At 55.0% G+C, this 57671-nt stretch carries 52 protein-coding genes and 1 pseudogene (1 of these 53 running past the window's edge); 30 read left to right on the top strand and 23 right to left on the bottom strand.

Features of this window, described 5'->3' with window-relative positions:
• The 5 genes from HCX89_RS17720 to HCX89_RS17700 form a co-directional block, all read left to right on the top strand.
• A protein-coding gene (locus HCX89_RS17720) for a hypothetical protein (protein WP_167716854.1) crosses the window boundary here: on the top strand, positions 1–687 show its 3' portion. Its footprint begins 1203 nt before the window's first position; 687 of the gene's 1890 nt are visible here — the last part of the coding sequence; its start codon lies off the left edge, out of view; it ends in the stop codon at positions 685–687.
• Positions 688–736: 49 nt separating this feature from the next.
• Positions 737–2401: a hypothetical protein gene (locus HCX89_RS17715; RefSeq protein ID WP_167716852.1), complete on the top strand. Its 1665-nt coding sequence runs from the start codon at positions 737–739 to the stop codon at positions 2399–2401.
• On the top strand, positions 2392–3423 hold the full coding sequence (locus HCX89_RS17710; protein WP_028779545.1) for a hypothetical protein: 1032 nt from the start codon (positions 2392–2394) through the stop codon (positions 3421–3423). Before HCX89_RS17715 ends, HCX89_RS17710 begins: the two co-directional genes overlap by 10 nt.
• Before the next feature lie 362 nt (positions 3424–3785).
• Positions 3786–5741: a BCCT family transporter gene (locus HCX89_RS17705; RefSeq protein ID WP_167716850.1), complete on the top strand. Its 1956-nt coding sequence runs from the start codon at positions 3786–3788 to the stop codon at positions 5739–5741.
• An 81-nt stretch (positions 5742–5822) separates the two neighbouring features.
• On the top strand, positions 5823–6224 hold the full coding sequence (locus HCX89_RS17700) for a hypothetical protein (protein ID WP_028779543.1): 402 nt from the start codon (positions 5823–5825) through the stop codon (positions 6222–6224).
• A gap of 50 nt (positions 6225–6274) precedes the next feature.
• Here HCX89_RS17700 and HCX89_RS17695 read toward each other — a convergent pair whose 3' ends face one another.
• Together HCX89_RS17695 and HCX89_RS17690 are read right to left on the bottom strand one after the other, a co-directional pair.
• Complete coding sequence (locus tag HCX89_RS17695; protein WP_167716848.1) at positions 6275–8986, bottom strand: hypothetical protein; 2712 nt, start codon at positions 8984–8986, stop codon at positions 6275–6277.
• 160 nt (positions 8987–9146) lie between these two features.
• Entirely contained in the window at positions 9147–11858 is a 2712-nt protein-coding gene (locus tag HCX89_RS17690) for a hypothetical protein (RefSeq protein ID WP_167716846.1), read from the bottom strand.
• A gap of 278 nt (positions 11859–12136) precedes the next feature.
• Between HCX89_RS17690 and HCX89_RS17685 the strand changes: the two genes are divergently transcribed.
• The 5 genes from HCX89_RS17685 to HCX89_RS17665 all read left to right on the top strand — a co-directional run bounded on the left by HCX89_RS17685 (position 12137) and on the right by HCX89_RS17665 (position 18726).
• Positions 12137–13423 (top strand): acetyl-CoA hydrolase/transferase family protein, encoded by a 1287-nt coding sequence (locus tag HCX89_RS17685; protein ID WP_096141039.1) that lies wholly within the window; start codon positions 12137–12139, stop codon positions 13421–13423.
• A 95-nt stretch (positions 13424–13518) separates the two neighbouring features.
• Positions 13519–16782, top strand: coding sequence for a winged helix-turn-helix domain-containing protein (locus HCX89_RS17680; protein ID WP_167716844.1), 3264 nt, complete (start codon positions 13519–13521; stop codon positions 16780–16782).
• 18 nt (positions 16783–16800) lie between these two features.
• Positions 16801–17154 (top strand): DP-EP family protein, encoded by a 354-nt coding sequence (locus HCX89_RS17675; RefSeq protein ID WP_144163936.1) that lies wholly within the window; start codon positions 16801–16803, stop codon positions 17152–17154.
• Between the two features lie 344 nt (positions 17155–17498).
• The gene (locus HCX89_RS17670; protein ID WP_025011740.1) at positions 17499–18431 is read left to right on the top strand and encodes a sensor domain-containing diguanylate cyclase; all 933 of its coding nucleotides are present in this window, start codon (positions 17499–17501) and stop codon (positions 18429–18431) included.
• 10 nt (positions 18432–18441) lie between these two features.
• Positions 18442–18726: a hypothetical protein gene (locus tag HCX89_RS17665; protein WP_167716843.1), complete on the top strand. Its 285-nt coding sequence runs from the start codon at positions 18442–18444 to the stop codon at positions 18724–18726.
• Here the strand turns inward: HCX89_RS17665 and HCX89_RS17660 are convergent.
• On the bottom strand, positions 18696–19301 hold the full coding sequence (locus HCX89_RS17660) for a histidine phosphatase family protein (protein ID WP_159352816.1): 606 nt from the start codon (positions 19299–19301) through the stop codon (positions 18696–18698). The two genes, HCX89_RS17665 and HCX89_RS17660, sit on opposite strands and share 31 nt — an antisense overlap.
• A 1937-nt stretch (positions 19302–21238) precedes the next feature.
• A complete protein-coding gene (locus tag HCX89_RS17655) occupies positions 21239–22798 on the bottom strand; it encodes an oligopeptide:H+ symporter (protein WP_093983215.1) in 1560 nt (519 codons plus the stop codon).
• A 225-nt stretch (positions 22799–23023) separates the two neighbouring features.
• On the opposite strand from HCX89_RS17655, the gene HCX89_RS17650 reads away from it, so the two are divergent.
• Positions 23024–24208, top strand: coding sequence for a winged helix-turn-helix domain-containing protein (locus HCX89_RS17650; RefSeq protein WP_167716841.1), 1185 nt, complete (start codon positions 23024–23026; stop codon positions 24206–24208).
• 7 nt (positions 24209–24215) lie between these two features.
• Here HCX89_RS17650 and HCX89_RS17645 read toward each other — a convergent pair whose 3' ends face one another.
• Positions 24216–25322 carry a diguanylate cyclase gene (locus tag HCX89_RS17645; protein ID WP_107353103.1) on the bottom strand — a complete coding sequence of 369 codons (1107 nt, stop codon included), beginning with the start codon at positions 25320–25322 and terminating at the stop codon, positions 24216–24218.
• A gap of 334 nt (positions 25323–25656) precedes the next feature.
• Here HCX89_RS17645 and deoD point away from each other — a divergent pair, with 334 nt between their 5' ends.
• Both deoD and tsgA read left to right on the top strand, forming a co-directional pair.
• Complete coding sequence (gene deoD / locus HCX89_RS17640) at positions 25657–26355, top strand: purine-nucleoside phosphorylase (protein WP_025011745.1); 699 nt, start codon at positions 25657–25659, stop codon at positions 26353–26355.
• Positions 26356–26658: 303 nt separating this feature from the next.
• Complete coding sequence (tsgA, locus tag HCX89_RS17635; protein ID WP_144221506.1) at positions 26659–27831, top strand: MFS transporter TsgA; 1173 nt, start codon at positions 26659–26661, stop codon at positions 27829–27831.
• Positions 27832–27859: 28 nt separating this feature from the next.
• Here the strand turns inward: tsgA and HCX89_RS17630 are convergent, their stop codons facing one another.
• Positions 27860–28543, bottom strand: coding sequence for a Crp/Fnr family transcriptional regulator (locus tag HCX89_RS17630; protein ID WP_144221504.1), 684 nt, complete (start codon positions 28541–28543; stop codon positions 27860–27862).
• Between the two features lie 157 nt (positions 28544–28700).
• Here HCX89_RS17630 and HCX89_RS17625 point away from each other — a divergent pair, with 157 nt between their 5' ends.
• From HCX89_RS17625 to mnmD, 5 genes are all read left to right on the top strand, one after another.
• Entirely contained in the window at positions 28701–29105 is a 405-nt protein-coding gene (locus HCX89_RS17625) for a hypothetical protein (RefSeq protein ID WP_107005128.1), read from the top strand.
• A 62-nt stretch (positions 29106–29167) separates the two neighbouring features.
• Entirely contained in the window at positions 29168–31255 is a 2088-nt protein-coding gene (locus tag HCX89_RS17620; protein ID WP_167716839.1) for a protein-disulfide reductase DsbD, read from the top strand.
• Positions 31252–31779: a protein disulfide oxidoreductase gene (locus tag HCX89_RS17615; protein ID WP_071237383.1), complete on the top strand. Its 528-nt coding sequence runs from the start codon at positions 31252–31254 to the stop codon at positions 31777–31779. Before HCX89_RS17620 ends, HCX89_RS17615 begins: the two co-directional genes overlap by 4 nt.
• Positions 31780–31790: 11 nt before the next feature.
• Complete coding sequence (locus HCX89_RS17610; RefSeq protein ID WP_167716837.1) at positions 31791–32528, top strand: DsbA family protein; 738 nt, start codon at positions 31791–31793, stop codon at positions 32526–32528.
• Positions 32529–32620: 92 nt separating this feature from the next.
• Positions 32621–33331, top strand: a complete 711-nt coding sequence (gene mnmD / locus HCX89_RS17605; RefSeq protein WP_062794010.1) for a tRNA (5-methylaminomethyl-2-thiouridine)(34)-methyltransferase MnmD — start codon at positions 32621–32623, stop codon at positions 33329–33331.
• Here the strand turns inward: mnmD and rarD are convergent.
• The 4 genes from rarD to fumC all read right to left on the bottom strand — a co-directional run bounded on the left by rarD (position 33317) and on the right by fumC (position 38910).
• Positions 33317–34210 carry an EamA family transporter RarD gene (rarD, locus tag HCX89_RS17600; RefSeq protein ID WP_039034967.1) on the bottom strand — a complete coding sequence of 298 codons (894 nt, stop codon included), beginning with the start codon at positions 34208–34210 and terminating at the stop codon, positions 33317–33319. The two genes, mnmD and rarD, sit on opposite strands and share 15 nt — an antisense overlap.
• Before the next feature lie 85 nt (positions 34211–34295).
• Positions 34296–34811: an N-acetyltransferase gene (locus HCX89_RS17595; RefSeq protein WP_167716835.1), complete on the bottom strand. Its 516-nt coding sequence runs from the start codon at positions 34809–34811 to the stop codon at positions 34296–34298.
• Between the two features lie 2058 nt (positions 34812–36869).
• On the bottom strand, positions 36870–37418 hold the full coding sequence (locus HCX89_RS17590) for a DUF2799 domain-containing protein (RefSeq protein ID WP_167716833.1): 549 nt from the start codon (positions 37416–37418) through the stop codon (positions 36870–36872).
• Between the two features lie 100 nt (positions 37419–37518).
• The gene (gene fumC / locus HCX89_RS17585) at positions 37519–38910 is read right to left on the bottom strand and encodes a class II fumarate hydratase (protein ID WP_167716832.1); all 1392 of its coding nucleotides are present in this window, start codon (positions 38908–38910) and stop codon (positions 37519–37521) included.
• A 139-nt stretch (positions 38911–39049) separates the two neighbouring features.
• Here fumC and HCX89_RS17580 point away from each other — a divergent pair, with 139 nt between their 5' ends.
• Positions 39050–40030 carry a catalase family peroxidase gene (locus HCX89_RS17580; protein ID WP_167716831.1) on the top strand — a complete coding sequence of 327 codons (981 nt, stop codon included), beginning with the start codon at positions 39050–39052 and terminating at the stop codon, positions 40028–40030.
• Between the two features lie 115 nt (positions 40031–40145).
• Here the strand turns inward: HCX89_RS17580 and HCX89_RS17575 are convergent, their stop codons facing one another.
• Positions 40146–40379: a transposase gene (locus tag HCX89_RS17575; protein WP_025011755.1), complete on the bottom strand. Its 234-nt coding sequence runs from the start codon at positions 40377–40379 to the stop codon at positions 40146–40148.
• Between the two features lie 508 nt (positions 40380–40887).
• Here HCX89_RS17575 and HCX89_RS17570 point away from each other — a divergent pair.
• From HCX89_RS17570 to HCX89_RS17560, 3 genes are all read left to right on the top strand, one after another.
• Positions 40888–41550, top strand: a complete 663-nt coding sequence (locus tag HCX89_RS17570; RefSeq protein ID WP_025011756.1) for an OmpA family protein — start codon at positions 40888–40890, stop codon at positions 41548–41550.
• 189 nt (positions 41551–41739) lie between these two features.
• Positions 41740–42531, top strand: a complete 792-nt coding sequence (locus tag HCX89_RS17565) for a molybdate ABC transporter substrate-binding protein (protein WP_167716830.1) — start codon at positions 41740–41742, stop codon at positions 42529–42531.
• A gap of 168 nt (positions 42532–42699) precedes the next feature.
• Positions 42700–43083, top strand: coding sequence for a hypothetical protein (locus HCX89_RS17560; protein WP_115389763.1), 384 nt, complete (start codon positions 42700–42702; stop codon positions 43081–43083).
• Positions 43084–43190: 107 nt separating this feature from the next.
• Here HCX89_RS17560 and mgtE read toward each other — a convergent pair whose 3' ends face one another.
• The 12 genes from mgtE to HCX89_RS17500 all read right to left on the bottom strand — a co-directional run bounded on the left by mgtE (position 43191) and on the right by HCX89_RS17500 (position 52399).
• Complete coding sequence (gene mgtE, locus HCX89_RS17555; RefSeq protein ID WP_167716829.1) at positions 43191–44555, bottom strand: magnesium transporter; 1365 nt, start codon at positions 44553–44555, stop codon at positions 43191–43193.
• An 83-nt stretch (positions 44556–44638) separates the two neighbouring features.
• The gene (locus tag HCX89_RS17550) at positions 44639–44914 is read right to left on the bottom strand and encodes an HPr family phosphocarrier protein (protein ID WP_025011760.1); all 276 of its coding nucleotides are present in this window, start codon (positions 44912–44914) and stop codon (positions 44639–44641) included.
• Positions 44901–45755, bottom strand: coding sequence for an RNase adapter RapZ (rapZ, locus tag HCX89_RS17545; RefSeq protein ID WP_025011761.1), 855 nt, complete (start codon positions 45753–45755; stop codon positions 44901–44903). Before rapZ ends, HCX89_RS17550 begins: the two co-directional genes overlap by 14 nt.
• Positions 45752–46195: a PTS IIA-like nitrogen regulatory protein PtsN gene (ptsN, locus tag HCX89_RS17540; RefSeq protein WP_025011762.1), complete on the bottom strand. Its 444-nt coding sequence runs from the start codon at positions 46193–46195 to the stop codon at positions 45752–45754. The genes rapZ and ptsN overlap by 4 nt, the downstream gene beginning before the upstream one ends.
• 2 nt (positions 46196–46197) lie before the next feature.
• A complete protein-coding gene (hpf, locus tag HCX89_RS17535) occupies positions 46198–46485 on the bottom strand; it encodes a ribosome hibernation promoting factor (RefSeq protein ID WP_025011763.1) in 288 nt (95 codons plus the stop codon).
• 31 nt (positions 46486–46516) lie between these two features.
• Positions 46517–47980 carry an RNA polymerase factor sigma-54 gene (locus HCX89_RS17530; RefSeq protein WP_167716828.1) on the bottom strand — a complete coding sequence of 488 codons (1464 nt, stop codon included), beginning with the start codon at positions 47978–47980 and terminating at the stop codon, positions 46517–46519.
• A 95-nt stretch (positions 47981–48075) separates the two neighbouring features.
• The gene (gene lptB, locus HCX89_RS17525) at positions 48076–48804 is read right to left on the bottom strand and encodes an LPS export ABC transporter ATP-binding protein (protein WP_144220441.1); all 729 of its coding nucleotides are present in this window, start codon (positions 48802–48804) and stop codon (positions 48076–48078) included.
• The gene (gene lptA / locus HCX89_RS17520; protein ID WP_025011765.1) at positions 48801–49334 is read right to left on the bottom strand and encodes a lipopolysaccharide transport periplasmic protein LptA; all 534 of its coding nucleotides are present in this window, start codon (positions 49332–49334) and stop codon (positions 48801–48803) included. The genes lptB and lptA overlap by 4 nt, the downstream gene beginning before the upstream one ends.
• A complete protein-coding gene (lptC, locus tag HCX89_RS17515; protein WP_044735208.1) occupies positions 49321–49881 on the bottom strand; it encodes an LPS export ABC transporter periplasmic protein LptC in 561 nt (186 codons plus the stop codon). Before lptC ends, lptA begins: the two co-directional genes overlap by 14 nt.
• Positions 49878–50429 (bottom strand): 3-deoxy-manno-octulosonate-8-phosphatase KdsC, encoded by a 552-nt coding sequence (kdsC, locus tag HCX89_RS17510; RefSeq protein WP_025011767.1) that lies wholly within the window; start codon positions 50427–50429, stop codon positions 49878–49880. The genes lptC and kdsC overlap by 4 nt, the downstream gene beginning before the upstream one ends.
• Positions 50429–51406, bottom strand: a complete 978-nt coding sequence (locus HCX89_RS17505; protein ID WP_028779517.1) for a KpsF/GutQ family sugar-phosphate isomerase — start codon at positions 51404–51406, stop codon at positions 50429–50431. The genes kdsC and HCX89_RS17505 overlap by 1 nt, the downstream gene beginning before the upstream one ends.
• Before the next feature lie 30 nt (positions 51407–51436).
• Entirely contained in the window at positions 51437–52399 is a 963-nt protein-coding gene (locus HCX89_RS17500; RefSeq protein WP_028779516.1) for a calcium/sodium antiporter, read from the bottom strand.
• A 285-nt stretch (positions 52400–52684) separates the two neighbouring features.
• Between HCX89_RS17500 and mlaF the strand changes: the two genes are divergently transcribed.
• The 8 genes and pseudogenes from mlaF to HCX89_RS17460 form a co-directional block, all read left to right on the top strand.
• Positions 52685–53512 carry a phospholipid ABC transporter ATP-binding protein MlaF gene (gene mlaF, locus HCX89_RS17495; RefSeq protein ID WP_096141025.1) on the top strand — a complete coding sequence of 276 codons (828 nt, stop codon included), beginning with the start codon at positions 52685–52687 and terminating at the stop codon, positions 53510–53512.
• Positions 53499–54284, top strand: a complete 786-nt coding sequence (mlaE, locus tag HCX89_RS17490) for a lipid asymmetry maintenance ABC transporter permease subunit MlaE (RefSeq protein ID WP_167716827.1) — start codon at positions 53499–53501, stop codon at positions 54282–54284. The genes mlaF and mlaE overlap by 14 nt, the downstream gene beginning before the upstream one ends.
• A gap of 43 nt (positions 54285–54327) precedes the next feature.
• Positions 54328–54801 (top strand): outer membrane lipid asymmetry maintenance protein MlaD, encoded by a 474-nt coding sequence (gene mlaD / locus HCX89_RS17485; protein ID WP_025011770.1) that lies wholly within the window; start codon positions 54328–54330, stop codon positions 54799–54801.
• Between the two features lie 10 nt (positions 54802–54811).
• Complete coding sequence (locus HCX89_RS17480) at positions 54812–55468, top strand: phospholipid-binding protein MlaC (RefSeq protein ID WP_025888616.1); 657 nt, start codon at positions 54812–54814, stop codon at positions 55466–55468.
• A complete protein-coding gene (locus HCX89_RS17475; RefSeq protein ID WP_028779512.1) occupies positions 55465–55752 on the top strand; it encodes a lipid asymmetry maintenance protein MlaB in 288 nt (95 codons plus the stop codon). Before HCX89_RS17480 ends, HCX89_RS17475 begins: the two co-directional genes overlap by 4 nt.
• A gap of 7 nt (positions 55753–55759) precedes the next feature.
• On the top strand, positions 55760–56017 hold the full coding sequence (locus HCX89_RS17470) for a BolA family protein (protein ID WP_025012084.1): 258 nt from the start codon (positions 55760–55762) through the stop codon (positions 56015–56017).
• A 9-nt stretch (positions 56018–56026) separates the two neighbouring features.
• Complete coding sequence (gene murA / locus HCX89_RS17465) at positions 56027–57286, top strand: UDP-N-acetylglucosamine 1-carboxyvinyltransferase (protein WP_144437201.1); 1260 nt, start codon at positions 56027–56029, stop codon at positions 57284–57286.
• A 102-nt stretch (positions 57287–57388) separates the two neighbouring features.
• A pseudogene (locus tag HCX89_RS17460) lies at positions 57389–57615 on the top strand (IS4 family transposase); the annotation flags it as partial.
• Positions 57616–57671: the final 56 nt, after the last annotated feature.

Genomic DNA, 57671 nt, shown 5'->3' with positions numbered 1-57671 from the left:
CATTATCTGTGGCGCGTCAATTCCAACGTCAATCCCAACCCCACTTTGGATCTGGCCAGCCAGATGAACCAAGCGCCCGCCGCCATGGAGGCGAGCTTTGCTGTGCAATTACAGCAGACAGAATGGAGCAGCTTCCATGCCCAGGCCCAGGTGCAGGATACAGTTCCCCCTTTGCTCGGTTTTTCGCGAATCGAAGTCAGGGATCTGCAGTCAGCGAGTGCGAGGCTTGAGGCCTTGGACAAGCTGGTGCTGCGGGCATTGACAGATTTTGAATCGCTCAAGTCGGGTAAAGACTTGCGCCTCGGTTTTTATGATGCCGACGAAAGCTGGGATGAGGCGCGCTTCTTTGAGGCTGTGGCCCTCCAATTGGAAGGCCGGAACTATATGGCGCGTCTGCTGGGGCTATTCATTGCCAATGAGCGGCTCCATTACTGTTACAGCGATCCACACATCAGCAAGCCGGCGCTGGCCGACTGTGCGTTGCAATTGGGATTGGCCGGCAGCCAATATCTGCCGCTGGTGGCCCAATACCTCAACTGTATCGATGTCGATCATGAGCTGTTTTTCCAACAGGATGGCAATCTGGATACCTTGCTCGGCAAGTATGCCGATACCCCTGATGGCGAGGACTTTAACCGCCGCTTGCCATATGAAATGAGCCGTCAGGATGAAGACGATTATCAATGAAATGATGATTAACCAAAGGTAATTATCATAAATAACAAAGGGTTGTTTTGTGATTGAGATTTTGGATTTTGCCCCGTATCCAGAGAGATACGCCCGGGCCAGCGAATTGGGACCCAGGTTGCTGAAAGTAAAGTCTGATATAGGTGGCCCGGTTCTCCATCTATTACAGATGCGTCCGTTCGATGAAGGTGGCACCGAACTGCTTTGGGCTGCCGAGTTGAGTTCATCCAAGGGACTCGTGACTCTGAAAGGGCAAACCCGGGATGGCGCCTGTGTTTTTGGCAACCAATTTGGCGCTTTCTATCTGTACGACCCCGCGCAGCAGCAATGCCGTTTACTGCATGATTATCAAAGCAAATTTGGTAGTGTCCAGGGTGTTGTTAACAGTGATGGTGATGCCTTGCTGGTGCTGTTTTATGAGATGGACAAGGATACGGACTTAACCTTGCAACGCCTGCCTCTTATTCCTGAAGTTGGCGCTGTCAGCGAGATTTCAGCCCAGCTGTATGATGAAGATTGTTTTGGCGGTGGTTATGACTATCTGGATGAGGATGGGCCTTACTTTTGTTTGAATAACACCAATCTCAATCAACGTCTTTATGCCGGGCCGGACAACAGCCTGCTTATGCATGTCATAGATGAAGACGAAGAACTGCACTACATGGTTCGCATTGATATCCAGGGAGAAGGGGTGAAGTTCAAGGTATTTCCCCTGGACGATTCAGTGCTTGAATGGGACCCTGAACCTGGGGCGATTGCTGTTTGTCCGCAACGAGCCCTGGCGGCCATCCCAGTGATTCGAGAGACAGATGCGGGTGTTGTCATTGGAGTTGAATGGCTCAATCTCGACAATGGTGAGCGCTCGGAGGCCGGAGTTGTGCGGCTTTGTGAAGACGAAGAGGATGCGCTTTTCCATCTCGAACAGTTGGATACTTCTATCTGGCAGGCCGATGGGCTGTGGCTGAGTTGGTCTGATGGTTTGGTGGTCAGGTTGGCATTGGATCCGCAAACGCCGCCTTTGACCCTCTTGGCAAAGGGGCAACTGCTGCATGTAGGTACAGAGTTGATCTTCTCGGATCGCGAAGAACTGCTGCGCTGCCCTTTCCCTGAGCCTGCACAGTGGCAAGGCAGCCCTATCCCGTTATCCCTGGAGTCCTGTCACTGGCAGCATAACTGGAGGCTGAGTGAGGCGCAGCGCCAGGCGCTGCAATGTTTTGGACATACGCTGATAAAGGTTGCCGATCTCGAAAGTACCGAAGGCCAGCTCGACGCGCTGCGCCAACTGCAGTCACTGACTCAGGATTGCAGCAAGCTGTTGCACGGCAAGACCTTGGCCTTTAGGTTTACCGATGGCAAACAGCAATGGGATGAGGCCCGTTTTTTCCAACGTTCAGCCTGTCACGCCGAAGCCTTGCCGCTGATGGCGCAAATTCTGCAGCAGTTTTGCCGCAGTTTTGACGGCAGTGATCAATGTGATGGCGCCAACTGGGGGACGCCGCTGGCCAGTTGTGCCTTGCAGTTGGGATTACAGGATGTGCAGTACCTGCCTCTTATTACCGAATACGCCAATGCACTGGATGTTGACCATGAAAACTTCTTTGGTGGTGAAGGCGATGCCTTGTATCAATTGAGTCTGCGCCATGGCAACAGCCCTGAATGGCAAGCATTTTTGAGCTTGCACTCTGATACCGAGGAGGATGAGGTATGGGATTGAGACAATCGGCCAACAGCATGGCGAGGGTGATTAGCGATCTCTTTGTTCAGCCAGAGTTTGGCGGGGCGGAAAAGGCCCGCGACCGGAGTCGCTATTTTATTGCGCTGCTGCCCATACTGGCTATCCATTATCAGTGGCAACTGGTGTACATGTTCTCACCTTCACTGCTGCTGGCAATCCAAGAGGTCGACTTCTTTATTTCACTGTTGGCTATCTTGGCAACAGGGCTACAACTCAGCATAGGTGCGGGGTTGCTGGCAGCGCATATTGCTATTGGTCGACGGGCGTTCGGGTATTTGGGCGGTGTGCCTCTGGCATTGGTGAACATCCTGTTCGGCTTCTCTTATCCAACGCTACTGAGCATGATCCAGTTTGACAAGACTATGCCTTGGCTTGGCTTGATGTTTGCCTTGGGCTGCGCTGTTGTTTGGCTGGTGGCGCAGTTATTGATTTACCTGTTTCGTCCTCCCTTGGTAAAAGTTGAACCGGAACACCCTTTGCTGGCTCATCGTAAGGGGTGCGATCCAGATCGTCAGACGCCGGCGTTGGCTTTCTTTCGCAGCAGCATGATACTGGGGATCTGCAACGGATTGTTTCTCGGATGGCTAATCTTTATGGTGCAAACTTCCGGTTCCCCTTCTTTTGCGTTGCGCTCTCTGCTGCGGCTTGAAGGGCAGGGGACAGGGACGCTCATCATGTTTTGGTTACTGCCCAGCCTCTATTTCGGCTACAGGATTATCAGTCGCAGGGCTCGTAATCTGGGGTGGTCAGTCGCCAAGACGGTATGTTTGATGCTGTTTATTACTCTGCTGTTATTACCCGGGAGTGGTGTGGTGATCAGTCTGGCCCTGTCCTTTATGGACTCCTACGCCAGTTACATCCTTATCACACTCTCTCTCATGCTGCTTTGGGGAGCTATGCTCTCGACTTCACTGCTGAATATGATGCTGCTTTGGCTGGTGCCAAAGGACCCAAGAAGCAGTCGTGAAACCCAGGCCGCCTGGATGAAGCTGAAGCAGTAGCGAAGCGGCAGACTGACAGCCAGATTCTGCCGGTTGTTGGTACTTTGTCTGTATGGGGCCCCTGTGACTGTGGGCCCCTTGGCTTTTATGAATGACACCTCCCAGACTGGGCAAACTTGCAATCAAGAGCATAAATCCTTATGGTCTTAGGCGCTTTAATCAGCAACGACTGAGCGATTCAGCAATTCATACAAGCTGGACACAAACATCTCATCATGTAACATCCTATTGATTTACGTCACTTTTCGTACGTTTTCCGGATAAAGATAATCGACTGAATGGCCACTTGCGCCTATTTTATCCGGCATGGGTCCAGCAGCGGCCCCAGCTCCCGAACGGGAACGAACAGAAGAGCCAAAAATATGAAAAAACACTTCGAACTCATAGATAAAACCACTTTCTTTGGCGCCCTGGGTTTGCTGCTGGCGGTGGTGATCCCGCTGGCGCTGTTTCCGGTTGAAGGCGCCGAATGGATAGCCGTTGCCAAGGCGTTTATGACGGATAAGTTGGGTTTTGCTTACCTATCGCTCGGCTTGGCGGCATTCTTCTTTATGATTTACATCATCTTCTCGGATATCGGCCAGATTAAGCTCGGCGATGCCGATGAAAAACCTGAGTTTGCCACAGCTTCCTGGGCGGCAATGCTGTTTTGCGGCGGTATAGGCGCCAGTATTCTCTATTGGGGCACGATTGAGTGGGCCTATTACTATCAACACCCGCCGTTCCAGCTTCAAGCTGGCAGTGAAGAAGCGGTGCGCTGGGCCGCGACTTACGGCATATTCCACTGGGGACCTATCGCCTGGAGCATCTATTTGATCCCGGCCATCCCCATCGCTTACTTCTTTTATGTTCGCAGGCAGCCTGTGCTCAAGGTGTCGGCGGCCTTGATGCCCGTGATAGGTGAAGGCCGCAGTCACGGCAAGCTCGGTAAGTTTATCGATATATTGTTTATTTTCGGCTTGCTCGGTGGGGCGGCGACAACGCTTGGGTTGGCGGCGCCGCTGATCAACGAAGGCCTGAGTTACCTGTTTGATCTGCCATCGACCACGGGTAGCCAGATAGGGGTCTTACTTCTGTGTACTGCACTGTTTGCCTATTCCTCCTATAAGGGAATGGATGAAGGCATTAAGGTGCTGAGTAATATCAACTTCTGGGGCGCGCTGGCGCTGCTGGCATTTATTCTGTTTGCCGGCCCTACCATTTTTATGTTGGAAACCGGCCTGGACTCCCTGGGGCGGATGCTGAGCAACTTCTTTATCATGGCGACCTGGGCCGAGCCTTTCGGTGGCTTGGGCACCTTTGAAAATACCCACTTCCCTCAGGACTGGACCATCTTCTATTGGGCCTGGTGGTTGGTGTTTGCCCCCAGCATGGGACTTTTTGTGGCGCGGATCTCCCGCGGTCGCACCATCAAACAGATGGTGGCTGGTTCAATTTTCTTCGGCTCTCTGGGCTGTGCCATGTACTTTATGATCTTGGGTAACTTCGGCTTGTCGTTGCAATTATCCGGTGAGCTGGATGTGGTGGCGATCCTCAATGATCAAGGGGCGACCAGGGCGATATTCGCTGTATTGGAGCAGTTGCCGTTCAGCTATCTGGTTATCGCTGTTTTCACCCTCCTGTGTATCATCTTTACCGCCACCACCTTTGATTCCATCTCTTATATTTTGGCGTCTGTGGTGCAAAACAATGTCACCGAGGAACCACTGCGCTGGAACCGCTTGTTCTGGGCCTTTACTCTGTCTTTTATGCCTTCGGTACTGATGTTTATGGGTGGGCTCGCCACCTTGCAGACAGCGGCTATCGTTGGTGGTTTGCCACTCTTGGTGATAGCCGTGATGCTGATGATGTCCGGGGTCAAGGCGGCCATGTTGGACCTGAGTCATCAGGATGGTTACGAGGATCCCGTGATTAATATTTCGGATCTGCCTGAGGTCGATCCCTGGAGCCGTGAAGGACAGGCGCTGGCCAAGTTTGAGCAATTGCGGGACAGCGCCATTGAAGCCGCCGACGCCGAGCGTGAAGCCCTGGATGCCATCTGGGAGCTGAAAAAGCAGCTGCGCCGTGAAGCCTTGAGCCGCAGTGAGTCGCACCTGGAGTTGGGGGATGCGCCCGATGAGTCACTTGCCGAGTTGCAGCGCCTCACAGATGAAGCCATGGCGGCGAAGGAACGTAAGCTGCAAGCCTCGGAGCAAGCTCAGGCTGCCCGTATTACCTTCAACGAACTAATGCGGCAGAAACAGGAAGAGGAAGCGCAGCAGGCGCAGGAAGAAGCCAAGGCGCAGATTATTGAACGCCTCAACGGCCGCGACTCGTAACCTTATGGCCCGGTTTGCCGCCCGGGCCTAAAACGGCTAGAATTTTCGCCGCATAAATCAATTGAATATAGGATGTTTTACATGAATGGAGCGGGAGGGAGTTCCGGCGGTGTCGGTCAATTTTTTATTGGCCTTATCATGATGTGTGGTGGTGGTTACATGCTGCTCAACGCCATTAGGGTATCCAGCAGCTTTGGTCTGGGCACCCGCTTGTATGGTGTCCCCGCATTTGGCAGCCAATGGGGGATCACAGGTGGTATGATCCTGGTGCCCTTTATTCTGGGGGTTGGGATGATTTTCTATAACGGCAAGAATATTCTTGGCTGGTTATTGGCGATTGGCTCTATCACAGCGATGATCTTCGGGGTGATCTCTACCATTCACTTTAGCCTGCGCAGCATGAGCAGTTTTGATCTCTTGGTGATCCTGGTATTGCTGACAGGTGGCATAGGTTTGTTCCTGCGCTCACTCAAAGGCAGCTGAAACTATCTTAAAGAGGCGTTGCCGCATTGACCGGCAACGCCTCTTTAGCCTTAAAACAACTTGCCCAGCATACGCTTGACGACGCTCGACTCGTCTTGCTTGAATGGCTCTGCGTTTTCTTCGGTCAGACAATCAAACTTGGCGATGATTTCCAGCAGGCGTTTGCGCTCGTCTGCGGTCAGCTGCCTGGACATATCCGGCAGCCGCTGCTGGCTGGCCAAGTGAATAATAAAAGACTCAGGTTGTCGCCCTTCGTGCATGGCAAAATACACAGTGGCCTGTGGCGTCACACCTATCCTATCCAACCAGAGTAGCGCCCAGAACTCCTTGTCGGCTTCAAGTTGCAGGCTCACATCGACATCGCCGATGCTTGAGTGCCCAAGCGCTTCATCCTGCCAACGCTCGGCCATATTCAGATGGCCTTCGGCAACCAAATGGTTGACATAGGCTTCCCTGACACTGGGACAGCCCAACCAGTGCAGCCCTCGTTTCCCAAGACCGCTGAGAAACAGTGCCAGTCGCTCTCCCATCTCGGTAGGCAACAGCCAGACAAAGTCTGCCACGCCAACCTTGCCGCGATAATCGCTGTAGGGATCCCAACCTTGTAGAACCGGCAGTTTCAAGGCTTGTGGTGTCAGGTTTTCCAAGCCTTCGCCGCTTTGCAAATAGGCCTGTAACTTGTCATATACAGCCTTCGCCGCTGCCGGTTTGAGTCTTTGCTCCAGACCACGTTGCAGGCTGAGGTTAAATAGCTCAAAGGCTTGCTGCGGTAATGGGCGCTCCGGGAAACAGGCCTTGAGATCGGCTATAAATCCCAGCATGGCAGTTTCATCGCAATAGCTTAGGGCATCCAACAGCTTTTGTTGAGCCAGCCAATGGCTGCGGCCTATCATGCTGTTATCTTCGGGATCGCCTTCGGCAAAGCTTGCCAATCGCTCCAGGTAACGTTGCCAGAAGCGCTCGTTGGCTGGCGCATAGCGCGCGATACGCCTGTCTTGCAGCAAAGTATGGGCATCCAGCTGCGCCTCGCTGACTCCCAGTGCCAGCAGCTTTTGATGCAGGCTCTGTTCTGTCTGCGGATCATCTATGGCGGCATATCCCTCATAGTTTGCGTAAAACTGACTGATGCGGCTGATAAGCACCATAGGCGCCAGTTTCAAAAGCAGTTGCCAGTGGCGCTGGGCCAGGATCTGCAGTTCGGTGTGAGCCTCTGGCAGTTGGCTATTTAAGAGGAAAAACAGGCTGAGCAGGCCGCGCTGGAAACCATCGTCCGGGAAAAACAACCAGTAGGCCGCTTGATGCTGGCTTATCTGGCTTCCGCGGGTTCCGCCATCCTTGCCAAGTAGCGATTCGGCAACGGCGGCCATAGTGCCTGCATCCTGCTGCTCCTTGGCCTCAGTGAGCCAGGCCTTAAGTGTCAAATGCTGCGGATTATCGTTATTGAAGCGGCCACCATGCCGATTGAAGACACGCATATAGGCAGTGAGGAAATGCTGCTCCAGCCAGCCAAGCAGAGCCTGGGTTTCTGCCGCTGTGCATTCGGGGCGGCCGAGCCGATAGGCGGCATAGGCAACGCCTCCCAGATGGGTCGGCAACTTGTCCAGTGCCGCCGGCAGACGATCGGCAATGGCTGCATCCAACTGTGCGAAGTCACTTTGCTTGCAGGTATGGCTAAGCAGGAAAAAAGGCAGCTCTTCCAAGCTGGGTAGTTGGCTGTCGCCTTGAGTTTGCCCGGAGCTCTTGCCACTTTCCTGCTCTGTTTGGGCGCTGCCAGTATCGGTTTTATCCTGCTGCCAGGGGGCGAGTCTGTCGTCCATCAGCCAGGCTTCGGCAATCTGTGCCTTGGGCTCCACGCCGAGCGCATCCTGCAGCGCCAGCGCCTCATCTTCCACCCTGTGCCCCAAGATCAATTGCTGCTTGACCTGATCCCGCCACAGCTCAGTGTCTTCAAGTTCCGCTTCTACCGGCCAGTCGTCCAGGCTGTAGAAGAATTCCAGTATTGGCTGGGTTTCTTCCAGCGTTTGTTCATCGGCATAGGCCAGCAGCGGGGTTTGCTCCAGACGTTTGAGCAGCTGCGCCTTAAACCAGGCGTAATCGTCAGCATGCTCGGTAAAGTGTTCCAGCAGGCTGGGGTTGACTGGATCACCCTCGGCGGTTTGGAAAAAACAGCGGCGGCTCTGTTCGCCATCACAGTGCAGATAGGCGTGGATCAGTTCGCGGCGCCAGCCGAACTCCTCTACCAGTTTGCCCAGCAATTCCACGGGTGTGTAGCCGCTGTCCAAATCCCAGTAAGGCACTAAAAAGGCGGCCAGATAATGACTCAGTTCGGGATATTGCCTGGCCAGCATGTAGAGGGCTTCCACCCCGAAGACGTTGTAGTCATCGAGAAAGAGATCGCTAAAGTCGTTACGACTGCGGGAGAAGGCCACCATGGCCTCGGCTGTTGCCTTGATCTCGTCCAATAGCTCGGGGAAGTTCAGCGCAGCGGCAAACAGCACGGCTTCAGTGCAATATTTAAAGGTGTGGTGCGCTCGAGCGGCGCTGAGTGCATGCACCAGCAAGTTGCGGTTGCCGCCGGCATCATCATTGCTGAGTGGCTGCTGTTGCTTGTTGACAAACTCGATATTGAACAGCAGGGAGCCTTCAAGACGAAAGGCGCTGCCATCGTGCAGGTGTTGCCGGTATTGCTGCAGCGCCTGGGCGATACTGGCGGGATCTTGTGGCTTGAGGCTGATGCTGAGGGTTTTGTCGAACTGGGACATATTGCTTCCTTGATATTAAATTAATGCTTTTGCCGGTCGCTGCCTGTAAGGCACTTCCTGTTAAACAACCGGCGACCGCGCCATGAGTCAGGGCGCGGCAGTTATCCTGTTATTACTCGTTTATTGGGGTGTTCCCAACTGCTTTTTATCAATGCCTTCCTTAAGAGCCTTGCGCCAAATCTTTGGCCAGTTGCCGGACCGTGGCAGACTCGTCTTGCAGGAAGGAGCTGAAAAGCTCGGCGTCAACCCCGGCTTGTGCCAGCAACTTCAGCAGGCGTACACGTTCGTCTATGGTCAAGAGCTGCGAGGTCTCCGGCAGTCGCCCCTCATCGGCCAAATGTTTGAGGAAGGGCGCCGGGGCGCGGCCTTGGCTTACGGCGAAATAGACAGTGCTTTGCGGCGCTACGCCTATGCTGTCGAGCCAGCCAAGGGCCCAGTTTTCCTTGGCACTCTGAAAGGCTAACCCTGTGTCATAGTCGCTGTGACGCTTGTGTCCCACGCTTTGATCTTCCCAGCGCTGCGCCATCGAGAGACTGCCCTCGGCAATGAGGTGGTTGACATAGGCCGTCTCCACACTCGGCCGGTGAAGCCAATACAGGCTTTGGGTTCCAAGGCCGGCGAGAAACAGGGCCAAACCTCGCCCCTGCGCTTCAGGCAGCAGCCAGACAAAGTCGCTGAGCTCCGCCGCATCGGCGGGGTCGTCCGAGCGGCAAGGCGCCCAGTCCTGTAACTCGGCCGTGGCTTGGGGCGTCAAGGGCTCAAGCCCTTCGCCCGATGTCAGATAAGCCTTGAGTTGGTGGCAGAGGTTTTGCGCCTGCTGTTCGGGAAATGATTTGCTGAAGCTTTGCCGCAGGCAAAGATCAAACAGTTCGAAAAATGCCTGCGGCAGAGGAGTCTCGGGGAAGTTGGCCTTGAGATGACCAAAAAAGCTCAGCCTCGGCAGCTCGCGGCCAGAGTCAAGCGCTTGCAACAACTGCTGCAGTTGCTGCCAGAGGCGGCGGCCTATTATGCTGTCATCCTCTGGGTCGGCTTCGGCAAACCGGCTAAGCCTGGTGATATAACCTTGCCAGAAGCGTTTATCGGCCGGGCGATAGGCAGCCACCTGTTGTTCTGTCAGCAGGCAATGAGCATCGAGCTGCGCCTCGCTGACACCCAGCTTGAGCAGGTTTTGCCGCAATTCGGCCTCGATATGCTCATCATCAATGGCCGGATAGAAGGCGTAGTCAGCCCAGCAATAATAAATTTTTTCAATCAGTTGCAGCGGATCCAGCGTCAGCCATAGCTGCCAATGCCTTTGTGCCAGGGTTTTCAATGCCTGCCACTGCGGCGCTTCGAGCTCCGGGGCGCAGAGCAGGAAATACAGCGCCAACAAGCCGTTTTGGAATCCTTTATTGCCATTGGACCACAAGAGTGCAATACGCTTTCCGTCCTTACTGGTATAGAGTATCTCAGAGGCAATTTGAGCCATCTTGGCAACATCGCCCTCGGTGTCTATATCCGTGAGCCAGCTCTTGAGAAGGCGATGTTCACGCCTTTTCTTTTGGTACTCTCCGCCCTCATAGAAGATATGATGCTGAAACTGTAACGGCAGCTGCTGCGCCAGCCAGTGAAGCAGCGCCGCGGCCTCGTCGGCTTCCGGGCTTAAGCTGTGGGGCGAGTTCAGGCGGCTCAGGCGATAGGCGGCATAGGCGCAGGCGCCAAGGCTCTTGGGCAGTTCGGCCAGCGCGCAAAGCATAGTCTCTCCCACTTCGGCATCCAGCTCTTCCAGCTCACCAATCCTGAGATAGTCTTCCGGCTCTTCCAGGTCATAAAATAGCGCGGCATAGTCAGAGCCAGGCTCGCTATCATACTGATCCCAGTCATCGTCCTCTGCCAGAGCCTGCTCTTCCACGTTTTGCCATAGACTATGACGGTCGTCTTCCCGCCAGGCCTCAGCCACTATTACCAGAGGTTGGCTCTGCTCGCTCAGCTGTGCCAGCAAGGAAAGCGCTTCATCCTCTACCCGGCGACCCATGATCAATTGCTGCTTGACCCGATCCCGCCACAGTTCAGTGTCGTCAATGTCAGCCTCTACCGGCCAGTCGCCCAGACTGTAGAAGAACTCCAGTACCGGCTGGGTTTGTTCAAGCGGTTGTTCATTGGCATAGGCCAGCAGTGGCGTTTGTTCGAGACGTTTGAGCAGCTGCGCCTTAAACCAGGGGTAATCGTCCGGATGCCCGGCAAAATGTTCCAGTAGGCTGAGGTTGACTGAATCACCCTCAGTGGTCTGGAAAAAGCAGCGGCGATTCTGTTCGCCGTCGCAGTGCAGATAGGCGTGGATCAGTTCGCGGCGCCAGCCGAACTCCTCCACCAGTTTGCCCAGCAGTAACACAGGTTGGTAGAAGCTTTCCAAGTTCCAGTACGGCACCAGAAAGGCGGCCAGATAATGGCTCAGCTCGGGATATTGTCTGGCCAGCATGTAGAGGGCTTCCACCCCGAAGACGTTGTAGTCATCGATAAAGAGATCGCTGGAGTCATTGCGGTGGCGGGAGAAGGCCACCATGGCCTCGGCTGTGGCCTTGAGCTCGTCCAATAACTCAGGAAAGTTCAGCGCTGCGGCAAAGAGTACCGGCTCGGTGTAAAAGCTGAGTCTGTGATCCCGGCGGGCAGCATCTAGGGCGTGTTCCAACAAGGGGCGGTTGGCACCGGCATCGTCACGGTTAAGCGGCCTTTGCTGCTGATTGACGAACTCGATATTGAACAGCAAGGAGCCATTGAGCCGAAAGGCGCTGCCGTCGTTCAGGTGTTGCCGGTATTGCTGCAATGCCAGGGCGATGCTGGCGGGATCCTCTGGATTGAGGCTGACGCTGAGGGTCTTGTCGAACTGAGACATACTACTTCCTTGAAACTTGAGTCCTGCCCGGGCACAGCTACTCAGTGGAACTTGCAGCTGCAGCCTGGGGCCCGGCTAGTCTAACGACTGAGACCTTGAGGGTAAACGCCTTATCCGCCGCAGCGGCATTTTTGTGAAATTGGACGTGGCTTGAGGCCCAGTGTGGCGTAGCGCCCACTTTCCACCGGCAAGGGGCCTTGGCTGGCCGCAAGGGATTGCCCTTCCCAGAGCAACTGGCTAGGGTTAGGAGCAAATCACCGAGCTAATAAGGAAGCAGCATGGCGCCAAGAGTTTGTTCCAGTGCATTGGAAGCGGTATCCCTGATAGGGAATGATGAATATATCTGGACCCACTCTATGGGAGCCACCCCCAGAGTCTTGCTGGAGGCGCTGGCACAGCATGCCATGACGCGGCAGAATCTGACCCTGCTGCAACTGCATACCGAGGAAGCCGAGGCCTTGAGCGTGCCCGAGCTCAAGGGCCATCTGCGCCATCGTTGTTTCTTTGGCGGCGCCCCGACCCGCGCCCTGTTGGCCAGTGGCGAGGCGGATTATGTGCCTGTCTTTTTATCCGAGGTGCCCAAGCTGTTTCGCTCCGGCGAGCAACCCATAGATACGGCGCTGGTACAGGTGTCACCGCCGGACAGCCATGGCAACTGTTCGCTGGGGATCAGTGTCGAAGCCAGCCGCGCCGCTTGTGATGTGGCCGGCCGCATCATAGCCCATATCAACCCGCAAATGCCGCGCACCCATGGCGACAGCTTTGTACCCTATGACCGCTTTGCCGCCGTGTATGAACAGAGTTCGCCTTTGCCCGAACACCCCATGGCCGGAGCCGATACCATCAGCCAGGCTATCGGCAAGCATGTGGCCTCTCTGGTTGAAGACGGCGATTGCCTGCAGATGGGCATAGGTGCCATTCCGGATGCCGTATTGGGGCAGTTGGCAGACAGACGAAACTTAGGGATCCACACCGAACTGTTTTCCGATGGCATTCTGGCGCTTTATCGCTCCGGGGCGATTAACAACAGCCGCAAGAAGGTGCATCCGGGGAAGTTGGTCACAGGTTTTGCGCTTGGCAGTCGTGCCCTCTATGACTTTGTCGATGACAACCCTGAAGTGCTGTTTCTGGATATAGAGCAGGTTAATGACACCTCGGTTATCCGCCGCAACCCGCAGGTAATGGCCATCAACTCGGCGCTGCAGGTGGATATTTCCGGCCAGGTGTGTGCCGACTCCATAGGCACCCGAATCTATTCCGGGGTAGGCGGGCAGATGGACTTTATTCGCGGCGCCGGTCTTTCTCCCGGCGGACGCTCGGTTATCGCCCTGCCGAGCACGGCCGCCAATGGCGCGGTTTCCCGTATCGCGCCTGTGCTGAGCCCAGGTGCCGGGGTAGTGACTACCCGGGCCCATGTGCACTATATTGCCACCGAATATGGTTGTGCCAACCTCAGGGGCCGCAGTATCCGCGAGCGGGCCAGAGCCTTAATCGACATAGCGCATCCGGATTTTCGCGAATCCCTGTGCCGGGAGACATTCGAGCTCTGGGGTTTGAGTATTTGAGTTAACGCTCATTACGTAAATTTTAACGCTGTTATCATGGTGTTAACTTTGTATACCGGGTAAGATGCGGTCAATCTCTTATCGCGGTAGGTTCCATGAGCGACAGCAGCTTCTTTTTGGGTGATTGGCAGGTCGATCCCGGCAGCAATAGTTTGCGGCTGGGAAAGCGCCTGCGGCAGTTGGAACCCAAAGCCATGGATGTGCTGCTGTATCTGTGTCGTCGCAGCGGCGAGGTAGTCAGCAGCGATGAGCTGCTGGATGCCTGTTGGCCCGGCAGCGACACGGGCGATAACCCGCTGCACAAGACCATCAATCAGCTGCGCCGGGCGCTGGACGACAAGGCCGGCGATCCTTCTTTCATCGAAACTATCCGCAAACGCGGCTATCGAGTTGTAGCCGATGTCCGTTTCCCCATCGGCCACGAAGCCAGTTTGCCGTCGCTGGCCTGGAGCCAGGGCTCACCATTTCCCGGGTTAAAACCCTTCAGCGCCGATTATGCCGGGGTGTTTTTCGGCCGCAGCGAACAGATCAACGCCTTACTGGAACGCATAGCCAGGCAGATTAAACATGGCCGCGGGTTTTGCTTGCTGCTTGGCCCCAGCGGCAGCGGTAAGTCATCACTGATCAACGCAGGCATTTTGCCCAATCTGGCTTCGCCTCAGGGCTTTCACGGCATAGGCCTGGCCTGCTATTCGATACTGGATCTGGCCGATGTCGCCGAAGATCAACTGCTGCTGGAATTGGCCGCCGCCATGCTCGACTGGGAGCTGGACGATGCGCCGGTATTGGCAGGCTACAGCGCCGAAACGCTGGCTCATGCACTGGAACAGGATATCGACAGCCTCTGCGCCCAACTCTGCCAGGCGCTGCCGTCCCAAAGTTGGCAGAAGCCCAGGTTCGGCCTGTTTGTTGACCGCCTGGAAGTGCTGCTGTCTTCGCCGCGCTTCTCGGCCGCCGCCCGTGAGCAGGGGCTGGCGCTGCTCGACACCCTGGCGCGTTCCGGAGCCGTATTGCTGCTCAGCGCCTGTCGCAATGAGTTCTACCCTCAGGTGGTTGCCAGCCCCAGCTTGATGGCGGGCAAGGGCAATGGCGCCCATTTCGATCTCTTGCCGCCCAGCCGTCAGGAACTGCTGCAGATGATACGCTTGCCGGCCGCAGCCGCAGGCTTGAGTTGGGAATTTGACCCTGAATCGGCACTGGGCTTGGATGAGCTGCTGTGCCGTGAGGCCGCCAGTAACCCGGATGCCCTGCCCATGTTGCAGTATATGCTGCAGGCCCTGTATCTGCAGCGCAGTGACGACAACCAGTTGCAACTGGCGGTTTATCACCGCCTGGGTGGGCTGGCCGGGGCTATAGGCCAGGCCGCCGAAGATGCCATCGCCTCCTTGTCGAGCTCGCAAAGGGCGGCCCTGCCGCGGGTGCTGTCGCTGCTGGTGACCCTCAGGGAAGATGAGCAGTCGGTCACCAGTCGCAGTGCCAGATATTCCGAATTGGCCACGGATGCCGAGCGTGCCTTGGTACAGGCCTTGGTCGACAGTCGGCTGTTTGTCTCCCATCTGGAGGACAGCGAACCCGGTTTCAGCATAGCCCATGAAGCCTTGCTCAGACGCTGGTCCAGGGCCAGAGACTGGATAGATAGCCACAGGGAAGGGCTGGCGGCCAAGGCCAGGCTGTTCCATCAGGCCAGGCGCTGGCAACAACAGCAGTGCAGCCGCGATTTTCTGCTGCCCCAGGGCAAGCCACTGACCGAAGCGCTGGCGCTGAAAAACGATCCCCTGCTTGAGCTGGATCCTGTCAGCGAAAGCTATGTTGCCGCCTCCAGCGCCAGAGGGCAGCGCCAACGGCGCCTCAAGGGCGCGACCTTCATGCTTTTATGCCTCTTGACCCTCATCTCGGTATTCATGAGTTATCGCAGCGTTGAAGCCGAGCATCAGGCGCAGGACAAGCGCCTGGCGGCAGAAGACTTGCTGGGCTTTATGGTGGGCGACTTTGCCGACAAGCTGCGCAGTATAGGCCGGATGGATCTGCTCGATGGTGTCAGCAACAAGGCGCTGGATTATTTTCGCGAGGCCGACAGCAGCTTGAGTGAGGCGGCGCTGTTTCGCCATGGCCAGACACTGGAAGCCATGGGTGAGGTGGCCTATTCCCGTGGCCGGGTGGATGAAGCGGAAAAGGCGCTGCTGGCCGCCAGAGACAAACTCTTGCCGCTGCTGTCCGGCAGTACAGATCAGCTGGAGCTGTTAAAGACCCTTGGCGCCAATGCCTTTTGGCTTGGGCAACTCAAGTATGACCAGAGCGATTGGCAGGGCACCCGCCCCTGGCTTGAGGCTTATCTGCAACACAGCCAGGCCATGTACCGACTGGCGCCGGACAACAGCGAAGCGCTGATGGAACTTTCCTACGCCCATAACTCTCTGGGGTCTTTATCGATGAAGCTGCAGGACTTCAGCAAGGCGCGCCAGGGCTTTGAAGAATCGCTGCGTCTCAAGCTGATCGCACTGGCCGAGTCGCCGGATGACCCTCAGCGGCTGGCTGATGTCGCCAATGCCCGTTCTTGGCTCGCCAGCGCCGCCAGTGCTGAAGGGGATATCCAAGGAGCGCTCTCTATTTACGCCGAAATAGAAAGTTCACTGAATCAAAGGGAGTATTTGAGAGAAGGGTATCTGCAAGACAGGCTGGCCCACAGCCTAATGAGAAGCACCAGATTGCTTAAAGTCTTGGGGCAACAAGAACTGGCTTGGCAACAGCTTGAAAAAGCGCTGATTGCGAGAGAGCGGGCTTTGGCTGAGGATCCTGGAAATCAACAATGGAACTATGATTTATGGGTACTTAAAGGGTTTCAGCTAGCGCTGCTTCCTGAGGTTGAAGCGAAATTAACAGGTTTGGATGATGTTAAGAGTCTATACGATGAGATGTTTGCGGCGACAGCAGAAATAAAGCCCAAAAAAAGAGAAATGTTAAAGGCTATTTTTAACGTATCCGCCGCAGAGCTATTTCTGCGGAGGGGAGAAATTGAACTGGCACTTAATTATGCTTTAGAAGCAGCAAAAGCCTTCGATTCATTGAAGCGATCTTCGCCAAACAATATCCGTTATATCAGTTGGTTTGCAGAAGCTGAACTACTCACATTGCAAATGATGGTGCATAAGAGAGATATAGCTGAAGATGTCACTAAAAGATGTCAGAGCTTAACTAAGCTACTTGATCCTCTGGTCGTCAAAAATAAAGAGCCGCAATTTACGGTTCCTTATGTTCTTTCTATGGAGTGTCAGAATCGACTTGAATCAGTTGCACCTTTAGTCGATGAACTCAAAAAAAATGGTTTTCAGATAGAAAGCTTTAATCAAAACATCAATTAACTCAACAAGGATGAAGCTATGTCAGTACCCGTAAAAAATATCATTGTCACCATTACTCTGGATGATAACCGCGTGCCTCAGTTTGCCTATGAGCCGGACGGCCCAGTAGTGGTAGATAAGCCCAACACTCATATTATCTATAAGCTGCAGGACAAGACAGATATGGATCTGGCCTTTGTCGGCGCTTCTTTCGATACTCCCTTCGACGGCATTATCGATGCAGTCAAGACCGAGGCCCCGGATATGTTGATACTGATGGACACCAACTCAGTGGTGGGTAAGACAGGCTTTAGGCTGATCCTCAGCAACAGCAACAACACTCTGCTGGTTTCCAGTCAGGATCCTGAAATTATCAATAAAGAAGTTGAGTAAATGCAACTTTGTTGATGCGGTTTGATAGTTTATTGGGCAGCTGAGAGCGTGAGGGCTTTTTCTCGCTCTCACTCCCTTGAACTTTCACTAACGACTTAAAAAGGATTATTTCCCCCCGATTTGCCGAACGGGGGATTCTTTCCCGCCCGAAAAGCTCCTATGGTTGCCAATCATTGCCGTATTTCTGTGGTTGGACGCCTTTCCTGCCTACAGGAGGTTGGAATTATTAACAATATTTTTCAATAAATTACATCGTAAGCTTATCAGAAGGTTAGCCTTGTCCGTACGCGCTAGAGTTATCCCTGTCGAAATTGAACAACCCGCAGGTCGGGAGGGAGAACAGCATGGCAAGCCCCTACAGCAATGAAGCTGGTTTTAGTCAGTGTGAGTGTGACAGCGAGGCTCTGGCGACCCTGATTGAGTGCATGCAGCAACCTATGGTGCTGGCCGATGGTGAGGGCAAAGTGCTGGCGGTGAACTCTCCGGCGGCCGAGCTGTTGGGTGATCAGAGCGAAACCTTTGCCGGTGAATTCTGGCATACCTGGTTGGCGGCGCCTTATCGTAGCCGCTACGCCAGCATGTTCAGCAGCCAATACGGTCGCCAGGTACCGCTGCAACATGGTCCCTGGGAAGTATTGCTCAGACGTGTCGATGGGGTGGAGCTGCCGGTGAATCTGTCGCTTTCCTTTATTCAGGGCTTGCTGCCGCTGTTTGTGATTGGTTTGCATGATCTCAGCGGTCACAGGGATGAGATTAAACGCCTGTCCACCCTGGCGGCGACCGACTATTTGACCGGACTGGCCAATCGCCGCACCTTTACCGAGACACTGGAACGCCAGTGGCAGCAGTGTGTCGATAAGCACAAGCCCATCAGCACCTTGATCATAGATGCCGACCATTTCAAACAGTTCAACGATCAGCATGGTCACCTGATGGGGGACGAATGCCTGAAATTGATGGCCAAGACCATAGCCGCGGCGTTGCCATCGCCCCAGTGTTTGGCGGCGCGTTTTGGCGGTGAGGAGTTTGCCCTGGTGCTGCCCGGATTCAACAGCGCCATGGCCTGGGTGGTGGCCGAGCAGATAGCCGAGGCCATTCGTAGTCTGGACTTCGTCAAATTGGGGCTGAGCCGTGAGGTTTGTGTCAGTGTCAGCCAGGGGATTGCCACTGAGATCAATGGCCAGTACCGCACGGCCGAGGCCATGCTCAGCGCGGCGGACACAGCCCTGTACCGGGCCAAGAGCGATGGCCGCGACAGGATCAAGTTATCCGCCTGAGGAGGAGAGGATGAACTGGTATGTGATGACGCTGATGCCCAGTGCCCGGGAGCGGGCCGACTGGTTTGTCGATATTCAGCTGCGGCGCTACTGCCATTCGCCGAAAAAAGCCGCCCTGAGACTGTGGAAGGGCTACTGCACCGAGCCTTTGGTAAGGCAGCTGCTGAGCGACTTACAACAGATAGCAGCGGCTGAGGGGCAACTCCAGGCGGAAGAGCAGCGCTATTTGCAGGCCTTGTTGGCCCACTTCGACTGGTTGGCGAGTCAGCAACAGATGCGTTTGAGCCTCTCCTGAGCCTCACTGTGAAAGTGATAGAGGGCATCCTGAGGTTTGTCCTGACGCCAAAGTGCCTTGTTATCCAGGCCCAGCAACAGGGCGCGCAGGACAATCCCTGTCAGGCCGTGCGACACAAGGATCACCCGCTCCGGGGTTGCCGGATCGGTCAGCCAATGTGCCAGCCGCTGTTGCACCTGGGGTAGTGTTTCTGCGCCCGGGCCCTGCAGATACCAGTCATTGCGCCCGGCAAGCTCGGGTCTGGCGGCGTGGATATCGGCGACCCGGGTCTGCTCCCATTCACCTAAACCGCATTCAATCACCCTGGGCTCGGCAATAATGGTGCCGGGATCCCGGCAAAGCACTTCTGCCACCAGAGTCGCCGTTTCCATGGCCCTTCCCAGCGGGCTGGAAACCAGCTGAAATTCTTGTTCAGGATTTCTTGCCGATTGCAGTCGTTGTTGCAGGACAACACCATAAGCTCTTGCCTGCGCCCTGCCGAGTTCGGTCAGCGGTGAGTTACAGTGTCCCTGCAGCTTACCGGCGGCATTAAACTCAGTCTGGCCGTGGCGTAGTATAAATATTTCCTTTGGCATGGCGGTCAATTCCCGATACTGCTTAAACGGTTGGCTGCAAAAGAGGGTACTCCCCAGCTGGGGAAGGAGCAAGTTGGAGCTGAATACTAGTGGCCCACTTGCCATGGGCTTCCTGTCCATCTGCACCGCAGGTGATGGGCAGCAGCTTAGCCAGCAGCTAAAACCAAGTTCATTGGTGAGATTTGGCTTAAAGCCATGATAGCCGCTGTGCCAGCGGCCTAAAGTCGTGGTGTTCCACACCGGGCAAGGGGCTTTGCTTGTCCAAAGCCCCTTGCATCCCCAAGGACACCCCGACGTAGCCGAAATCCCCGCTGGCTTATAAAGCAAATTGGCTACACTCAGGACTCGCCAAATGCATCCATGCATAACGGCCAGCTCGCCTTCCTTGGCTCGCGCTCATAAACTTGTTGCCTAGCAACATTCGCCCTGCTCGACCTTCGAGCCTCGACATCCCTGTCTCGGCTACGCCAATTTGCAACAACGCCAGCGGCGGCTCCGGAGGGGTAGCGGTGCAATTCTGTAATGATAGCGTTGCTTGAAATTGCAGATAGACCCACAGGCATACGCCTAATTCCAGGCACAGGCGGAACTGTGACCTTCCGAGCCAGGGATGGCGAGGCAGAGCTTACAAGGATGTACTCGCAGCGTGTCACAGGATCGCCTGTGCGAGAGCGCACCGCAGGTGATGGGCTGCACCGTGGCCGGAAGCTAGGCCAGCACTAACTTAAGAACTTTTAGCTAGAAGCGAAGCTATGATAGCCGCTGTGCCAGCAGCCTAAAGTCGTGGAGCAAGTGCATCCATGCACAAGGGCCAGTTCGCCATCCCTGGCTCTCGCTCGTAGCCGGTCGCTACGCGACACTCGCCGCCCCACACCCGAGGAAAGGGGGCTGTATCGACTCGCCCCCTTTCCAAACCCCCAGCGACCCGCGACGCAGCGGAAAACCCCTTGTGCTGATGATGCCAATTCGCTATCGCGCCAGACGCTCAGAGTCACATCCATGTGACTCTGGCCCAGCTCAACATCCTGTTTCGCGCTCGTTAGCTCGTCGCTAGGCGACACTCACCCCCGATTCGACTGTCGCTGCTTCGGCATCCAAATCCTTCCATGGATAAAGGTCAGCTCGCCTTCCTTGGCTCGCGCTCATAAGCACATTCGCCACCGGCGAGCATTCGCCCTCAGCCACGTTATTTGAACCAACGACTTTCGGCGACACCGAGGGGGAGAGGAGGTGTAATTCTTTCAACACAGAGTTGTTTTAAGCTGCAGACAGACGCCTATTTTCCAAGCACAGGTGGAACTGTGACCTTCCGAGCCAGGGATGACGAGGCAGAGCTTACACGGACGTACTCGCAGCGTGTCACAGGATCGCCTGTGCGAGAGCGCACCGCAGGTGATGGGCTGCAACTTAGTTGGCAGCTAAGACCAAGTTCATTGGTGAGTTTTGGCTTAAAGCCATGATAGCCGCTGTGCCAGCGGCCTAAAGTCGTGGTGTTCCACACCACACCGGGCAAGGGGCTTTGCTTGTCCAAAGCCCCTTGCATCCCCAAGGACACCCCGACGTAGCCGAAATCCCTGCTGGCTTATGAAGCAAATTGGCTACACTCAGGACTCGCATCCATGCTCGACCTTCGAGCCTCAACATCCCTGTCTCGGCTACGCCAATTTGCAACAACACCCGCAGCGGCTCCGAAGGGGGAATTGGTGCAATTCTGCAATTATAGCGTTGCTTGAAATTGCTTATATACCTACAGACATACGCCTATTTCCCAGGCACAGGATTGTCTGTGTAAAAAGTTGTTCTTGGCAACGCCGCTATCGGGGAGGGAATAACTTGATTTCCGACGGTTTTTTCATCAGCAATGAAAAAGACCCAACTCACGTTGGGTCTTTGGGGGAATCAACGAGGTTTTGCCGCTCAGGTTGGCGGCAAACGCCTTAAGCCTGTTGCGGTTCCACTGCCCGATAATGATCCTGCATGGTGTAAGAGCGGGCGTAGAGCGCAAACACCAAGGCGGCCAGCAGGGCGAAGCCGGCGAAGAAGAACATCTGGAAGGCGGTGACACTCAGGCCGGTTTCGGCAATCTGATTGGTCACTGCATCGCTCTTGACGCTGGCGTTGGCCAATAGCACCCAGAGGTTGCCCACAGTGACCGACAGGGTCCAGAAGCTCATGATGCTGCCTTTCATCGACTTGGGTGCCTGGCTGTAGGCAAACTCCAATCCTGTGGCAGAAACCAGTACTTCACCGAAAGTCAGCAGCGCATAAGGTAGCACCTGCCAGGTGATGGACATGGGGGTGCCGCCATCCATCATCAGCTGAATGCTGCCTATCACTATCCAGGAGAGGCCGGAGAAGGCGATACCGGCGCCCATTTTACGCAGGGCATTGAGGCGCACGCCGCTGCGCTCCAGCATGGGGTAGAGCACAAAGTTATTGAAGGGGATCAGCAGCATAACCAGCAGTGGGTTAAGCGCCTGCATCATGGCCGGCTCAAACCAGTCCGGCTTGACCATGTCGTTGGCCTGTAAAATCCAGGTGGAAGCCTTTTGATCGAACAGCGACCAGAAGGGGGTGACCAAGGCAAACAGGATTAAGATGCGGAACACGGCACGCACTCCGTCCACCGCCTCGAGCGGGTGTTGATTGCGGGCCCGCTCAAGCTGCATGGAGGCGCCTATGCCGACAAAGCCCATCAAGAGCACCATTGCCAGACACAAGGCGGTCACCACTCCCAGGCTGTTGTACTGGGTGAGGGAAAACAGCGCCAGCAGTATGCCTATGGCACTCAGCAGTAAACCTGTATTGGCCTTGCCGGGCACCGGAGTGAAGATGGCGCTCTTGAGCACTGGCAGGAAGCCGTGTGGATCTTTGGGTTCGGGTTGCTGGTGGACATAACGTTTACGGCCGCCCCAGAAAAATACCGTGGCGATAAACATCAATACCCCTGGGATACCGAAGGCCACTGAAGGGCCAAAGAATTTCAGCAGCAGCGGCATCGACAGCGAGGCGAAGAAGGAGCCGAAGTTGATGGTGAAATAGAACATGTCGAAGGCTTTTTGCGCCAACGACTTATTGCTCTGATCGAACTGATCGCCCATGAAAGAGGATACCAGCGGCTTGATGCCGCCCGACCCCAGGGCTATCAGAAACAGGCCCGAGTAGAAGCCGGTTTTGCTGGTTTCGAAAATCGCCAGGAAGGCATGGCCAATCACATAGACTATGCTGAGCCACAAAATGGTGTGGTATTTACCGAAGAAACGGTCGGCCAGCCAGCCCCCCAGGAGAGGGAAGAAATACACCCCGATCACAAAGGAGTGGAACACATCTTTGGCTTCGCCCTGACGCAGTTCTTCCGGCACAGACAGCAGCAAAGCCGTCATCAGGAAGGGAGTCAGAATATTGCGCATGCCGTAAAAACTGAAGCGCTCGCAGGCTTCACTGGCAATGATAAAGGGGATCTGCCGCGGCCAGCGTGCAGAGGAAGGTGAGCTCATAATGTACCTTGGTTATTGTCGATTCTAATAAAGGTTGCAGCTATATGCGCATAATCCGGCTTTCCATTCAACTCCGGCCATGAACAAAACCGTTTTTTTTGTGAACTGAAGTGCAAATTTGCGTCGAAAGCCATGAAAAGGGCAAACTGATTACTCGCATTGGCAGCGGCATTGAGCTGTCATCATAGCGCCACGCTAAACCAAGGCTATCGGGAGCCGGGCACCATGGATACACCCTTGTATGGACCATTGACCATCGATGAATGGCTCAGACTCAACCTGCAGCGCCAGGGCTTGTTGCAACCGGCGAACTCGGCGGCGGCCATAATCCGTCAGCTGGGCTATGTGCAGATAGATTCCATTAATGTGGTCGAGCGTGCCCATCACCATGTGCTGCACAGCCGGTTGCCCGGTTATCACCCCGAGCAGCTGCAACAGGCTATTGCCGATAAAGAGGTGTTCGAGTACTGGGCTCACGCCGCGGCCTATCTGCCTATGAGTGACTACAGGTACAGCCTGCAGCGCAAACGGCAACTGAGCCAAGGGGATAAACACTGGTTTGAACCGGACGAGCCCTTGATGCGGGAAGTGCTTGCCAGAGTGCGCGCCGAGGGGCCGCTCAAGGCGAGTGATTTTGAACACCCAAGTGATCAACGTGACAGTTGGTGGGACTGGAAACCGGCCAAGAAGGCGCTGGAACAGCTGTTTATGCGCGGCGAGTTAATGGTGGTGCGGCGCGAGCGGTTTCAAAAGGTTTATGATTTGGCCGAGCGGGTGCTCCCGCCGGGCATAGATACCCGGGTGCCTGACGATGATGAGTTTGGCCGGTATCTGGTGAACCGCTTTCTCAATGCCAACGGTTTTGGCTCAGAGGCCCAGTTTGCCTATCTGCGTAAAGGCATGCGGCCGGTTATCAAGCGGGTGTTGGCCCAGGGGCTGGAGGCCGGCGAGCTGCAGCGGTTCAAGGTCGATGGTCAGCAGTATTTCTGCCCGGCAGAGCTGAGTGCGGCGCCCATGATCCCGGAGCGGGTCTGGCTGCTTAATCCCTTCGATAACCTGGTTATTCAACGTAACCGCTTAAAGCAATGGTTTGGCTTTGACTATCAACTGGAAGTGTACCTGCCGCAGGAAAAGCGAATCTACGGCTACTACAGCCTGGCCATCCTCTGGCGCCAGCAGTTTATCGGCCGGGTCGATGTCAAGGCCGACCGGCCGCGCCAATGCCTGCTGTTGCAAAACCTGGTGTTGGAGCCTGAGTATGCCAATCGGCCTTTGGATGATGTGTTGCTGGCCGAACTCGCCAGGGCCATTGCCGACTATGCCCGTTTCAATGCCTGTGAACGCTGGAAACTGGTGCGCAGCAATCACAAGGGGTTGAAGCAGCTCTGGCGTCGCCAGCAATGGCTGTGAATTGGGCTTAAGCCGGCTCGAAAAACTTTTCGGCCAGCACCACCCGGTTCCGGCCGGCACGTTTGGCGTGGTAAAGCTGCATATCGGCCTGTTTATAAAGGCTTTCGATACTCCTGCCGTGGCGCCTTGGCATATGGACTATGCCTATGCTGACCGTGATGGGTAGATGGGGCACCTGTTCATCACCGAAGTTGTGCTCGGCAACTTTGGCACGTATCTCCTCGGCCTTACGCTCGGCATCGGCGGCCGAAACTCCCCGCAGCAGCAAACCAAACTCCTCGCCGCCCAAGCGGCCAAGCAGATCATAGGGCCTGAGCCTGTCTTCCAGCAGCTGCACCAGTTGTTGCAGTACGGCATCACCACAGTCGTGGCCGTAGCTGTCATTGGTGGCCTTGAAGTAGTCAATATCGAGCAGCAAAAAGGCAAATTCGCTCAATCCTCTATTGGCTTCGGCCTTGGCGCGGCGCCAGTTTTCGAAGAAGCGGCGCCGGTTCATGGCTCCGGTGAGCGGGTCGGTATTGGCCAGTTTTTCCAGCCGCTTGAAGCTGCGGTGACGGATCCGCTCGCCGGTGTAACCTATACCAACGGCCATGGTATAGGCAGCAAAGAAGTTCACCACACCAAGACCCGCCAAGCTATCGGCTCCTTGCCACAGGTTTTGGTTCAGCGTCAGCATCAGCCAGATACAAGAGGCCAATCCCAGGCTTAACAGCAATCCGCGGCTGCGACCCAATAGTAGAAACGCCAATATGGGCGATAGCAGCAGATAGAGGGTGATTTGATGTTGAGTGCCGAGCAGTAGGCTCATCGCCAGAGCAATGCAGGTGGGCACCAGCACTGTCAGCCACTGGCTGCGGCGCAAATTACCGTAAAACCAGAGATCGGCCACAATCGCGACATGGGCCGCCAGCCCCAACAGATTGATGACGACAGCGGCGTCACTCTTGAACAGCCACAGGTAAAGCAACATGAAAAACAGCGAAGTAGCCGCAGTGGCCAGTAAGCAGGAGAGCAACTGGCCTGCCTGGCATTCTTGGGAGATCTGCCACATGGGATCGGTATCTTGCAGTCGGGTGGCAAACAGTCGGCTAACAGCCGGAGCGTGGATAATCATGATGCGGGTCCAAATGAAGAGGCCCTGAATGGGCCCTGAGATACACAGAACCCAAAAAATATGTGGCGCTGTGCCTGTTACATCTGTTGTTAATGGTGCGATTTTCAAAGATTTTCAGCAAATGACATCGTTGTCTTTTTGAGGCGGAGCAGGTTAAGCAAACAACTGGAACCGAGATCACGCGTCTCGCTTTGAAACAAATTGGCGCTAATGTGTAGTGAGTGAGAGGAATGTGGCATTTTGGTAAACAAATCCCCGCAAGCGGACTTTTGTCCTCAAGGCTTTTTTGGCACCGCCGGTAGACTCGGGTCAGTTTTTATCCGAGGAACAGCTTATGACAGCACATATCAACGCCGCCAAAGGCGATTTTGCCAAGACAGTTATCATGCCCGGCGATCCTTTGCGGGCCAAATACATTGCCGAGCACTTTCTCGAGGATGCCCGCGAGGTGACTTCGGTGCGCAATATGCTGGGTTATACCGGCAGCTGGCAGGGTAAGCCGGTTTCCGTAATGGGCCACGGCATGGGGATACCCTCCATGGTGCTCTATGGTCATGAGCTGATCAACGACTTCGGGGTTGAGCGCATCATTCGGGTGGGCAGCTTGGGGGCGACCCAGCGTCAGGTGCAGATGCGTGATGTGATCCTGGCTCAGGCGGCAGGGACAGATTCAGTCACCAACGCCAAGCGCAGCGCAGGTTATCATATGCCGACTTCGGCCAGCTTCCCGCTGCTGCTCAAGGCCTGGGAACAGGCCAAGGCCCAGGGGCTGAGTGTCAGAGTGGGCAATGTGTTCAGCGGCGATCTCTACTACGACCCGGATGAAGATCTGATCCCGGCGCTGGAGCGCTTCGGCATTCTGGGGATAGATATGGAAGTGGCCGGCCTCTACGGCCTGGCGCAGCAGTTCGGCATCGAGGCCTTGGCGATTCTGACCGTATCGGATCACTGCCTCACAGGTGAAGAAACCAGTGCCGAAGAGCGCCAGCTGTCATTTAACCAGATGATCTCGCTGGCGCTGGCCGTGGCCTAAGGAAGGTGCAAACAAGTCCCATGTGTGCTCTGCGTCGGCTTACGGGCCTGGATGTAAGGCGTGGTTCGCAGCAAATGGCCCTAGTCCTTTGCAAGAAGCACAACACAGCAGGCAGGCTTGTAAGCCACGCCCTTCGGGGCTTTCACAGCAACCGGCTCTCTGCGTTATCTGACTTCGATATGCCCCGGCATGCCTTCAGTCAGATGCCTTGAACGCCAATTGCTGTGCAAGCCACTCTCTACAAAAGAGAAGGCCACGAGGACTTATTCGCACCTTCCCTAATACGTTGATGGATGATAAAAAATGAATAATAAAATCACACTGACGGCCATCAGTTTTCTGGCCAACTTTATCATGGCGGGTTTCGCCTCTCAGTTCGGTATGTTGATAGAGCCGATTGCCACCCGCTTCGGGGCCGATGTCAACGATGTGGCTTCTATCTTCTCACTGCTGAACGGCGGCGCCCTGGCGGGGACTGTTGTGGCCTTTTTGTTGATTGAAAAGGTCGGTATCAAGCCGATGACACTGCTGAGCTATGCCGTCATCTTCCTGTCGGCGCTGGCACTGCATTTTGGCTCTTCGCTGACCGTGGTCATGGTGGCCATGACGCTGGTGGGCCTGTGCGGCGGCATCGGCCTGTGTATCGCCGGTACTCTGGTGGTGTCCCTGTGGCAAGAGCGAATCCAGTCCACCATGCTGGTGGTGCAGGATGCCACCTTTAACGTGGCCGGGGTGGTGTTTCCGCTGATCACCACTTATGCGCTGACACACTCACTGGCCTGGAGTTACAGCTATCTGGCGGTAGGCCTGGTGGCCTTGCTGACCCTGGCACTGGCGGCCTTCACCTCATTCAGCCGGGTGCAGGACCAGGGTGAACAGGCGCAGTCCGCTCAGCATTCCGAGTGGAACTTCGGCATTATCAGCGGCGGTCTGGGGCTGTTTCTGGGCATGCTGGCGCTCTATACCTTCCTCACCTGGGCGCCTATGTTTGTGAAACAGAAGTTTGAGATCCCGTTTGAAGAAGCGGGCAATATCATCACCCAGTACTGGTCGGCGGCGTTGGTGGGCGCCTTGATCTCAACCCTGATAGTGACCCGGATGCAGATCCGTCACTTCCTGTTGATGATCATCTCGTTGGCACTGCTGCTCACCAGCTGGATTGTCAGCTGTGGCGATCTGGAAACCCTGGGATACCTGACCTATGGCTACGGCTTTGTCTGCGCCGCGCTCTATAACGCCTTTATCGCCTATGGGGTTTCCTTTGTGAAACAAGCCAGTAGCCGCAATGTGTCCTTCATTTTGATCAGCGGCAGTGCCGGTGCCATGTTCAGCCCGGCGATCAGCTCGATGGCGGAAAAGATAGTGGGCTTGCAGACCGTCATGTACGCCATTCCTGTGCTCTACGGGGTGATCTTGCTGATGCTGCTGGTGTCCAATTTTGGCTTTAAGCGTCAGGCCGAGGTGGCGGTGGCCTGAGCCACTTCTCAATCAATAGATAGGGGAGCTAAAGCTCCCCTTGCTCGACAAAAGCCTGCAGCGCCTTGAGATCCATTATCTCCAGCTTGCCCTTGCTGCGCCGAACCAACCCGGCTTCTTCCAGCGATTGTATCGCCCGGCGGTAGACTCTGGCGGTAGTGCCGAAACGCTCAGCCTCCAGATAGCCCTTGTTGAACCCAGATACCGGCAGATCGTCCAGCTGCTGGTGGTAGAGGTCGTAGGCAATGTTGTAGCTGATGGGGTAGAGCATACGCCGGGTGAAGATGTCCACTGTGTCCTGATAATCTATGGCGATGGCACTGGCGAAAAACAGCGCCAGCCTGGGGTGCTCACCCAAGGCCTGCTGCAGCTTGTCGGCGGGAATAATGCCGCAGGTCAGGGTGGTTTCTGCCAGAATATCCAACTGGCAGGGATACTGGGTGAAAAACTCCATTTCACCGAATAGCTGCGAGTCGCATTTCAGGGTGCCGAGTTGAAAGTTGCGGCCGTTGCGGGCGCTGTAGCTCATGGCTATTTTGCCACTGGGCACCAGTACCAGTTGATTCAGCTTCTGCCCCTGTTGCATCAAGGCCTCTCCCGGCGCAAAGCGGCGCTGCTCGCTGACGCAGCTGAGCAATACCCGCTCCACCAGAGGGTAGTCTGATTGCCACTCCTGGGAGTATCTGCCTTGGGTAAGAGGTTTGAGCTGCATCTTGGGGTCGCAAACTTTGGCTTGGTGGGTTTGATTATCCTGCCAATAGTGTAGATGGCAAGCAAGGATTGGTTGCAGCAGCGGTTTCAGGATTGACCTTTGTCACCAATCATGGAACCCTATCGGCATTCTTGGGCCATACAGAGCAAAGTGCAGCATGGGGTTTTCACTCGGTGTTAACCGCTTCTCCCTCAAAGACAGGGCGCTGGTGTCATTGATCATCAGTCTGCTGGTGATCCTGCTCTGTTTTGGTCAGCAGCTTTCGCTGTTTGGTTCCTGCCCGCTCAAGGCTCAGCATCAGCTGACGCAGTTTGGCGTTGATACTGCGCCGACTCACGCCAATGATGCGGGTAAGGCGCAGCTCAATGAAGAGCCCTGCCATCTGTCTTCCCATATGCTGAATCTGCAACCTGTGGTGTTGCAACTGGGGCTCACGGCTCTGTTGCTGTTTCTGCTGTTGCTCAACTGGCTCGGCAGTACCCGACCTTTCAGTGTTTATCTCTCCCACCCCATAGTCTCCAAACGAAGGCGACACTCAGTGTTGTGCGTGTATCTGGAATGAAAACATCCTGAACTCTTGCCGGTTAATACCGGGTTCTGATGTTTTGTTTTGGAGCTAATTTCATGTATTTAAAAAGAATATGGCATGCCTTCGCGGTATGTCTGATGCTGCTCAGCCAAGTTGCATTGGCAGAGCCGCTGAGCAGTGGCTGGCTCAAGCACCCGGATCATCCTCCGGTGAAGGTGCAACTGACGCTGGCCGATGTTGATGCCGACCAAGTCGGTGAGCTCAACGCCCTGCTGGATGTGGCCCTGAGCGGCGACTGGAAAACCTACTGGCGCGCACCGGGGGAAGGCGGGATCCCGCCGACCCTGGACTGGTCCGCCTCGGAGAATATTGCCACGGTCGACTGGCACTGGCCCTTGCCGCAGCGCTATGTGTTGCAGGGCATAGAAACCCTGGGTTACAAGGGCGATACCCTGTTTCCACTGACTATTCGCCTCAAGGATCCCGGGCAGCCGTTTCGGCTCAAGGGCACCCTGACCCTGTCTTCCTGCACCAATGTCTGTGTGTTGACCGATTACCCTGTGGAGCTGAGCGGTCAGGCCGCCGGGCTTAAGGCCGATGACGGCTTTTTGCACCAGTGGGGCGAGGCGATGGCCAGGGTGCCACAGGGCAATGGCGGCGCGGTATTGCAGTCGATTGTCTGGGATGAAAAGCAGCAGTTGTTGCAACTGGCCATAGAGGCCGCGAGCCCCTGGCAACAGGCAGATCTGTTTCTGTTCGGCGAGGATGAGACAGTCAGCGAGCTGATCTTCTCCCGGCCGCAGATCCAGACAGATGGCAAACGGCTGACCGCCACTTTTGGGGTCAAACACTGGCTGGGAACGCCGGATCTGGAGGGTAAGCCGCTGCTGATTCACCTGGCCGACACACACCTTTCGGCCGAACTGAGCGGTGCCATCGCCACAGACCATGTTGCCAAGCCGCAGCCGAGCCTGCCGCTGTGGAGCCTGTTTCTGATGGCGCTGGCTGGTGGCCTTATTCTCAACATCATGCCTTGCGTATTGCCTGTGCTGGGTATGAAGGTGCACGGGGTCATGATGAGCAGCCAGGGCAGTCGCAGTCAGGTTCGCGGCCATTTTATGGCTTCGGCACTGGGTATTTTGCTGTCCTTCTGGTTGATTGCCGCAGGTCTTAGCTTGCTGAAGTTGTCCGGTCAGTCGCTGGGCTGGGGGATACAGTTCCAGCAGCCCTGGTTTATCGGCTTTATGGTGCTGCTGACCTGGGGCTTCGGCCTCAACCTGCTGGGGGTGTTTGAAATCAACCTGCCTTCCAAGTGGCAAACCCGTCTGGCCGGTGCCGGTGATGATTCGCGCCTCGGTCATATGCTGCAGGGGATGCTGGCCACACTGCTGGCCACGCCATGTACCGCGCCGTTTCTGGGTACTGCGGTGGCCTTCGCCCTCGGCGCCGACTACCCCATGCTGTTTGCCCTCTTCAGCGCCATGGGGCTGGGAATGGCCTTGCCCTGGTTGATGTTGGCGTTGTGGCCGGCGTTGGCGCAGCGTTTACCCAAGCCCGGGCGCTGGATGAATTGGGTCAAGCCTGTGTTCGCGCTGATGATGCTGGCAACCTGTCTCTGGCTGCTGAGCCTGCTGCAAAGCTTCTTCTCCGTTGCGGCTATCTTGGGGCTGGGCGCCTTGATGTTGCTGCTGACACTGGGACTGCTGGGCAAGCGTTACGGCACTCAGGTAATGGTGTATGCCATTGGCGGCAGTTTTCTGTTTGCCAGCCTAGCGCTCGGGGTAGGTTATCTGACCCGGGATGCCTGGGTCAGCCCTTTGCCTTCGGATCACCACTGGCAACCGCTGAATTTGGTGCAGCTCAAACAGGCTGTCGATGAGGGCAAGACAGTGTTTGTCGATGTCACGGCCGACTGGTGCATTACTTGTCAGGCCAACAAGGTGGGGGTGCTGCTGCAAAACCCTGTCTATGATGCCCTCGGCGATGACCGAGTGCTGCTGATGCGCGGTGACTGGACCAAGCCCAGCGAAGAAATTACCGCCTATCTCAAGGCCAATGGCCGCTTTGGGGTGCCTTTCAATCAGGTCTATGGCCCGGGAACCCCCGCCGGTAAGCCATTACCGGTAATCCTCAGCAGTGATGGAGTATTGGCGGCCTTGGCCGAAGCGGAGAGCAGACAATGACCCAGGAAAATAAACCAGCCCACAAGGGGCTTAAATGGCTCAAGACCCTGCTTGGCTATGGGCTATTCATTCTGGTGGTGAGTGTTGCCCTCGATGCCTTTCGCAGCCGCGAGATGCCGGAAACCCTGCCGCTGCAAACGGTTCAGAGCCTGGCCGGCAGTCAGCTGGATATTGCCGCCATGAGTATGGAGCGCCCGGTCATCCTGTACTACTGGGCCAGCTGGTGTGGCGTCTGCCCCTTGGTGTCCGGCACTGTAGATGGTTTCAGTGACAGCGAGCAGGTGGTGACTGTGGCGCTGCAATCGGGCAATAACACCCAGGTCAAGCGGTACCTGCAAAACAAGGGTTACGGCTTTGAGGTGGTCAATGACCCCAGCGGCGCCTTGGCGCGCTCCCTTGGAGTGTCGGCGACACCGACGCTATTGTTTATCTATCAGGGCGAAATCCGCAGTAGCACCACAGGAGTCACAAGTTGGCCGGGGATCTGGCTGCGACTCTGGCTGACAAAAATGAATTTAATTTGAGGAATAACAAGATGAAGTATTGGATAGTATTGAGTGCCTGGCTGCTGGCGGCCAGCGGCAGTTTACAGGCGGCAGAGCAGAAGTTGAGCCAACAAGAGGAACAGCAACTGGGGCAGATCCGCAGCATTTTGGTCAAGCATCCGGAGATCATTCCCGGCGTGCTCGGCAGCATAGAGTCTTATGTGGAGCAGCGACAGTTGCAGCAGCAAGCGCTGGCCAAGCACAAGGACTGGCTGTTCAACAACCCGCAGATGCCGACCATGGGCAGCAGCAAGCCTGAGTTGCAACTGGTGGTGTTTACCGACTACAACTGCCCCTACTGTAAGCGGATGGAACTGGAATTTGCCAAGCTTTTAAAGGCGTTCCCAAACTTACAGGTGGTCAATGTGTTTGTACCATTGAGGCAGATAAAGGCCCAGGGCACTGAGCTTTCTTCCGGCGCCTTTGCCCTCGAGGTTTGGCAGCAGGATCGCAAGGATTTCCCCCGGGTACATGAACTCTTGATGGCCAAGAATGGCATGCACACAGGGAACTCACTGCAGCAGGTCGCCAAGGCGACGGGCACAGAACAATACCTCAAGCCCAGCTCGAGCGCCGACGAGTTGATGCATACCAATGTGAGAGTCTTCTCTGAACTGGGCTTTGGCGGCACGCCGACACTGCTCATAGGTGATGAAGTGATCCCCGGCTATATCGACTATGCCACCCTCAAGGCCGTGGTACAGCAGGTGCTGGAGCGCCAAGGGTAATTGGCTTGCGGCCGTTATCGCCTTTCTGGGATAATTGGCCGTCGCCGGGGCGAGCGCCCCGGCTTTCCCCGCACAGATGATTAAGAGTCGAGATGAAACACGTAAGCCTGCAGCTGACCGAAGACGGGTCACATACTCTATTTAATGCCGAGCTCAATGAGACCTACCACTCCCACAAGGGGGCGTTGGCCGAATCCCGTTATGTGTTTATCCACGCCGGGCTCGAGCAGGTGTTGCAGGACTTTGACCATCTGGCGATTCTGGAAGTGGGCTTTGGCACCGGGCTCAATGCCCTCATGACCCTGGGTAAGGTGCTGGAGCTGACAAAGGCGCGTCAGCAGAGTGGCTTGGCGCCGCTGCCGGTGCGCTATGTCACCATAGAGCCTTATCCCTTGTCCGCTGAGCTGATTGAAGGGCTGAACTACAAGGGCATGCTGCCCGGCTGGTATGCGCCGCTGTTCGATGCCTTGCACGCCGCCCCCTGGGATCAGGATGTGGAAGTCATGCCGGGTTTTGTGTTGCGTAAGGTCAAGGGCAAACTGGAGCAGCTCGAGTGGCAGGGCGAACCCTTCAACTTGGTGTATTACGATGCCTTCGCCCCCAGCAAGCAGCCGGATGTATGGGCGCTGGATAACTTCAAAAAGTGCTATGGGTTGCTGGAGCAGGGCGGCTTATTGGTGTCTTACTGCGCCAATGGCCAGTTCAAGCGAGATCTCAAGGCCGCCGGTTTTCAGGTTAAAGCTTACCCGGGAGCCCTGGGCAAGCGCGAGATGACCCGCGCCTGGAAGTTAGACCCGCTTTAAGCTGCGACGCAGGCCGGGCAAGGCCTCCAACGAGCACAGCAGCAGCCCGGCCCAGATGAGGGAGAAACTCACCAGTTTCACCTCGTCAAACACCTCACCAAAGATGACTACCGCCAGCAAAAATTGCAGGCTGGGCTCAATGTATTGCAGCAAACCCACCATGGACAGACTCGTGTATCTCAGCGCCAGGCTGAATAGGATCAGCGGCGCCAGCGTCACGGGCGCCGAGCCGATATAGAGCATAATGCCTTCGCTGCCGCCAGCCAGTGCGGCGCTTTGCTCTGTGGCCAGCAGATAACAGAGGTAGCCCAAAGCAAAGGGAGTCAGCAGCAGTGCTTCCAGGGTAACCGAGGTGAAGGAGTCAAAGCGGATAAACTTTTTCAGCAGCCCGTAGAGGGCAAAAAAGCTGCCCATCACCAGAGACAACCAGGGCAGGCTGCCGTATTGATATACCTGCCAGCCAATACCGGCAATGGCCAGCACCACGGCGGCCAGTTGCGCCTTACTCAGCTTGTCGCCGAGGAACAGCACCCCCAGAGCGATGGCAAACAGAGGGTTGATAAAGAATCCCAGGCTGGCCGCCAGCACCTGACCATGGGTCAGGGCCCAGGTGAAGCTGACCCAGGAGATACACATAATAAGCCCGGCGGCAAAGCACAGCAGCAATGAGCGTTTATCGCGCCACAGCGCGCCAAAGGCTGGTAATGGTCGTCTCAACAGGACAAAGACCAGCAGCATAAAGGGCACTGACCAGATGACCCTGAAGGCCAGCAATTCGAAGATGGCCGCATCCGGCAGCAATTGATAGTAGAGGGGTAATATTCCCCAAAGCACGAAAGAGAAGGCCGCCAGAGCGTTTCCCTTGAGAGAGCTGGACATGATTGTCACCGAAACAACACAATACTCGGATATGGCGGCTATTCTGGCATGGCCCTTATAAAAGGGAAGTGAATTAACTCACTGTTTAAAAAATCTTTTCATTCTGTTTAAACCAGTGACGGCGCTGGAGCTGCATTTCCAGTAACTCAGCATCAGAAGCGGGAAAATTATTTGTTTTCGTTTCCGCCAGCTGGCCTCGGGCCACTATCTCAAACCCCAGTGCCTGATAACAGCGGCGGGCCGCGAGATTGTCATGGAACACAGCTAGGCTTAGATGCGTAACCTTGGGATCGGCAAAGGCGCGCTCTATACCCTGACGCATTAACTCCCGCCCCAGCCCCTTGCCTCTATGCTTGGGGGAGCAGATCACCCGGCATAGCCTGATTTCATCGGGTTTTCTGGCCAGCAGTTCCAGATAGCCCAGCAGCGAGTCGCTGTCCAGGCTAGCTTGGTCACTGTCTTCGACTCTTGTCAGCGCCAAAGGGGTGAGGTTTGCCTGGGCTTGATGCTGCTGCAGCTTTGATGGTGACAGCGGCCAACCCAGCCCTGGGCCTGCCCAGCGCAGACAAGCCTCTGCCGACTCTATCCAGGAGAGTAACAAACCGGCCTATTGTGGCTGAAAGGGTTGCAATATGCAGTCGGACATTGCGCGTTTCCTCCTTTGAGTTCAACTTGCCAAGTTAACCCAGGGATGGGGGAGGTGCCAGAACTGTTGGCACCAGAAAGGGGTTGTGCAGCTGGCGCTGCGGTTATCAGGGCTTTAAGCCAAAACTCACCAATAAACTTGGTCTTAGCTGCTCGCAAAATTGCAGCCCATCACCTGCGGTGCGCCCCTCGCACAGGCGATCCTGTGACACGGCGTTAATACGTCCCTGTAGCCTCGACGAAAACATCTGACCTACATGGACGTAGGAAATGCCGAATTTGTCAGGAACAGAATTCGGCCCTGTTTTCGACGGTCACAGTTCCACCTGTGCCTGGGAATCAAGTGTATGTCTATAAACACTTGAGAAGTTTCAAGCTACTCCATTTTCACAGAATTACACCGACTCCCGCTTGAAGCGGCCGCAGGGCGTTGATGACAATCGCGTAGCGAGGCATGGCCGTTCACGGGCGTCCTGCCCTTCACGGCATTGGGACTCCTGTCCGGCAGATGCCCACTCAGCGCCAGTTAATCAGGGGCGAGTGTCGTCTAGCGACGAGCTAACGAGCGCGAAACAGGATGTTGAGCTGGGCCAGAGTCACATGGATGTGACTCTGAGCGCCTGGCGCGATAGCGAATTGGTATCATAAGCACAAGGGGTTGTCCGCTGCGTCGCGGGTCGCTGGGGGTTTGGAAAGGGGGCGAGTCGATACAGCCCCCTTTCCTCGGGTGTGGGGCGGCGAGTGTCGCATAGCGACATGCTTACGAGCGAGAGCCAGGGATGGCGAACTGGCCCTTGTGCATGGATGCACTTGCTCCACGACTTTAGACCGCTGGTACAGCGGCTATCATGGCTTCCAGCTAAAAGTATCTAAGCTAGTATTGCCCGAGCTTCCGGCGACGGATGTTGCTCATTGCCTGCCGCAGGCTTATGCACAGGCGATCCTGTGACACGCTGCGAGTACGTCCGTGTAAGCTCTGCCTCGCCATCCCTGGCTCGGAAGGTCACAGTTTCGCCTGTGCCTGGAATTAGGTGTATATCTGCAGAACTCTGAAATGCTTCCAGCTACTCAGTGCTAATAGAATTGCACCAATTCCCCCTCGGTGTCGCCGAAAGCCGTTGGCGTAAATAACGTGGCTGAGGCATGGATGCAGAAGCAGCGCCAGTCGAATCAGGGATGAGCGTCTGAAGCGGTAGTTATTTGCGCCATTAGGCCGAGGGGCTTTCGACACCGTGTGGGGCGGCAAGGGAGATCCAAGAGGGGATTGCTGTTGATCCCCGCTTGGTCGGGTGTGGGGCGAAGCTCCACGACTTTAGGCTGCTGGCACAGCGGCTATCATGGTTTTGAGCCAAAACTCACCAATAAACTTGGTCTTAGCTGCTCGCAAAATTGCAGCCCATCACCTGCGGTGCGCTTTCGCACAGGCGATCCTGTGACACGGCGTTAATACGTCCCTGTAGCCTCGACGAAAACATCCTTGTTTTCGACGGTCACAGTTCCACCTGTGCCTGGAATTAGGTGTATATCTGCAGAACTCTGAAATGCTTCCAGCTACTCAGTGCTAATAGAATTGCACCAATTCCCCTTAGGAGCCGCTGCAGGTGTTGTTGCAAATTGGCATAGCCGAGACAGGGATGTCGAGGCTCGAAGGTCGAGCAGGGATGCGAGTCCTGAGTGTAGCCAATTTGCTTCATAAGCCAGCAGGGATTTCGGCTACGTCGGGGTGTCCTTGGGGATGCAAGGGGCTTTGGACAAGCAAAGCCCTTTGCCCGGTGTGGTGTGGTGTGGAACACCACGACTTTAGGCCGCTGGCATAGCGGCTATCATGCCTTTGAGCCCAAACCACCAATGAACTTGGTTTTAGTTGCTAGCTAAGCTGCAGCCCATCACTTGCGGTGCAGGAACGAAATTAGGACCTATTTCGACGGTCACAATTTTATCTGGGGCTGAAAACAGGCGCACAGATTAAATTCATGAGTTTTGGCACTGGATAGCTTGATATCGAAGGCGAGCCTCAGAATTGCCATCTGAACTGCACATCCGGTACATGAAGATACCTGAGCTCGTTCACCAGGTTATCTTTTTCATTCAGCAGCTGTTTTTTCTTCTCCAGAGTGCTGGCCTTGTCTGTCATGGACACCAGTTTCTGATCCAGATCGCGGATCTCATAGTCGATCTGACGCAGGCGGTTGCGGATCTCATCGGCGCGTTTATTGAGCTGGTATTGGCGGTAGCCGGCATTGTACTGTTCGACAAAGGCGTTGCTGGAGCAGACCCCGGCATAGCCTTCACCCGCCAGACCGACACGGTAACCATTTTCCGGCTGACAGTAATTTTGCAGCCCCTTTAGATAGCCTTCGCGCCAATCGCTATGATTGACCCGGATACCGAACTCGGCACAATCTTCGGCATAATCATTGATTCTGCTGGCATGAGCTCCATTGTTGCCATCCTGAAGCCCCAGGGAAAACCAATCTGAGTTTTGGCATTGATTGAGGTCGAGTGAACTGCATTGGGTCAGCATGAGCGCGCTCAGTGTCAACAAGATATTTTGGTATTTCATTCTGTAAATTACTGCGTATCAGTTGAAAATGCCGACCATATGGCGGTGAATCGGCATAATACAGCGATTAGCTCTAATACTGATACGTTTTAATACAAATTTACAATTTAACCTCGAAAGGGCCCAACATGTTCGCCGGATTAACCCAAGTATCAAACTCGGCCTCTGTCACCAGTCCTGACTCCAACGCAGCTTGCCTCAGACTAATGCCTCTTTGGTGGGCGTCCTTGGCGATTTGGGCAGCCTTGGCATAGCCTATGTGAGGATTGAGGCTGGTGACCAGCATCAAGGAGCGCTGCAACTGCTTGGCGATCATCTGGCGGTTGGGTTCCAGCCCCGAAGCGCAGCGTTCATCGAAGCTCAGACAGGCATCACCCAGCAATTCGGCACTTTGCAGCAGATTGGCGGCGATGAGCGGCCGAAAGACATTGAGCTGAAATTGGCCGTTGCTGGCACCTATGCTGACGGCAAGATCGTTGCCCATCACCTGAGCCGCCACCATGGTCAGCGCCTCGCACTGAGTCGGGTTAACCTTGCCGGGCATTATGCTGGAGCCGGGTTCGTTGGCAGGCAACTGCAGTTCCCCTATACCGCAACGGGGGCCGCTGGCGAGCATGCGAACATCATTGCCTATCTTCATCAGGCTGACCGCCAGGCGCTTGAAGGCGCCGCTGAGTTCCACCATGGCATCGCTGGCACTCAGTGCCTCGAACTTGTTGGCCGCGCTGACAAACTGCTCACCACTGAATGACGATATCAGTTCGGCAGCGCGCTCGGCATAACCTGCGGGAGAATTGAGCCCAGTACCCACGGCTGTGCCGCCAAGAGCCAATTCACGGCAGTTTGCCAACGCCTGCTCTATGGCGCCTATGCCTTTATCCAACTGAGTCTCCCAGGCGCTGATCTCCTGTCCCAGTGTCAGTGGGGTGGCATCCATAAAGTGGGTGCGGCCGGTCTTGGTAATATCGGCGAACTGCTGTGACTTGCGTTTAAGGGTATCGCGCAGTGCACCTATGGCCGGCAGTGTGTGTCTGCAGGTCTTGAGCACTACGGCGATATGCATGGCGCTGGGGAAGGTATCATTGCTGCTCTGGCTGCGATTGACATCATCGTTCGGGCTCAGGCTGATGGCCTTATTTGCCAGAGCCATGCCTCGATTGGCTATCACCTCATTGAGGTTCATATTGGTTTGGGTACCGCTGCCTGTCTGCCAAATGACCAGTGGAAAGTGCTGCTCCAGTTGGCCCGCCAAGATTTCATCGCAAACTCTGGCGATGAGCGCCGCCTTGTCCTTGGGCAGTTGCCCAAGCTCGGCATTGGTCTGGGCTGCGGCTTTTTTCAACAGGGCGAAGGCGTGGATGATGGCCTTTGGCATACTCGCTTGCGGGCCTATGGGGAAGTTTTCCAGACTGCGCTGGGTCTGGGCGCCCCAGTATTTGTCTGCCTCTACCTTGACCTCGCCCAGAGTGTCTTGCTCAATCCGATATTGCATTGCCGCCTCCTGTCGTCTGTTGCCGTCCTCAGCATAGCATGGCCTTTGGGTCTCTCCTGAAATAATCCTCCGGGTTTCCCGGTCTGGATTGAGCGGCCTGTTTCAGGCCTGGATTCTGATTTTTACAAAAGGAGTAAGCATGAGAGTATCGGTTTGGCCTGCGCTATTGCTCTTGGGGACTCAGTTGGGTGTTTTGGGCTCCAGTTCGGTAATGGCGGCTCAGGCAAATGATTTTATTCAAGTATTTGAAGCGCTTTCCGGTAAACATCCGGGAGAACGTAAGGGGCATGCCAAGGGAATTTGTACCATTGGCAGTTTCCAGCCTAGTGCAGGGGAGCCCTGGCTCAAGGAGTTACCTCTGTTTGCCACAGAGCAAGCACTGCCCGCTCAGGTACGTTTTTCCATGGCGGGCGGCGATCCTTTTGTGGCCGATACCAGTCGCAGCCCAAGGGGGATAGGCGTACGCATCGAACTGCCGGATGGGCAGGTGCATCAGTTGGCCGGGCTGAGCACGCCAGTGTTTCCGGGAAAAGATCCCGACAGTTTTCTTGGCTTGCTGCGCGCATCTCTGGCTCAGCGTGAGGGGGAAACCGGCGCGGTTGCACGCTATCTGCAGCAGCATCCGGATGCGGCCCATCAGGGGCAGTGGCTCAAGCAACACAATCCGCCGGCGGCCTATACATCGGTCAACTACTTTGGCATTCACAGCTTTATCTTTGGTAATGAAGACCAGCAAAAGCGCTTTGGTCGCTGGGAGCTTTGGCCTGTGGACGGAGAGCAGCCTCTGACGGATGCCGAGCTGGCACAATTGCCGGATGATTTTCTGCAGGACAGATTGATGCAGAGGCTGAAAACAGGGCCGGCTCAGTTTGAGCTTAAGCTGACCCTGGCCGAGGAGGGGGATCCCTTGCTGGACCCTTCACAGCAGTGGCCGGATAACCGGCCCAGGATCACTCTCGGGCGCCTGACCATAGATTCGGTTGCGGCTTCGGCCTGTGACAAGCTGAATTTTGATCCCAATGTGCTCAGTAAAGGGATTGCCGCCAGTGATGACCCTGTGCTGCGGCTGAGATCCGCGGCTTATGCCATCTCTTTTGGCAAGCGTCTAAGCAGCCAGTAACGGCAATAAAATGACAGGAACGAACCTTAAAAATGTAACGCTTTATAGTTGTTATATGTACATTTTTTATCGTTGGGGGCGATAACAGTGTGTCAGGTTCGCTCCTGTCGAAACTTTAACGGATTAGGGTGAACTCCTGGCTCAACTGACGAATGCGCTGCTGCAGTTGCAGCAGTTCTCCCATCAGCCGGGATTGCCTGGGCCTGCTTGTTGTTTCATTCTGTGCCAGCCATTGATAAACCTGTTTGGTGGAGATCCCATGCTGACGGGCAACGTCAAACATGAGCCTGCCGTTTTGGGTCACTTCCTTAATGGCTTGCTGTCGCAGCTTCTGCTCGTTAATTTCCATGCTGCCTCCTTGATGGTTCAAGAATGGTTTTCCAGAGCTGTGATTCCACATCTGCTATTCCACATCCCATTGGCTGTAGCCCAAGTGTTTGAGGCAATGCCAGAGTGAATGCCAACTGCTGCGCATTTTCATCAGTGTTTTCATAATGACTCCTGAACAGTGGAATACTGCTTTATAGGTATGTAAGAAACATGCCAGTTTTTAATCTTCTTTTAACTTGTTGATATAAAAGAAAATTGATTCATTTCATTATTAGGTGTACCTGCCTGGCGCCACCCAATAGAGTGCAGTCTGCTCTATTTTGGGACTTCATTTGATGTCAGCGCCGTGACACTTGGCTGACAATCCTGGTTAGGAAATGTCGGATTTGACTGAATCTATGCTGAACGCCGTGCGGATTTGCCGCCTCTATGGCCTCCGGGGGATTGTCTGCTTGAGGTGCTGCTATATACTTTGGCGCCAGGTAGGTTCCGCTTAGCTTGGAACAAGCAGACGAAGGAAAAATAACATGAAAAAGCGCGCTTTTCTGACAGCCCCTCTGTTGCTGGCAATGCTGGCAACTGGCTGTACCACTGTGAATCCTTATACCAATGAGCAACAGACTGCCAAGGCGACCAACGGAGCATTGATAGGTGCCGTAGCCGGCGCGGCCATAGGTGTGGCCTCCTCCAGCAAGAGCGACAGGGGCAAGGGTGCCCTGATAGGTGCCGCATCCGGCGCTGCCGTAGGCGGTGGTATCGGCTATTACATGGATGTGCAGGAAACCAAGCTGCGTCAGCAACTGGCGTCTACCGGTGTCAGTGTGACCCGGGTGGGCGATACCATAGTGCTCAACATGCCCAATGAAGTGACTTTCCAGGTCGATAAGACAGATCTCAGTAGCGGCGCCATGCGGGTATTGGACAGCGTAGTGCTGGTGGCCAAGGAATATGACAAGACTCAACTGAATGTAGTGGGTTATACCGACAGCAGTGGCTCTGAGTCCTACAACCTGAGATTGTCACAGGTTCGCGCCAGTGAGGTTGGTAATTACTTGATCCGTAAAGGTGTATCCGGACAGCGGGTATTGACCCAAGGCCGAGGTGAGGCCAGCCCAATCGCTTCCAATGCCACCCCTCAGGGACGGGCACAGAACCGTCGGGTAGAGATTATTCTTAGTCCTCTCGGCTAAGATTTTAAGTTTAAGGGTCGCTTAGGCGGCCCTTTTTATTGGGTCAAATTGTCCCTTTCTTCGGTTCTCCTTGTCAGATGGCGTGATCTTGAGGGGAATTTATGACAAGTTTTGCCGTGGTGCGTTGATTTGTGATGCGGTTTGGTTGAGTTTAGCGGCATCTGTATCTTATACACCGGAGAAAAATAAATGAAAAAGAGCGTCTGCTTACTCGCCCTGTTACTGCCCGCCTTCTCTCAGGCGGCGGATCTGGAGTTCAGGGCCGCGGGAAGTTTGAAGACCGCCATGACGGATGTTATCGCCAGTTATCAGGCCGATGGCGGCGTTAAGGTCAATGCCCAGTTTGCCCCTTCAGGCTTGCTCAGAGGCCGAATTGAAGAGGGCGAAAAGGTCGACCTGTTTGCTTCGGCCAATATGAAACACCCACAGAAGCTGATGCAGGAAGGCAAGGGCGCGCCTGTGGTGATGTTTGCCCGTAACCGCCTGTGCGCCCTGGCGCAAGATAATGTTCCTCTGACGACAGAGAATATGCTGGATACTCTGCTGGACAGCAAGATCAAGCTGGGCACCTCCACTCCCAAGGCCGACCCTGCCGGTGACTATGCTTTCAAGGTGTTTGACCGCGCCGAAGCTATCAAGCCCGGTAGTCAAGCCAAACTGGCGGCCAAGGCCTTGCAATTGACCGGTGGCGCCGACAGTGCCAAGGCGCCGAAAGGCAAAAATCCCTATGGCTGGGTGATGGCCAACAAACAGGCGGATGTATTTTTAACCTACTGCACCAATGCCGTATTGGCCAAGAAAGAAGTGCCTGATCTCAAGATAGTGGCGTTGCCCGAGTCGCTGGCAGTGGGTGCCAACTATGGCATGCTGGTGCTGGATAAAGCCGACTCTGCCGCCTGGCCGCTGGCCATGTATATTCTGTCTCCCAAGGGGCAATCCATTCTGGCCTCTTATGGCTTTGAAGCACCGCTTAAGCCCTAAATCTCTATCCGGCGGAAGCGGGTTTTACTCTGGAGATGTGCGAGTCAGTTGCTCTGAACTGACTCGCACTCTCTTTATGGGTATTTCACATTTTTTTGGCCAAATCAGCTTGCACAGGCAATTATTATCCTTCTAAAGTAGGGCATTATGTCCTTGCCAGGGGGGAGCATGCTCGAAACCAAAGGCTTACCGATAGCGACAGATTATCTCGGCGACGAGGTGAGATTTATCCGCCTTTGTTATGACAGTCAGGGCTTGGATATCGAGCTGAGTGTTGAGGGCAGCCGGGCATTGGTGCACTTTGACTCTGTGGTTGGCTTTCGGATGCTGGATGAAGGCGATCTGATGGAGTTCTGGACCGAGTGCAGCCTCTCCAATGGCTGGTTGTTCCGTATCTCCAACGGTGGCTGGTATCGCCAGGAGGCCGAACGCAGCGGCTTTATGGCTAGCGCCAATCTCAAGTTGCAGGAATATCTACTGGTGAGCCGCAATGAGTGTGTCTCTGTCTTCTGTGAACAGGATGAACCCAAGGTGCACTGGCTTAAGGACTGACCCGCGATCTTCCACAGTCAGAGGGCGAGCCTGGTCGCCCTCTGCTATTTCTGCAATTCATCAAGGCAAGAGCTTCAGCAAGCCTTCAGCCCATTAGAAACATAGCTTCAGCTCATTAAAACGAGAGTCGCCAACCCCAGGAAGGCGAACAGGCCTATTACATCCGTCACAGTCGTCAGCACCATGCCGCCGGCCAGCGCAGGGTCTACATTGAGCTTTTTCAGGATCAGCGGAATACTGGCACCTGCGAGACCGGCTACCGTCATATTGATCAACATGGCGCCGCCAATAAGGGCGCCGAGTGCCAGATCGCCTTTCCAGATCCACACGGCAGTGAATACCAGCGTCGACCACAACAGGCCATTGAGAAAGCCGATGGCTAATTCCTTGCCGATAAGCCAGCGGGAGTTGCTCTGACCTATGTGGCCGAGGGCGATACCGCGGATCACCAGCGCCAGTGTCTGGTTACCGGCAACGCCGCCCATGCTGGGCACTATGGTCATCAGAATCGCTATGGTGGCAAATTTTTCCAGCGTGCCTTCAAACATATTGCTGACCGAGGCGGCCAACAAGGCGGCAAACAGGTTGAAGGTCAGCCACAAAGAGCGGCGAAAGGCGCTCTTGAACACGGGACCGAAGGTGTCTTCATCATCGTCCATCCCCGCCATACCCATCATGGAGTGTTCGGCGTCTTCACGGATAACGTCCACCACGTCATCAATGGTGATCCGCCCAAGCAGATGGCCTTCACTGTCGACCACTGGCGCCGAAACCCAGTCGTGACGCTCAAACAGTTGGGCCACTTCATTGTCCGGCATGGTGACGGGAATACTCTCAAGCTCGGGATCCATTATGCTGCGGATCCCGGCGGTGGGGTTACAGGTCAGTAGGGTGGAGAGCTTGACGCCACCGAGCAAAATATCGCGTCTATCTACCACGTAGAGGGTATCTGTGGCTTCGGGCAGCTCGCCCCTTTGGCGCAGATAACGCAGCACCACATCGACATTGACGTCAGGCCTCAGGGTCACGGTATCTGTATTCATCAGACTACCGGCGCTGTCTTCCGGATAAGAGAGCGCCTGTTCGACCCTGGCCCTGTCCTGGGCACTCATGGAGTGCAGTACCTGTTTGTAGAGTGTATCCGGCAGGCTTCGCAGCACGTAGGCCAGATCATCGGTATCCATACCCGCGGTCGCTCGTGCCAAACGCTCAGGACTCATCAGGCTGATCAGCTGGTCTTTCATATCTTCACCCAGCTCTTCGAGGATCTCGCCGCTCTGCTCCTGATCCACCAGTTGCCAGAGTACCTGACGGGTACGCGGCGGTGAAGATTCGAGAATAAAGGCGATATCCGAAGCCGTCATTCGCTGCAGCATGTCGCGCACATGCACGAACATACCACTGCTAAGAGCTTGGTTTAGTTGAGTAAGACGTTGTTCTGTCAGCTCTTGGTCGAGCGCTTCTATTGGCATGCAGTTCCCCCTGTGATGCAAAGCGAGGATATGTTACCTCAAGACAGGGGTGTTATAGAAACAAAGAGTGCAGCGCTAAGGCTTTAGCTGGCTTCGTCGAAACGGGCGTTGATCAGGGCGCAGATAGCGTCCATCGCGGGTTCGGCATCCGGGCCTTCGGCGATGAGGCGAATACTCTTGCCTTGACCGGTTTCCAGCATCAAGAGCCCAAGTACACTGGCGGCCGAGGCTTTTTTCTCGCCTTGGATCAGGGTGATATCGGCTTCGAACTCGCTGGCCAGCACCGCCAGCTTAGTGGCGGCGCGGGCGTGCAGGCCCAGCTTATTGACTATGGTGACTTCCCGTTCAACCTTTGCCATTACTCAGCTCCCGGTGACGGGCCTGTACCTTGTGTTTGCTGTTGCCAAAACGCTTGGCGAGCTGCTCAGCGACATAGACAGATCTATGCTGGCCGCCGGTGCAGCCTATGGCTATGGTGAGGTAACTGCGGTTGTTGCGTTCCAGGTGCGGCAGCCAGGTTTCCAATAGATTTTCTATCTGCCAGATAAACTTGTTCACCAGTGGCTGGCGGCTGAGAAACTCCTGCACAGGTTCATCCAGCCCGGTCAGCGGTCTGAGCGCCGGCTCCCAGTGAGGGTTGGGCAGAAAGCGCACATCAAACATGAAGTCGGCTTCCTGGGGCATACCATGCTTAAAGCCGAACGACTCGAAGTTGATCACCAGTTCTTTATCGACACTGCCAAGCAGAATTTCCCGCACTGTGTCACTGAGTTCATAGATGTTCAGCGCCGAGGTGTCTATGTAGTGATCCACCAGTTTCGACATAGGTTCCAGCAGCTTGCCTTCGAGCTTGATGGCGTCCTGTAGTGAGACTTTGCTCTTGGACAGGGGGTGCAGTCTGCGGGTTTCGCTGTAGCGCTTCAGCAGCACTTTATCGGAGGCGTTGAGGAAGAAGCTGGTCAGTTGGGTGTTTTCCGGCAAGGCCGCTAACTGTTGTTCCAGCACTTTTTCCTGATCCGGCATATTGCGCACATCTATGCTGATGGCGACCAGATCATTGCTGCCACGGAGGTTTTCCAACAGGCTGCCTATCATGGGCAGGGGGAGATTATCCACACAGTAGTAACCCAGGTCTTCGAGTACCCTGAGGGCAACGGATTTTCCGGAACCGGAGCGGCCTGAGACTATGGCGAGTTTCATCCTGTGATCACCTGATAGAGTTCTGTTTCGTCGCTGGATTTTCGCAACTGCTTGAGTATCGCCTTATCGCTGAGCTTTTCAGCCATGGCGGACAGGGTACTCAGGTGTTGCTGACATTGATCTGCGGGCACCAAGAGGGCGAACAGTATGTCCACCGGCTGGTTGTCTATGGCATCGAAGGCGATAGGCTCTTCGCATTTGACCAGCACGGCAATCGGCTCTGTAATGTCCGGTAGTCTGCCATGCGGAATCGCAATACCATTACCTATACCTGTGCTCCCCATCTTTTCGCGGGCCAAAAGGCTTTCAAAAATCGCTTGAGAGGAAAGGGTGGGGTACTGGGCGCTAGCGAGATCGCTAATCAGCTCCAGTACCTTTTTCTTACTGCCCGGAGTGGCACAGGTAGTGCACTCCGGCCGCAGGATGGTACTCAGTTCCATCGTTAGTGTTTTGTCAGCTTTTCTTTGTGTTTAATGACCTGACGATCCAATTTATCAATCAGAACGTCGATGGCGGCATACATGTCGGCATGTTCAGAAGTTGCATAGACTTCGCCGCCTGTGAGGTGGATCTTGGCTTCGGCTATCTGTTGCAGTTTTTGTACATTGAGCACAACGTGCACATTATTGATCTGTTCGAAATGGCGTTCAAGTTTAGAAAACTTACTTTCCACGTAGTCACGCAGTGAGTCGGTGATCTCGATATGATGTCCTGTCAGGTTGATTTGCATAGAAAGATTCCTCCAATTTCCAACTGTGGATTTATAAACTCTTACGCTGGTTCGACGGTGGTATCATCATAGCCTCGCGATACTTGGCTATGGTGCGTCTTGCAACGTTGATTCCCTGTTCTGCCAGAAGTTGCGCCATCTTGCTGTCGCTCAAAGGCTTCTTCTGGTTTTCCGCTGCCACGAGCTTCTTGATAAAAGCCCTGATCGCCGTGGAAGAGCATTCTCCGCCATCTTCGGTGCCGACATGGCTGGAGAAGAAGTACTTCAATTCAAATATTCCCCTGGGGGTATGCATATACTTTTGAGTGGTGACCCTGGAGATGGTCGATTCATGCATCTCGACCGCCTCGGCAATATCGTTGAGCACCATGGGTTTCATGGCTTCTTCACCATATTCAAAAAATCCCTGCTGGAACTGCACTATACAGTTGGCCACCTTGAGCAGGGTGTCGTTGCGGCTCTCCAGGCTCTTGATAAACCATTTGGCTTCCTGAAGATGACCACGAATAAACTGGCTGTCTGATTGACTGCGGGCGCTACGAGCCATGGCAGCATACTGCTGATTGATCCCGAGTTTGGGCATACAGTCCGGGTTGAGTTCTACTACCCAGCGGCCGTTTTTCTTCCAGACGCTGACATCAGGGATCACATATTCCTCGTCCATCGGCTGCACCAGCAAGCCGGGGCGGGGATTGAGACTCTGGATAAGGTTGATGGCGTCACGCAGCTGATCTTCCTTGAGCCTGGTCTTGCGCATCAGGGTGCGGAAATCACGGGCGGCAATGAGATCCAGATGTTCGTCAATCAACAAGCGGGCGTCGGCCAGATGCGGGGTGTCTGCGTTGAACTGTTGCAACTGGATCAGCAGGCATTCGCGCAGATCTCTGGAGGCGATGCCGACAGGATCGAAGTGCTGGATCCGCTTGAGTACTGCCTCGACTTCATCGAGCTCAATCTCAGGGTTGCCCATGGCTTCGAGGATCTCCTCTGTGCTCTGGGTCAGATAACCCTGCTCGTCGATGGCATCAATAATGGCGGTGGCAATGGCGTCGTCGGTATCGGAAAACGGGGTCAGGTTCTTCTGCCATTCCAGATGTTCATAGAGCCCTTCGCTGGTTTCCCCCTGGAAGGGCATATCATCTTCACGGCCCATGGCCGGCCCGGAGGCGCTGGCGGCGGTAAAGACTTCGTCCCAGGTGGTATCCATAGGTAATTCATCCGGCATAGACTCATTGTTCAATGCCTCTGAGGTTTCTACCGTGGAACCATCTTCCTGCTTGGCGCTCAACTCGCCGGCGTCGTTTTCCTTGTGGTTGTCGTCGATAGCGTCATCCTGGTTGTCCTCGGCCATTTCCAACAGAGGGTTGGCTTCCAAGGCTTCCTGGATTTCCTGCTGCAGCTCAAGGGACGACAGTTGCAGCAGGCGAATAGCCTGTTGCAACTGAGGTGTCATGGTCAACTGTTGACCCAGTTTGAGCTGGAGTGACGCTTTCATTATACCGCTAATCCCTACTCGTTATTTTTCAAGGAAAAAATTCAATAATAACAAACTATAATACCCGGAATTGCCACCGGATGACATGATCCTAACTATAGCCTGAATTGTTCGCCTAAGTACACAGCACGCACTTGCTGGTTGTCCAAGATTTCAGCGGGTGTGCCCTCGGCGATCAACTGCCCATGGCTGACTATGTAGGCTCGCTCACAAACGTCGAGTGTTTCGCGAACATTGTGGTCTGTGATCAGCACTCCCAAACCGCGGGACTTAAGCTGTTCGATGATTTTCTTGATATCGATAACTGAGATGGGATCCACACCGGCGAATGGCTCATCCAGCAGAATGAACTGTGGATTGGCGGCCAATGCCCGGGCGATTTCCACCCGGCGGCGTTCACCGCCGGAGAGGGACATCCCCAGGCTGTCACGTATGTGGGTAATATGGAATTCTTCCAGCAACTGTTCGAGCTGTTCCTCGCGCTTGTCGCTGTTGAGTTCTTTGCGGGTTTGCAGCACGGCCATGATGTTGTCATGCACCGACAGCTTGCGGAAAATACTGGCTTCCTGTGGCAGGTAGCCTATGCCTTTACGGGCTCGCAGGTGCATGGGATCCAGGGTCAGCTCGTCGTCGTCAATGAAGATACGGCCCTTGTCACTCTGTACCAGCCCAACCACCATATAGAAGGTGGTGGTCTTGCCAGCCCCGTTGGGGCCCAGCAGCCCCACGATTTGGCCGGTATTGACCGACAGGCTGACGTCTTTGACGACGTTGCGCTTTTTGTAACTCTTTGCCAGATTCTGTGCCGTCAGGGTGCTGGTCATTGCGGCTCCTGCTGCTGTTCTTTCTTGTTGAGATCCTGATAGTTTTCTGGCTGGATAACAGTGGTTACCCTGTCTTGGCCTTTGCCGCTGCTTTCCGCTTCCAACTGCTGCTTGTTGATGTCGTAGACTATCTTCTCGGCGGTCACTTCACTGCCGTCCTGTTCTACTTTGGCCTGGCCCAGCAGGGTCATGATACGGCTGTCTATGTTGTAGTGGATCTCTTTGGCCTTGGCACTGGCCAGACGGCCGTCTTCCAGTTTCTGGGTATAGGTAGCGGGTGAGCCCTTGGCCACCAGGATCCGTTCGCCACTCTTGTCTTCAGTGTAAGCCGTGAGTTCATCGGCCAGCAGTTTCAAACTGCCCTGGGTGACTGTGACAGGCCCGCCGTATACCACACGCTTGTTTTTGATATCGGCAAACTGATTGGCGGCGCTGATCTGTACTTTTTGCAGCAGATCTTCTTCAATGGCCACCGCCGACAGGCTTGTGATGCACAAGAGGGCACCGATAAAAAGCTTACTTGGTTTCATAGGTTCCTTTCACCTGACTGGTCAGCTTCACTTGCTGAGCATTGAGATCGGCGTACAGGCCGGATCCCTTGATATTAAAGTCTTTGCCTTCGATCAGGATCTCGCGATCTGAGGTCATGATCATGGTGTCCAGATCCAGCTCCACATAACTGGTTTTCAGGCTCTGGATCGGTTCATTGGGGCTAATGGCGTCGATGATAACATTATTTTCAAGTACCACTCGGTTACTCTTGCGATTGAGCCTGCCTTCGTTGGCAGACAGACGCCACTGTGCCTCGCCCTTGTCCGGATAGACCAGATAAACCGGTTGGTTGAAGAAGGTCTTTTCACTGGCTTCATAATGTTCCATGTGCGCCGCGGCGACCCTACTGGCGACATTGCCCTGCTCATCAAAGTTGACCGAGCGCAGGTCATCGGCGACAAAGTCAGGCCTAACCACATCCATAGGCGCCTCACTCTGTTGAGCGTTGCGCTTGTTCTGCACCTGCCAGTAAAGGATAAGTGCAGTGGAGAAAAACAAAATAATGGCCAGGGTGACCCTATTCATATACTCATTCCGTGGGCATTTTCAAATTTGTCCTGACTGAGCAGGATAAGATCCGCCAGCTCCCGGAGTGCACCATGGCCGCCGGCAATCTGAGTGACCATGTGGCAGTGCTGCCTTACCCAAGGATGGCCATCGGCTACGCAAACCGCCAGCCCCACTTGCTTCATCACCGGCAAGTCGACAATGTCGTCACCTATATAGGCCACTTGTTCAGGCTCGAGGTCATAGTGCTTAAGCAGCGCCTCATAGGGCTCCAGCTTGTTGTCTATGCCTTGATAAATCTTGTCTACCCCCAGGGCCGTCATGCGGTTTTCGACTATCTGGGACTTGCGGCCGGTGATCACCGCCACCTGAATGCCGCAGGACAGCAGCGAGCGCACCCCATAGCCATCGCGGGTATGGAAGGCCTTCAGCTCTTCGCCACTGTTGCTCATATAGATGCGGCCATCGGAGAAGACACCGTCGACATCACAGATAAGCAGTTTGATTTTGGCGGCTCTTTGCCAGTTATCTTCGCTTATGGGGCCGTAGAAACCTTGATGACTCATCAGATAACCCCCGCCTTGACCATATCCAGCATATTGAGTGCTCCAATCGGCTCATTGGCGCCATTGATGACAATAAGACCATTGATGTCATTCTCGTCCATCACCTTCAGCGCCTGCGCCGCGAGGATATTGTCACCACTGGTGATGCAATCACGGGTCATGACGTCGCTGATTTTTGTAGTACGCAGGTTGACTCCGGCGTCTATGACACGTCTCAAATCACCATCGGTGAAGATACCCACGAGTTGCTTCTGCTGATTGACCACGGCGGTCATACCCAGGCCCTTCTTGGAGATCTCATAGAGGGCGTCGGTTATACAGATATCTTCTGTGACCAGCGGCAGTTCTTCGCCTTTGTGCATTACATCACTGACCTTGAGCAGCAGCTTGCGTCCTAAAGCGCCGCCGGGATGCGACAGGGCAAAGTCATCTTTGGTAAAGCCCTTGGCTTGCAGTAGCGCGACCGCCAGGGCATCACCCATCACCAGGGTGGCCGTGGTACTGGAGGTCGGCGCCAGCCCCAAGGGGCAGGCTTCTTCTGGCACCTTGATGCACAGATGCAGTTGTGCCAGCTTGGCCATGGTGGATTCGGGCTTGCCTGTCATGGAGATCATAGGGATCCCCTGGCGCTTGATGACGGGCATCAGGGTCAGAATTTCGCTGGACTCTCCCGAGTTGGAGATAGCCAATACGATATCGTTTTCACTCAACACCCCAAGGTCGCCGTGGCTGGCTTCGCCCGGGTGAACGAAGAATGCCGGGGTGCCCGTGCTGGCGAGGGTGGCAGAAATCTTGTTGCCTATATGGCCCGATTTCCCCATCCCCATCACTATCACCTTGCCGCTGCAGTTGAGGATCAGTTCGCAGGCTTGGGCGAATTCGGGGGAATCAACAAACTGGTACAGGTTGTCCAGTGCTTGTTTCTCGATATCTATTACTCTGCGGCCCCATTGGCGCAGTTGCTTAGCTTCTGCCATAGTTGTCTCTCGTCTTTTTGCCCTTCATCGCTAGTGGGATTGAAACAGGCTGTATTGATAGCCGATGAAGCTTATCAGTAGTAAGGCACCGTGCCAGCGTTTGAGTTCACGTTGTTTGCCTGTGCTCAGCACCAGGAGTGCCAGGGCACAACTGGTGCCCAAAACCATATAAAAGTCGCGTCCGGTCGCCGCGGCATCGATTACGCCCGGGGCGATAAGGCCGGGTATTGCCAGTACCGCCAGTATGTTAAACAGATTGGAGCCGACAATATTGCCTATGGCCAGGTCGTCCTCTTTCTTGAGCACACCGGCCACACAGGCCGCCAGTTCCGGCAGGCTGGTGCCTACGGCAATGATGGTTAGACCGATAACCAGATCAGACAGTCCAAAAGACTTGGCGATGCCTACGGCACCGTCCACCATCCAATCCGCCGACAGCGGCAAGAGTACCAAGCCTATTATCAACCATAGTACCGCCTTGGCAGTGGGCACATCTTTGGGGATCTCGGCATCGGCTTCGTCGGCGAGTGGATCCTTGTTCTTATTGGTCAGCGCATGCCAGATAAGATAGCCCATCAGGCCGAAGAACAGCGCCAGTAAAATAACCCCTTCGCTGCGGCTAAGATACTCATCGTGCAGGAAGTAACCCGCCAGCACTGTGGCACCCAGCATCATGGGGATCTCCCGCTTCAGGGTCTTGGAGCTGACGGCGATAGCCCCAAGCAGAGCGGTTAACCCCAGGATCAAGCTGACATTGGCGACATTGGAGCCCAGCACATTACCCACGGCCGTATCCGGCATGCCGGCCATGGAGGCGCTGGCGGCGACGAACATCTCAGGGGCCGAACTGCCCATGGCCACTATGGTCAGTCCTATCAACATGGGGGGTAACCCCAGGTTACGGGCAAAAGCCCCGGCGCCATAAACGAATTTATCGGCACTCCAGACCAGGACGGACAAGCCGGCGAGCAGCAAGAAAATATTGAATAACATGCAGTAAACAAAGCTACGGATTCTGGCGTGCATTTTCGCCGTATTTGCTACAAATTGAAAGTATCACGGCGCGATACTATTGATTCAGTTGTGCGCTTATCCTCAATTGCGTACAATTTATCGCTTATCTTTGGCTTGGCCATACGGGTTACCGGGCGCCATTCAGCGTCAATTCAGTAAGCCTGCGGCAGTATCAAGCCTTATAACGGCGGGCCTTATGTGCCATGGCAGCTACAGCTGCGCCGTAACTTGAATTCCACTAGACAAGGTCTCCATTTCATTTTGATGCCGGAATCCAGCAAGCAGCAAAATCCTTCTCCCCTGGTCGAGGTCAGCAATCTCGGCTTCAGTCGTGGCTCGAGGGTGATTTATGAGCAGATAAGCCTCACGATTCCCAGGGGTAAAGTTACTGCCATCATGGGGCCCAGCGGCATAGGCAAGACCACGCTGCTGAAGCTCATTGGTGGGCAGTTGACTCCGGATCACGGCCAGGTGCTGTTCGATGGTCAGGACATTCATAAGCTGAGCCGCCACGAGCTGTTTGAAGCCCGTAAGCGGATGAGCATGTTGTTCCAGAGCGGCGCCCTGTTCACCGATATGAATGTGTTCGATAACGTGGCCTTTGCACTCAGGGAGCACTCAGGGCTGCCGGAAGCTATTATCCGCCGCATAGTGTTAATGAAGCTTGAAGCCGTAGGACTTCGCGGCGCAGCGCAGTTGATGCCAAGCGAACTTTCCGGCGGAATGCAGCGCCGGGCTGCCTTGGCCCGCGCCATAGCACTCGAGCCGGAAATGGTGCTGTATGACGAGCCCTTTGCCGGTCAGGATCCCATCTCCATGGGGGTGCTGGTGAAGCTTATCAAAGAGTTGTCCGATGCTTTGAGCCTCACCTCTGTGGTGGTTTCCCACGATGTCAGTGAAGTGCTGAGTATTGCCGACTATGTGTATGTGATCGCTGATAAGCGCATCATAGCCCAAGGTACACCGGCCGAGCTTAAGCAGGCCGACAATCCACAGCTAAGGCAGTTTATCGACGGTATGCCGGACGGCCCCGTGCCTTTCCACTATCCGGCGCAGGATTATCAGAAGGAGTTACTCGGTGAGCTTGACTGATTCGATAGCCAATCTTGGCCGCAATGCGCTGAGTCTGGTGACAGGGCTTGGCAAGGCGGGGGTGATGCTTTGGGGCGCCCTGATGCAGGTGCCACGGCCACGCAAAGGCTTGCCACTGCTGATAAAACAGGTTTACGTCGTCGGCGTGCAGTCCATGGTGATCATTTTGGTTTCCGGACTGTTTATCGGCATGGTGCTGGCGCTGCAGGGCTATAACATCCTGGTGGACTTCGGTACCGAAGAGAGCCTGGGCCCCATGGTAGCGTTGAGCTTGCTCAGGGAGCTTGGCCCCGTGGTCACAGCCCTGCTGTTTGCCGGCCGCGCCGGTTCGGCCCTGACCGCTGAACTGGGGTTGATGAAATCCACAGAGCAGCTCTCCAGTTTGGAGATGATGGCGATAGATCCGTTACGGCAGGTGATTGCACCGCGCTTCTGGGCCGGGGTGATCAGCATGCCGCTGTTGGCCTTGATGTTTACCACTGTGGGTATCTATGGCGGTTATCTGGTTGGGGTTGAATGGAAAGGCATAGACAATGGCGCCTTCTGGTCGATTCTGCAGGCCGCGGTGGAGTGGCGGCAGGATATAGTCAACTGCCTGATTAAAAGTTTTGTTTTTGCCATAGTGGTGACCTGGATAGCTCTCTATCGTGGTTATCAGGTGGTGCCTAATCCGGAAGGGATTAGCCGCGCGACCACCCAGACTGTGGTGCAGTCCAGCCTGGCAGTATTGGCGCTGGACTTCTTATTGACGGCGCTGATGTTTGCCCGCTGATTTTGGCGCCGGCGCATAATGGATGATTAACTCTGGTGACTCTATGTTGACACGAAAAATTGAATTTATGGTGGGACTCTTCCTATTGGCGGGTCTGGCAGCTTTTCTGCTGCTGGTATACAAGGTGGCCAATGTGGAGGTGCAGTCCTCTAGCAATACTTACACTCTGACGGCCAAGTTCAGTAATATTGGCGGCCTTAAAGTACGCTCACCGGTAAAAGTTGGCGGCGTGGTTGTCGGTCGGGTCAGTAAGATCACCCTGGATCCCAAGCAGATGGTGCCAGTGGTGACTCTGACCATGGACAAGCGTTACGACCAGTTTCCCGAAACCAGCAGCCTGGCTATCTTGACCTCGGGCTTGCTGGGTGAGCAGTTCCTCGGCCTGACACCAGGGTTTATGGATGACGATATCGCGATTTTGCAAGATGGCGATCGCATCGATGATACCCGTTCGGCGCTGGTGCTGGAGGATCTGATCGGACAGTTTTTATATAGCATGGGTTCAAAGGACAACTAGGAGCACTGAGATGTTTAAAGGGATAATCCGTAATCTGTTGGCCGTCGCCTGTCTGGCGTCTGCAACTGTGGCACAGGCGGCCGATATCGATACCAGCAACCCTTATATCATGGTGGAGCAGGTTGCCGACAAGACATTCGATCGCTTCCATCAGGACAAGAGCATCATCGACAGCAATCCGGATCACCTCAAGGTGATTGTTCAAGAGGAGCTGATGCCTTATGTGGATTACAAGTACGCGGCTTACAAGGTGATGGGCCAATATCTGCAGCAAACCACCAAAGAGCAGCGTGATGCCTTTGTTGATGCTTTTGAGGGCTATTTGGTTTCCACCTATGCCCAGGCTTTTACCGAGTACACCAATCAGAAAGTGGAATTTGGCCGCGCCATCGACTTCAGCCAGGAAAAGATAGTCGAGGTGAATGTGCAGATCATTGAAGCGGGTCGTCCGCCCATCAAGTTGCAGTTCAAGGCGCGTCGTTTGAAGGACGACAGCTGGAAGGCCTTTGACCTGGTTGCCGAAGGTGTCAGCTTGCTGGCCTCCAAGCAATCGGAAGTCACTACACTCATTCGTCAAAAGGGCATAGATGCCGTGATTGAGATGCTTAAAGAGCGTACTCAGGCTCACGTGGATCCCAATGGCCCTAAAGGCAAGGATGCGCTATGAAGCTGGAGCCACAGGGCGATAGCTGCAAATTGAGCGGGCGTTTGACTCAAGAAGAGGTCGCCCGCTTGTGGAAGACGCGCAAGACACTGCTGCCGGACGATGTGCGCCGGTTGGAACTCAGCGAGCTGACATACTCGGACAGTGCCGGCATGGCGTTTCTAATGGAGCTTGTCAGTCTCAGAAAGGGGGAGCTGACCCTGGCTTCTCCCTCGCCACAGGTGCGTAAGTTGATCGCCCTGTATGATTTGGATGCCTTCTTTACCACAGAGGGCCAAACTAGGTAAGTTTCCAATGGATACCAAAGAGATAGAACAAATATTAAAGGATTCACTCTCGTTGACGGAAGTCTATGTCAGCGCCGAAGGCAGCCATTTCAAGATAGTGGCCGTGGGTGAATGTTTCGATGGCATGAGCCGTATCAAGCAGCAGCAGGCCATCTATGCGCCCCTGATGGACAAGATCACCAGTGGTGAGATGCACGCGCTCAGTATCAAGACTTTTACGCCTACCCAGTGGCAGCGTGAAAAAATCTTCAACATGCCAGCCTAGAGTATCAATGTGGATAAACTGAAAATTCAGGCAAGCGGTGCGCTTGCCGGTAACGTGGTGATCTCCGGCGCCAAGAATGCTGCCCTGCCTATCCTGATGGCCGGGGTGCTGGCCGAGTCGGAGTTTCTGGTTTCCAATGTGCCCAACCTGAGGGACGTCAGCACCAGCTGTAAGCTGCTACGCTGTCTCGGCGCCAACGTCACCGAACTGGGGCAGGGCCAGATACGTATCGATGCCAGCGGTATCAATGAGTTTTGCGCCCCATATGATCTGGTGAAAACCATGCGCGCCTCAATTCTGATCCTGGGGCCCTTGCTGGCACGTTTCGGTAAGGCGGATGTGTCTCTGCCGGGGGGCTGCGCCATAGGAGCCCGGCCGGTGAACCTGCACCTGCATGGCCTCGAGCTGATGGGCGCCAAGATAGAAGTCGATGAAGGCTATATCAAGGCACGGGTCGATGGTCGCCTCAAGGGCGCGCATATCTTTATGGATATGGTCAGTGTTGGTGCCACAGAGAATCTGCTGATGGCCGCGGCCTTGGCCGACGGTGAAACCGTGATTGAAAACGCCGCCCGCGAACCCGAAGTAGTGGACCTGGCCAAGTGCCTTATCGCCATGGGGGCCAAGATTGAGGGCGCCGGAACCGCCACCATACGGATTCAGGGAGTGGAGAAGCTCAATGGGTGCCGTTATCGGGTGATGCCGGACAGAATTGAGACAGGCTCGTTCCTGGTGGCTGCAGCCGTGACCCGTGGCCGGATCCGTTGTCTGGATGCCGATCCTGGCTCGCTGGAGGCTGTGCTGGCCAAGCTGGAAGATGCCGGCGCCGAAATCCTTACCGGCAGCGACTGGATAGCCCTGGACATGAAGGGCAAGCGTCCCAAGTCAGTCAATATCAAGACTCTGCCTTATCCCGGTTTCCCAACCGATATGCAGGCGCAGTTCTGTGTGCTCAATGCACTGGCAGAAGGCACAGGCACTATCACGGAAACCATCTTTGAGAACCGCTTTATGCATGTGCCCGAGTTGAATCGTATGGGCGCCAACATGGAGCTGGAAGGCAATACCTGTATCATTCACGGTATTGAGCAGCTCAATGGTGCTCAGGTGATGGCGACCGATCTGCGGGCGTCGGCCAGTTTGGTGATTGCCGGACTGATGGCCGAAGGCACCACGGTGGTGGACCGTATCTATCATCTGGATCGGGGTTATGAGCATATCGAAGATAAGTTCAAGGGCCTAGGCGGTTCGGTAGAGCGTATCTCCTAACCCGATTGCTCGGTCAGTAAAAAACCACCATGAGGGTAATGCCGATCAGTTAAGACAGATAGCTTGAGGATCTAACTGAAAGGATCAAAATCCGATGACTCCATGTCATCGGATTTTTTTATGCAACTTTCAGAAACTTTGACGCGTACTCATATCAATCGTCTTACCTCAAGCGGTGGATTTCGTTGCTCGCAGCGCTGTCACGCAAGCGGCTGGGCTCTGATGTTGTTCTGTATGTGTAAGCGAAGTGACAGGATCTGGCATGAGAGAGCAGAACACCCACATTGGCGTGGACTCAACTTCTATGGGGCGATGGTATCGTGTGGCGATAGAGCTGATCGCTCAAACGGGACTGAGTTCCCTTCCCGTGATCTATTATTTGGAA

Origin of the sequence: Shewanella sp. Iso12, from assembly GCF_012030025.1 — a bacterium.
GTDB classification, from domain to species: Bacteria; Pseudomonadota; Gammaproteobacteria; order Enterobacterales; family Shewanellaceae; genus Shewanella; species Shewanella algae.
The sequence above is the reverse complement of the archived record's forward strand: the minus strand, read 5'-3'. Positions and strand labels throughout refer to the sequence as shown.

Excerpts from the sequence above, each read along its gene's own strand:
- HCX89_RS17710 (WP_028779545.1), top strand. The coding sequence starts at position 2,392 with ATGGGATTGAGACAATCGGCCAACAGCATGGCGAGGGTGATTAGCGAT.
- HCX89_RS17705 (WP_167716850.1), top strand. The coding sequence starts at position 3,786 with ATGAAAAAACACTTCGAACTCATAGATAAAACCACTTTCTTTGGCGCC.
- HCX89_RS17700 (WP_028779543.1), top strand. The coding sequence starts at position 5,823 with ATGAATGGAGCGGGAGGGAGTTCCGGCGGTGTCGGTCAATTTTTTATT.
- HCX89_RS17695 (WP_167716848.1), bottom strand. The coding sequence starts at position 8,986 with ATGTCCCAGTTCGACAAAACCCTCAGCATCAGCCTCAAGCCACAAGAT.
- HCX89_RS17690 (WP_167716846.1), bottom strand. The coding sequence starts at position 11,858 with ATGTCTCAGTTCGACAAGACCCTCAGCGTCAGCCTCAATCCAGAGGAT.
- HCX89_RS17685 (WP_096141039.1), top strand. The coding sequence starts at position 12,137 with ATGGCGCCAAGAGTTTGTTCCAGTGCATTGGAAGCGGTATCCCTGATA.
- HCX89_RS17680 (WP_167716844.1), top strand. The coding sequence starts at position 13,519 with ATGAGCGACAGCAGCTTCTTTTTGGGTGATTGGCAGGTCGATCCCGGC.
- HCX89_RS17675 (WP_144163936.1), top strand. The coding sequence starts at position 16,801 with ATGTCAGTACCCGTAAAAAATATCATTGTCACCATTACTCTGGATGAT.
- HCX89_RS17670 (WP_025011740.1), top strand. The coding sequence starts at position 17,499 with ATGGCAAGCCCCTACAGCAATGAAGCTGGTTTTAGTCAGTGTGAGTGT.
- HCX89_RS17665 (WP_167716843.1), top strand. The coding sequence starts at position 18,442 with ATGAACTGGTATGTGATGACGCTGATGCCCAGTGCCCGGGAGCGGGCC.
- HCX89_RS17660 (WP_159352816.1), bottom strand. The coding sequence starts at position 19,301 with ATGCCAAAGGAAATATTTATACTACGCCACGGCCAGACTGAGTTTAAT.
- HCX89_RS17655 (WP_093983215.1), bottom strand. The coding sequence starts at position 22,798 with ATGAGCTCACCTTCCTCTGCACGCTGGCCGCGGCAGATCCCCTTTATC.
- HCX89_RS17650 (WP_167716841.1), top strand. The coding sequence starts at position 23,024 with ATGGATACACCCTTGTATGGACCATTGACCATCGATGAATGGCTCAGA.
- HCX89_RS17645 (WP_107353103.1), bottom strand. The coding sequence starts at position 25,322 with ATGATTATCCACGCTCCGGCTGTTAGCCGACTGTTTGCCACCCGACTG.
- deoD (WP_025011745.1), top strand. The coding sequence starts at position 25,657 with ATGACAGCACATATCAACGCCGCCAAAGGCGATTTTGCCAAGACAGTT.
- tsgA (WP_144221506.1), top strand. The coding sequence starts at position 26,659 with ATGAATAATAAAATCACACTGACGGCCATCAGTTTTCTGGCCAACTTT.
- HCX89_RS17630 (WP_144221504.1), bottom strand. The coding sequence starts at position 28,543 with ATGCAGCTCAAACCTCTTACCCAAGGCAGATACTCCCAGGAGTGGCAA.
- HCX89_RS17625 (WP_107005128.1), top strand. The coding sequence starts at position 28,701 with ATGGGGTTTTCACTCGGTGTTAACCGCTTCTCCCTCAAAGACAGGGCG.
- HCX89_RS17620 (WP_167716839.1), top strand. The coding sequence starts at position 29,168 with ATGTATTTAAAAAGAATATGGCATGCCTTCGCGGTATGTCTGATGCTG.
- HCX89_RS17615 (WP_071237383.1), top strand. The coding sequence starts at position 31,252 with ATGACCCAGGAAAATAAACCAGCCCACAAGGGGCTTAAATGGCTCAAG.
- HCX89_RS17610 (WP_167716837.1), top strand. The coding sequence starts at position 31,791 with ATGAAGTATTGGATAGTATTGAGTGCCTGGCTGCTGGCGGCCAGCGGC.
- mnmD (WP_062794010.1), top strand. The coding sequence starts at position 32,621 with ATGAAACACGTAAGCCTGCAGCTGACCGAAGACGGGTCACATACTCTA.
- rarD (WP_039034967.1), bottom strand. The coding sequence starts at position 34,210 with ATGTCCAGCTCTCTCAAGGGAAACGCTCTGGCGGCCTTCTCTTTCGTG.
- HCX89_RS17590 (WP_167716833.1), bottom strand. The coding sequence starts at position 37,418 with ATGAAATACCAAAATATCTTGTTGACACTGAGCGCGCTCATGCTGACC.
- fumC (WP_167716832.1), bottom strand. The coding sequence starts at position 38,910 with ATGCAATATCGGATTGAGCAAGACACTCTGGGCGAGGTCAAGGTAGAG.
- HCX89_RS17580 (WP_167716831.1), top strand. The coding sequence starts at position 39,050 with ATGAGAGTATCGGTTTGGCCTGCGCTATTGCTCTTGGGGACTCAGTTG.
- HCX89_RS17575 (WP_025011755.1), bottom strand. The coding sequence starts at position 40,379 with ATGGAAATTAACGAGCAGAAGCTGCGACAGCAAGCCATTAAGGAAGTG.
- HCX89_RS17570 (WP_025011756.1), top strand. The coding sequence starts at position 40,888 with ATGAAAAAGCGCGCTTTTCTGACAGCCCCTCTGTTGCTGGCAATGCTG.
- HCX89_RS17565 (WP_167716830.1), top strand. The coding sequence starts at position 41,740 with ATGAAAAAGAGCGTCTGCTTACTCGCCCTGTTACTGCCCGCCTTCTCT.
- HCX89_RS17560 (WP_115389763.1), top strand. The coding sequence starts at position 42,700 with ATGCTCGAAACCAAAGGCTTACCGATAGCGACAGATTATCTCGGCGAC.
- mgtE (WP_167716829.1), bottom strand. The coding sequence starts at position 44,555 with ATGCCAATAGAAGCGCTCGACCAAGAGCTGACAGAACAACGTCTTACT.
- HCX89_RS17550 (WP_025011760.1), bottom strand. The coding sequence starts at position 44,914 with ATGGCAAAGGTTGAACGGGAAGTCACCATAGTCAATAAGCTGGGCCTG.
- rapZ (WP_025011761.1), bottom strand. The coding sequence starts at position 45,755 with ATGAAACTCGCCATAGTCTCAGGCCGCTCCGGTTCCGGAAAATCCGTT.
- ptsN (WP_025011762.1), bottom strand. The coding sequence starts at position 46,195 with ATGGAACTGAGTACCATCCTGCGGCCGGAGTGCACTACCTGTGCCACT.
- hpf (WP_025011763.1), bottom strand. The coding sequence starts at position 46,485 with ATGCAAATCAACCTGACAGGACATCATATCGAGATCACCGACTCACTG.
- HCX89_RS17530 (WP_167716828.1), bottom strand. The coding sequence starts at position 47,980 with ATGAAAGCGTCACTCCAGCTCAAACTGGGTCAACAGTTGACCATGACA.
- lptB (WP_144220441.1), bottom strand. The coding sequence starts at position 48,804 with ATGACCAGCACCCTGACGGCACAGAATCTGGCAAAGAGTTACAAAAAG.
- lptA (WP_025011765.1), bottom strand. The coding sequence starts at position 49,334 with ATGAAACCAAGTAAGCTTTTTATCGGTGCCCTCTTGTGCATCACAAGC.
- lptC (WP_044735208.1), bottom strand. The coding sequence starts at position 49,881 with ATGAATAGGGTCACCCTGGCCATTATTTTGTTTTTCTCCACTGCACTT.
- kdsC (WP_025011767.1), bottom strand. The coding sequence starts at position 50,429 with ATGAGTCATCAAGGTTTCTACGGCCCCATAAGCGAAGATAACTGGCAA.
- HCX89_RS17505 (WP_028779517.1), bottom strand. The coding sequence starts at position 51,406 with ATGGCAGAAGCTAAGCAACTGCGCCAATGGGGCCGCAGAGTAATAGAT.
- HCX89_RS17500 (WP_028779516.1), bottom strand. The coding sequence starts at position 52,399 with ATGTTATTCAATATTTTCTTGCTGCTCGCCGGCTTGTCCGTCCTGGTC.
- mlaF (WP_096141025.1), top strand. The coding sequence starts at position 52,685 with ATGCCGGAATCCAGCAAGCAGCAAAATCCTTCTCCCCTGGTCGAGGTC.
- mlaD (WP_025011770.1), top strand. The coding sequence starts at position 54,328 with ATGTTGACACGAAAAATTGAATTTATGGTGGGACTCTTCCTATTGGCG.
- HCX89_RS17480 (WP_025888616.1), top strand. The coding sequence starts at position 54,812 with ATGTTTAAAGGGATAATCCGTAATCTGTTGGCCGTCGCCTGTCTGGCG.
- HCX89_RS17475 (WP_028779512.1), top strand. The coding sequence starts at position 55,465 with ATGAAGCTGGAGCCACAGGGCGATAGCTGCAAATTGAGCGGGCGTTTG.
- HCX89_RS17470 (WP_025012084.1), top strand. The coding sequence starts at position 55,760 with ATGGATACCAAAGAGATAGAACAAATATTAAAGGATTCACTCTCGTTG.